45 protein-coding genes and 1 pseudogene are annotated in these 49,176 nt (G+C 74.0%); 14 read left to right on the top strand and 32 right to left on the bottom strand.

Going from position 1 to position 49,176, the window contains the following annotated elements; translation table 11 throughout:
• Positions 1-139: 139 nt before the first annotated feature.
• Positions 140-1,672, bottom strand: coding sequence for an alpha/beta fold hydrolase (locus ACFC1X_RS38480; RefSeq protein WP_376363656.1), 1,533 nt, complete (start codon positions 1,670-1,672; stop codon positions 140-142).
• A gap of 181 nt (positions 1,673-1,853) precedes the next feature.
• On the opposite strand from ACFC1X_RS38480, the gene ACFC1X_RS38475 reads away from it, so the two are divergent.
• The 3 genes from ACFC1X_RS38475 (at position 1,854) to ACFC1X_RS38465 (ending at position 4,829) form a co-directional block, all read left to right on the top strand.
• Positions 1,854-2,201, top strand: a complete 348-nt coding sequence (locus ACFC1X_RS38475) for a VOC family protein (RefSeq protein WP_376363653.1) — start codon at positions 1,854-1,856, stop codon at positions 2,199-2,201.
• Between the two features lie 172 nt (positions 2,202-2,373).
• The gene (gene rfbB, locus ACFC1X_RS38470) at positions 2,374-3,354 is read left to right on the top strand and encodes a dTDP-glucose 4,6-dehydratase (protein ID WP_376363650.1); all 981 of its coding nucleotides are present in this window, start codon (positions 2,374-2,376) and stop codon (positions 3,352-3,354) included.
• Entirely contained in the window at positions 3,351-4,829 is a 1,479-nt protein-coding gene (locus ACFC1X_RS38465) for an NDP-hexose 2,3-dehydratase family protein (protein ID WP_376363647.1), read from the top strand. Before rfbB ends, ACFC1X_RS38465 begins: the two co-directional genes overlap by 4 nt.
• On the opposite strand, the gene ACFC1X_RS38460 is transcribed toward ACFC1X_RS38465, so the two are convergent.
• Positions 4,813-5,319: a carboxymuconolactone decarboxylase family protein gene (locus ACFC1X_RS38460; RefSeq protein ID WP_376363644.1), complete on the bottom strand. Its 507-nt coding sequence runs from the start codon at positions 5,317-5,319 to the stop codon at positions 4,813-4,815. The genes ACFC1X_RS38465 and ACFC1X_RS38460 overlap by 17 nt on opposite strands.
• 84 nt (positions 5,320-5,403) lie before the next feature.
• Positions 5,404-6,174 carry a gamma-glutamyl-gamma-aminobutyrate hydrolase family protein gene (locus tag ACFC1X_RS38455; protein WP_376363641.1) on the bottom strand — a complete coding sequence of 257 codons (771 nt, stop codon included), beginning with the start codon at positions 6,172-6,174 and terminating at the stop codon, positions 5,404-5,406.
• Positions 6,175-6,418: 244 nt separating this feature from the next.
• On the opposite strand from ACFC1X_RS38455, the gene ACFC1X_RS38450 reads away from it, so the two are divergent.
• The 3 genes from ACFC1X_RS38450 to ACFC1X_RS38440 all read left to right on the top strand — a co-directional run bounded on the left by ACFC1X_RS38450 (position 6,419) and on the right by ACFC1X_RS38440 (position 9,501).
• Complete coding sequence (locus tag ACFC1X_RS38450) at positions 6,419-7,345, top strand: ABC transporter ATP-binding protein (protein WP_376363638.1); 927 nt, start codon at positions 6,419-6,421, stop codon at positions 7,343-7,345.
• Positions 7,342-8,178 carry an ABC transporter permease subunit gene (locus ACFC1X_RS38445; RefSeq protein WP_376363635.1) on the top strand — a complete coding sequence of 279 codons (837 nt, stop codon included), beginning with the start codon at positions 7,342-7,344 and terminating at the stop codon, positions 8,176-8,178. The genes ACFC1X_RS38450 and ACFC1X_RS38445 overlap by 4 nt, the downstream gene beginning before the upstream one ends.
• Positions 8,179-8,313: 135 nt before the next feature.
• Positions 8,314-9,501, top strand: coding sequence for a ParB N-terminal domain-containing protein (locus ACFC1X_RS38440; RefSeq protein ID WP_376363632.1), 1,188 nt, complete (start codon positions 8,314-8,316; stop codon positions 9,499-9,501).
• Here the strand turns inward: ACFC1X_RS38440 and ACFC1X_RS38435 are convergent.
• Positions 9,490-10,287 carry a helix-turn-helix domain-containing protein gene (locus ACFC1X_RS38435; RefSeq protein WP_376363628.1) on the bottom strand — a complete coding sequence of 266 codons (798 nt, stop codon included), beginning with the start codon at positions 10,285-10,287 and terminating at the stop codon, positions 9,490-9,492. The genes ACFC1X_RS38440 and ACFC1X_RS38435 overlap by 12 nt on opposite strands.
• A gap of 195 nt (positions 10,288-10,482) precedes the next feature.
• On the opposite strand from ACFC1X_RS38435, the gene ACFC1X_RS38430 reads away from it, so the two are divergent.
• The 3 genes from ACFC1X_RS38430 to ACFC1X_RS38420 are packed head-to-tail and all read left to right on the top strand — an operon-like array spanning position 10,483 to position 11,864.
• Positions 10,483-10,905, top strand: coding sequence for a VOC family protein (locus ACFC1X_RS38430; protein ID WP_376363625.1), 423 nt, complete (start codon positions 10,483-10,485; stop codon positions 10,903-10,905).
• A 15-nt stretch (positions 10,906-10,920) separates the two neighbouring features.
• Positions 10,921-11,367, top strand: coding sequence for a helix-turn-helix transcriptional regulator (locus ACFC1X_RS38425; protein WP_376363622.1), 447 nt, complete (start codon positions 10,921-10,923; stop codon positions 11,365-11,367).
• A gap of 38 nt (positions 11,368-11,405) precedes the next feature.
• A complete protein-coding gene (locus ACFC1X_RS38420) occupies positions 11,406-11,864 on the top strand; it encodes an iron chaperone (RefSeq protein WP_376363619.1) in 459 nt (152 codons plus the stop codon).
• A gap of 99 nt (positions 11,865-11,963) precedes the next feature.
• Here ACFC1X_RS38420 and ACFC1X_RS38415 read toward each other — a convergent pair whose 3' ends face one another.
• From ACFC1X_RS38415 to ACFC1X_RS38380, 8 genes are all read right to left on the bottom strand, one after another.
• Positions 11,964-12,380, bottom strand: coding sequence for an enediyne antibiotic chromoprotein (locus ACFC1X_RS38415; RefSeq protein WP_376363616.1), 417 nt, complete (start codon positions 12,378-12,380; stop codon positions 11,964-11,966).
• Between the two features lie 138 nt (positions 12,381-12,518).
• Positions 12,519-13,184 carry a response regulator transcription factor gene (locus ACFC1X_RS38410; RefSeq protein WP_376363662.1) on the bottom strand — a complete coding sequence of 222 codons (666 nt, stop codon included), beginning with the start codon at positions 13,182-13,184 and terminating at the stop codon, positions 12,519-12,521.
• 230 nt (positions 13,185-13,414) lie between these two features.
• Positions 13,415-13,819 (bottom strand): GNAT family N-acetyltransferase, encoded by a 405-nt coding sequence (locus ACFC1X_RS38405; RefSeq protein ID WP_376363613.1) that lies wholly within the window; start codon positions 13,817-13,819, stop codon positions 13,415-13,417.
• Positions 13,803-15,089, bottom strand: a complete 1,287-nt coding sequence (gene purB / locus ACFC1X_RS38400) for an adenylosuccinate lyase (RefSeq protein ID WP_376363611.1) — start codon at positions 15,087-15,089, stop codon at positions 13,803-13,805. The genes ACFC1X_RS38405 and purB overlap by 17 nt, the downstream gene beginning before the upstream one ends.
• Positions 15,090-15,121: 32 nt before the next feature.
• Positions 15,122-16,636: a glutamine synthetase gene (locus ACFC1X_RS38395; protein WP_376363608.1), complete on the bottom strand. Its 1,515-nt coding sequence runs from the start codon at positions 16,634-16,636 to the stop codon at positions 15,122-15,124.
• Between the two features lie 33 nt (positions 16,637-16,669).
• The gene (locus ACFC1X_RS38390) at positions 16,670-18,058 is read right to left on the bottom strand and encodes an amidase (RefSeq protein WP_376363606.1); all 1,389 of its coding nucleotides are present in this window, start codon (positions 18,056-18,058) and stop codon (positions 16,670-16,672) included.
• A 10-nt stretch (positions 18,059-18,068) separates the two neighbouring features.
• On the bottom strand, positions 18,069-20,087 hold the full coding sequence (locus tag ACFC1X_RS38385) for a hypothetical protein (RefSeq protein ID WP_376363603.1): 2,019 nt from the start codon (positions 20,085-20,087) through the stop codon (positions 18,069-18,071).
• A complete protein-coding gene (locus ACFC1X_RS38380; protein WP_376363600.1) occupies positions 20,084-20,413 on the bottom strand; it encodes a 4Fe-4S ferredoxin in 330 nt (109 codons plus the stop codon). The genes ACFC1X_RS38385 and ACFC1X_RS38380 overlap by 4 nt, the downstream gene beginning before the upstream one ends.
• 273 nt (positions 20,414-20,686) lie before the next feature.
• Here ACFC1X_RS38380 and ACFC1X_RS38375 point away from each other — a divergent pair, with 273 nt between their 5' ends.
• The gene (locus ACFC1X_RS38375) at positions 20,687-21,769 is read left to right on the top strand and encodes a methyltransferase (RefSeq protein ID WP_376363597.1); all 1,083 of its coding nucleotides are present in this window, start codon (positions 20,687-20,689) and stop codon (positions 21,767-21,769) included.
• 149 nt (positions 21,770-21,918) lie between these two features.
• On the opposite strand, the gene ACFC1X_RS38370 is transcribed toward ACFC1X_RS38375, so the two are convergent.
• From ACFC1X_RS38370 to ACFC1X_RS38335, 8 genes are all read right to left on the bottom strand, one after another.
• On the bottom strand, positions 21,919-23,463 hold the full coding sequence (locus tag ACFC1X_RS38370) for an FAD-dependent monooxygenase (protein ID WP_376363594.1): 1,545 nt from the start codon (positions 23,461-23,463) through the stop codon (positions 21,919-21,921).
• Positions 23,464-23,493: 30 nt separating this feature from the next.
• Positions 23,494-25,002, bottom strand: a complete 1,509-nt coding sequence (locus tag ACFC1X_RS38365) for an FAD-dependent oxidoreductase (RefSeq protein WP_376363591.1) — start codon at positions 25,000-25,002, stop codon at positions 23,494-23,496.
• 1 nt (position 25,003) lies between these two features.
• Positions 25,004-25,948: an aromatase/cyclase gene (locus tag ACFC1X_RS38360; protein ID WP_376363588.1), complete on the bottom strand. Its 945-nt coding sequence runs from the start codon at positions 25,946-25,948 to the stop codon at positions 25,004-25,006.
• A gap of 125 nt (positions 25,949-26,073) precedes the next feature.
• On the bottom strand, positions 26,074-26,859 hold the full coding sequence (gene fabG, locus ACFC1X_RS38355) for a 3-oxoacyl-ACP reductase FabG (RefSeq protein WP_376363586.1): 786 nt from the start codon (positions 26,857-26,859) through the stop codon (positions 26,074-26,076).
• 15 nt (positions 26,860-26,874) lie between these two features.
• The gene (locus tag ACFC1X_RS38350; protein ID WP_376363583.1) at positions 26,875-27,150 is read right to left on the bottom strand and encodes an acyl carrier protein; all 276 of its coding nucleotides are present in this window, start codon (positions 27,148-27,150) and stop codon (positions 26,875-26,877) included.
• Between the two features lie 109 nt (positions 27,151-27,259).
• The gene (locus tag ACFC1X_RS38345; RefSeq protein WP_376363581.1) at positions 27,260-27,589 is read right to left on the bottom strand and encodes a TcmI family type II polyketide cyclase; all 330 of its coding nucleotides are present in this window, start codon (positions 27,587-27,589) and stop codon (positions 27,260-27,262) included.
• 76 nt (positions 27,590-27,665) lie between these two features.
• Entirely contained in the window at positions 27,666-28,358 is a 693-nt protein-coding gene (locus tag ACFC1X_RS38340; RefSeq protein ID WP_376363579.1) for an antibiotic biosynthesis monooxygenase family protein, read from the bottom strand.
• Between the two features lie 65 nt (positions 28,359-28,423).
• Entirely contained in the window at positions 28,424-29,917 is a 1,494-nt protein-coding gene (locus ACFC1X_RS38335; RefSeq protein ID WP_376363576.1) for an FAD-dependent monooxygenase, read from the bottom strand.
• Positions 29,918-30,082: 165 nt separating this feature from the next.
• Between ACFC1X_RS38335 and ACFC1X_RS38330 the strand changes: the two genes are divergently transcribed.
• Entirely contained in the window at positions 30,083-30,550 is a 468-nt protein-coding gene (locus ACFC1X_RS38330; RefSeq protein WP_376363575.1) for a nuclear transport factor 2 family protein, read from the top strand.
• A 23-nt stretch (positions 30,551-30,573) separates the two neighbouring features.
• Here ACFC1X_RS38330 and ACFC1X_RS38325 read toward each other — a convergent pair whose 3' ends face one another.
• The 3 genes from ACFC1X_RS38325 to ACFC1X_RS38315 form a co-directional block, all read right to left on the bottom strand.
• Positions 30,574-31,599, bottom strand: coding sequence for a 4'-phosphopantetheinyl transferase family protein (locus ACFC1X_RS38325; protein WP_376363572.1), 1,026 nt, complete (start codon positions 31,597-31,599; stop codon positions 30,574-30,576).
• Positions 31,596-33,422: an acyl-CoA dehydrogenase gene (locus ACFC1X_RS38320; protein WP_376363569.1), complete on the bottom strand. Its 1,827-nt coding sequence runs from the start codon at positions 33,420-33,422 to the stop codon at positions 31,596-31,598. Before ACFC1X_RS38320 ends, ACFC1X_RS38325 begins: the two co-directional genes overlap by 4 nt.
• Before the next feature lie 124 nt (positions 33,423-33,546).
• Entirely contained in the window at positions 33,547-34,527 is a 981-nt protein-coding gene (locus tag ACFC1X_RS38315) for an SRPBCC family protein (RefSeq protein WP_376363566.1), read from the bottom strand.
• Between the two features lie 1,064 nt (positions 34,528-35,591).
• Here ACFC1X_RS38315 and ACFC1X_RS38310 point away from each other — a divergent pair.
• The gene (locus ACFC1X_RS38310; protein WP_376363563.1) at positions 35,592-35,822 is read left to right on the top strand and encodes a DUF6059 family protein; all 231 of its coding nucleotides are present in this window, start codon (positions 35,592-35,594) and stop codon (positions 35,820-35,822) included.
• A gap of 23 nt (positions 35,823-35,845) precedes the next feature.
• Here ACFC1X_RS38310 and ACFC1X_RS38305 read toward each other — a convergent pair whose 3' ends face one another.
• From ACFC1X_RS38305 to ACFC1X_RS38285, 5 genes are all read right to left on the bottom strand, one after another.
• Positions 35,846-36,667 (bottom strand): BTAD domain-containing putative transcriptional regulator, encoded by an 822-nt coding sequence (locus ACFC1X_RS38305; RefSeq protein ID WP_376363561.1) that lies wholly within the window; start codon positions 36,665-36,667, stop codon positions 35,846-35,848.
• 1,310 nt (positions 36,668-37,977) lie between these two features.
• Positions 37,978-38,805 carry a BTAD domain-containing putative transcriptional regulator gene (locus ACFC1X_RS38300; RefSeq protein WP_376363558.1) on the bottom strand — a complete coding sequence of 276 codons (828 nt, stop codon included), beginning with the start codon at positions 38,803-38,805 and terminating at the stop codon, positions 37,978-37,980.
• A gap of 416 nt (positions 38,806-39,221) precedes the next feature.
• Positions 39,222-39,839, bottom strand: a complete 618-nt coding sequence (locus tag ACFC1X_RS38295) for a ScbR family autoregulator-binding transcription factor (RefSeq protein WP_376363555.1) — start codon at positions 39,837-39,839, stop codon at positions 39,222-39,224.
• A 13-nt stretch (positions 39,840-39,852) separates the two neighbouring features.
• The gene (locus tag ACFC1X_RS38290; RefSeq protein ID WP_376363554.1) at positions 39,853-41,445 is read right to left on the bottom strand and encodes an acyl-CoA carboxylase subunit beta; all 1,593 of its coding nucleotides are present in this window, start codon (positions 41,443-41,445) and stop codon (positions 39,853-39,855) included.
• A gap of 562 nt (positions 41,446-42,007) precedes the next feature.
• Positions 42,008-42,229 carry an acyl-CoA carboxylase epsilon subunit gene (locus ACFC1X_RS38285; RefSeq protein ID WP_376363551.1) on the bottom strand — a complete coding sequence of 74 codons (222 nt, stop codon included), beginning with the start codon at positions 42,227-42,229 and terminating at the stop codon, positions 42,008-42,010.
• 291 nt (positions 42,230-42,520) lie between these two features.
• Between ACFC1X_RS38285 and ACFC1X_RS38280 the strand changes: the two genes are divergently transcribed.
• Positions 42,521-43,558, top strand: coding sequence for a ScbA/BarX family gamma-butyrolactone biosynthesis protein (locus ACFC1X_RS38280; RefSeq protein ID WP_376363548.1), 1,038 nt, complete (start codon positions 42,521-42,523; stop codon positions 43,556-43,558).
• 450 nt (positions 43,559-44,008) lie between these two features.
• Here the strand turns inward: ACFC1X_RS38280 and ACFC1X_RS38275 are convergent, their stop codons facing one another.
• A complete protein-coding gene (locus tag ACFC1X_RS38275) occupies positions 44,009-44,470 on the bottom strand; it encodes a GNAT family N-acetyltransferase (RefSeq protein ID WP_376363545.1) in 462 nt (153 codons plus the stop codon).
• Positions 44,471-45,088: 618 nt separating this feature from the next.
• Positions 45,089-45,943, bottom strand: coding sequence for an NAD(P)H-binding protein (locus ACFC1X_RS38270; protein ID WP_376363659.1), 855 nt, complete (start codon positions 45,941-45,943; stop codon positions 45,089-45,091).
• 361 nt (positions 45,944-46,304) lie between these two features.
• On the opposite strand from ACFC1X_RS38270, the gene ACFC1X_RS38265 reads away from it, so the two are divergent.
• Entirely contained in the window at positions 46,305-46,970 is a 666-nt protein-coding gene (locus ACFC1X_RS38265; protein WP_376363542.1) for a ScbR family autoregulator-binding transcription factor, read from the top strand.
• A gap of 173 nt (positions 46,971-47,143) precedes the next feature.
• On the opposite strand, the gene ACFC1X_RS38260 is transcribed toward ACFC1X_RS38265, so the two are convergent.
• Complete coding sequence (locus tag ACFC1X_RS38260; RefSeq protein WP_376363539.1) at positions 47,144-48,271, bottom strand: transposase family protein; 1,128 nt, start codon at positions 48,269-48,271, stop codon at positions 47,144-47,146.
• Positions 48,272-48,630: 359 nt separating this feature from the next.
• Positions 48,631-49,041 (bottom strand): annotated as a pseudogene (locus ACFC1X_RS38255) (S1 family peptidase); the annotation flags it as partial.
• Positions 49,042-49,176: the final 135 nt, after the last annotated feature.

Genomic DNA, 49,176 nt, shown 5'->3' with positions numbered 1-49,176 from the left:
GAAGGCGTCCATCGCCTGCCGGCGGGCGGGGGCCGGGGGGGCGGGCGCGCCGCAGCCCGGGGGCGGGGGGGCCGGGCGCGGCGCCGCGGGGGGGGGGCCCCCCGGCGGGGGGGGCGCCCCCCCCCCGCCGGGTGCCGGGTCAGGACGCGGGGACCGGGTCCGGTGCGGCCGTGCAGGTGGCGTCGACGCCTCGGCGGGAGGCGGGGCGGGTGCCGTCGCGCAGGAAGTCGCCGACGTAGGTGTTGAGGCAGGCGTTGTTGTTCGCCGACAGTGCCGCGCCGACGTTGTGGCCGCCCTTCTCCAGGACCAGCCGGGAGTTGGGGAACAGCGCGTGCGTCTCGGCGGCGCCGGCGGTGCCGTGCGCGGTGTCGAACTGCGGCTGCACCAGCAGGACGTCGACCCGGCGGTCGCCGATGGCGTGCGGCTCGGTCCTGGCGGGCTGCGGCCAGAACGCGCACGGCGCGTTGTACCAGGCGTTGGTCCAGGTCAAGAAGCGGTTGCCGGCGTCGTACTGGCGGGTGTGGGCACGGTGCCAGCGGTTCCAGTCGGTCGGCCAGGGGCCGTCCAGGCAGTTGACCGCGTTGGTCATCGCGTGCCGGTTCTGGTGCGGGAAGCCCGGCGGGGAGTAGTTGGCGCGCAGTGAGGCCGGGTCCTGGTCGACCACCCAGTCGGAGAGGATCTTCGCGCGGGAGAGCCAGGTCCAGCTGCGGTAGACGACCGGTTCGAAGACGTCCGCCCACTCGGAGGGGCCGATCCTGCCGTCGACGGGTGCGGCGCGCAGCGCGTCCTGTCCCGCGTAGTAGTGGGCCTCGACCTCGGCCGCGGTGGTGCCCAGGTGGTAGACGGCGTCGTACTTGGCGACCCAGGCGAAGAAGATCCGGGCGTTGCGTTCGGACGTCACGTTCTTGCGGAGGCTGTTGCGGTATCCCACGCCGCTGGGGCGTACCACGCTGTCCAGCACCATGCGGTCCACGCGGTGGGGGAAGAGCGTGGCGTACATCGAGCCGAGGTAGGTGCCCCAGTCGGTGCCGAAGTAGGTGATCTTCTCCTGGCCGAGTGCGACGCGCATCCGGTCGAGGTCGCGCGCGGCGTTCTCGGTGCCCAGGTGGCGCAGCACGTCGCCGTAGGTGTCGCCGCAGCTCTCGGCGTACGCGCGGGCCCGCCGCGTCCATTCCCGTTCGGCGGCGGGTGTGGCGGGCACCGGGTCGCTCTGGGCGTGTCCGGGGTCGAGGTAGTCGCTGTCGCAGACGACGGACGGCTCGCTGGCGCCGACGCCGCGGGGGTCGAAGCCGATCCAGTCGTAGGCGTCGCCGACGTCCTTGGCCAGGCCGGTGGTGCCCTCGGCGTACCGGGTGGGCAGGTCGCGGCCGATGCCGCCGGGCCACTGGCCGCGGTTGAGGATGACGGCGCCCTTGTACTCGCTGTCGGGGACGGTGTGCCGGGCCCGGGTCAGCGCGAGGCTGATCTGCCGGCCGCCGGGGTCGTCGTAGTCGAGCGGCACCCGTACGGTGCCGCACTCCAGGCCCTTGAGCATGTCGCCGAGGACCGGGTCCCCGCCCGGGCACGGCGTCCACGCCACCGTGGCGGCGGCCGTGGGGGCCGTTTCGTCCGCCGCCGGGGCCGGGACGGCGGCCGGGCCCAGCAGACCGGCCGCGACCACGGTTGAGACCAACGCAGTTCTTCTCACAATTCCCCTCCTGAATTCAGCGCGCTGGCAGCGTGGCACCGGCCTGTCGGCTCATGCTCGAGAACGTCTGGATTTCTGCTCGAGGTGCTGGTGGGTGAAGATGCGGCGGGCCGGCGGATTTCCCTAGCATGGGGCGACGCAATTCCAACCCCCTCGGGAGTAGAAAATGGCTGACGCGGCCATCCAGGGAATCAAGACCGTGCTGCATCCCGTGGCGGACGTGGCGGCGGCGAAGAAGCTGTACGCCGTCCTGTTCGGGATCGAGCCGCAGACCGACTCGGAGTACTACGTCGGTTTCGACGTCGCGGGCCAGCACGTCGGGCTGGTGCCGGCCGGTGCGCAGGACGCGCAGGTCGCCTACTGGCACGTGGCCGACATCGAGGCGAAGCTGGCCGAGGTGGGTGCCGCGGGCGCCACGGTCACCGGCCCGGCCAAGGACGTCGGCGGCGGCCGCCGGGTGGCCACCTTCACCGACCTGGACGGCAACGTCGTGGGACTGCTGCAGGACAGCTGACGCCTGTCCTGCCTGCGGCCGCCCCCGAGCCCTTCGAGCACGTTTCGAGAGGGTTTCGAGGGCGGCCGTTCAGCATTTCCCCACGGGGACGCCCGTCATGAGTCCCCTTCGTCCGGAACAAAGGGGAAGAGGACATGCTCCGAGCGCGGTACGGCGACTGCGACGTGGTCTCATGAACATTCTCGTCACCGGCGGTGCCGGATTCATCGGCTCCCACTATGTGCGGACCATGCTCGAGGGCGGTTATCCGGAATTCGAGGACGCGCACGTCACGGTCCTGGACGCCCTGACCTACGCGGGAAACCGTGACAACCTGCCCGCCGCGCACCCGCGGCTGACCTTCGTGCACGGCGACCTCCTGGACCGGGAGCTGCTGGCCGGTGTGCTCAAGGGCCAGGACGCGGTGGTCCACTTCGCCGCCGAGAGCCATGTCGACCGTTCCCTGGCGGGCGGCGCGGTGTTCGTCCGCACCAATGTGGAGGGCACCCAGGCGCTCCTCGACGCCTGCCTCAGCGCCGGTGTCCAGCGGGTGGTGCACGTCTCGACGGACGAGGTGTACGGCTCCATCGACCAGGGAGTGTGGAGCGAGGCGTCCCCGCTGCTGCCCAACTCGCCCTACGCCGCGTCCAAGGCGGCCTCGGACCTGGTGGCCCTCGCGTACGTGCGCACGCACCGGCTGGACCTCTCGGTCACCCGCTGCTCCAACAACTACGGCCCCTACCAGCATCCCGAGAAGTTCATCCCGCTCGCCGTGACCAACCTGCTCGAAGGACGCCCGGTCCCCGTCTACGGGGACGGCGGGCAGGTACGGGAGTGGCTGCACGTGGACGACCACTGCCGGGCGGTGCACCGGGTGCTCACCGGCGGCCGGGCCGGCGAGGTCTACAACATCGGGGCCGGCACGGCGGTGGACAACCTCACGCTGGCGCACCGGATCGCCCGGCTGTGCGCGGCGGGGCCGGACATGGTCCGGCACGTCACCGACCGCAAGGGCCACGACCGGCGCTACGCCCTGGACCAGGGCAAGATCGAGCGCGAGCTCGGCCACCGGCCGCTGACCGGCTTCGACGCGGGGCTGGCCGAGACCGTCGCCTGGTACCGGGACAACCCCCGCTGGTGGAAGCCGGTCAAGGACAGCGGGGAGCGGCGGTGAGCGCGGCGGGCCTGCTGGTCGCCCGCTCCCGGGCGGGCATCGCCGAGCGGCTGGCGCTGTCGGCGGCGACGGCGGCGGGGGCGCACATCGCCACCGGTGAGGTGCCCATCTGGCTGGCGGCGTACCGGCGGTCGGCGGGGACGGTGGTGAGCCGGATCCCGTTCGCCGCGCTCGGCCAGTGGTCGTTCGCCGTGGACACCGGCGACCTGCGGCACCGCAGCGGACGGTTCTTCACCGTCGAGGGACTGCACGTCACCCGGCCCGGCGCCGGCTGGCAGCAGCCGATCATCGTGCAGCCGGAGATCGGCATCCTGGGGATCCTGGCCAAGGAGTTCGACGGGGTCCTGCACTTCCTCATGCAGGCGAAGATGGAGCCCGGCAACCCCAACCTGGTGCAGCTCTCCCCCACCGTGCAGGCCACCCGCAGCAACTACACCAAGGCGCACGGGGGAACGGCGGTCAGGTACCTGGAACACTTCCTCGACCCCGGCCGCGACCGGGTCCTCACCGACGTCCTGCAGTCCGAGCACGGCGCCTGGTTCTACCGCAAACGCAACCGCAACATGATCGTCGAGGTGGACGGCGACGTCCCGGCCGACGACACGTTCCGCTGGCTCACCCTGGGGCAGATCCTCGACCTGCTCGCTCTCGACAACGTGGTGAACATGGACGCGCGCACCGTCCTGGCGAGCGCTCCGGCCCCCGCGGACGGGACGCGGGCGCTGTCGTCCGACGCCGGCGTGCTGACCTGGTTCACCGGGGAACGGGCCCGGCACGAGGTCCGCGCCCGCCGGATGCCGCTGGGGCGGATCGCCGGCTGGCACCGCGGCGAGGACAGCATCGGCCGGGCCGACGGCCGGTTCTTCCGGGTGGTGGCGGTCTCGGTCGAGGGCGCCGGGCGTGAGGTCGCCGGCTGGAGCCAGCCGATCATCGAGCCGGTGGAACGGGGGGTCGTCGGCTTCGCCTACCGGGTGTTCGACGGGGTCCCGCACGTCCTGGCGCACGCGCGGGTGGAGGGCGGCTTCCTCGACACCGTGGAGCTCGCGCCGACCGTGCAGTGCGCTCCGTCCAATCACGCCCCGCCGGCGGCGGAGCACCGCCCGCTCTTCCTCGACGCGCTGCTGAACGCCTCCCCGGACCGGGTGCGCTACTCGGCCGTCCACTCCGAGGAGGGCGGCCGGTTCCTGAACGCCGAGAGCCGCTATGTGATCGTGGAGAGCGACGAGGCGACGACACCGACCGAGCCGCCCCCGGGATACCTGTGGGTCACGCCGGGGCAGCTGAACTGGCTGGCCGGGCACAGTCGTTACGTCAACGTGCAGGCCAGGACGCTGCTCGCCGTCCTGGGCACCGTCACCCCGCGCGCCCCCCGCTCCCAGCCCCCCCACCCCCGCCGCCCCCCCCCGGCGGCCGCGGGGCCGGGCCTGCTGCGTGAACGGGGGCTACAAGGCCGGGGGGTCAGGGGGCGGGGGTGAGCCGGCTGGTCATGGGGGTCCACTTCTTGGGGTTGATCCGCCAGTCCACCGGCTCCTGCTTGGTGGCGACGTTGACCCGGTTCCAGAGGTTGACCAGGCCGATGTGCAGGACGACGGCGGCCAGCTGCACCTCGTTCCAGTGCCGGGCGGCCTCGTTCCAGACCTCGTCGGAGACGGGGTCGCGGCGGCCGTCGATGCGGGTGGCCGCCTCGGCCAGCGCCAGCACGGAGCGTTCGGCGTCGGTGAAGCAGCTCTGCTCCCGCCAGGTCTCCACCAGCGGCAGGCGGTGGTCCTCCTCCCCCGCCTCCTCGAACTCCCGCTTCTTCACGGGTATCTGCACCGGGCGGCCGTTGATCTGGCTCACCCGCAGGTGGATGAGGACGAGCGTCTGCAGCGGCACACCGACATTGTTGACGGCCTTGACCAGCGCGCGCATGGGCGGAAGAACGTCGGGAACCACCAGCGAGGGGTTGGGCATCCGCGGCGACATGAGTCTCCTTCACATGGGGATCACAGAGGGATCACAGGGGATCGGCAACAGAGGGCGCCCGTGCGGGGCGCCCCCCTTTTTTTCTCAGGTGCCCGGCCGTGCGGCGGCCGGTGCGTTCGCGGCCCGGTGGGCCGCTGCCGCCAGGGCGTGGTGAAGCCGTGCGTCGGGTGTCTGCCCGCATTCCCACTGCACCCCGACCGCGAAGGGGTGGCCGGTGACCTCGACGGCCTCGACGGTCCCGTCGTCGGCCCAGCCGGTGGCGCTCAGGCCCGCGCCGAGCCGGTCCACCCCCTGGTGGTGGTGGCAGGCGGTGGCGGGCTCGGCCTCGTCGAGGACGCCGGCGATCCGGCTGCCGGGCAGCAGCTTCAGCGGGCGGCGGCCGAGGGTGAAGGACGCCGCCCGCGGCCGGTGTCCGTCGTGGCCGGTGACCTCCGGCAGCTGCTGGTGGAGGGTGCCCCCGTGCAGCACGTTGAGCAGCTGCATGCCGCGGCAGACCGCCAGGAGGGGGATCCTCGCCTCAAGTGCCCGCCCGACCAGGGCGAGTTCGGCCCGGTCGGCGTCCGGGTCGACCGCCCGGGTCGCCGGGTGGGGCCTGGCGCCGTAGAGCGCCGGGTCCAGGTCGGGGCCGCCCGGCACGAGCAGGGCGTCGAGGCGGCCGGCGAGGTCCTCGGCCCCGGGCAGCGGCGGGATCAGCAGGGGTGTGCAGCCGGCCTCGGCCAGGAACGCCACGTGCGAGCGCAGTGCCAGGCAGACGGCCAGGTCGCTGCCCTGCAGGGTGACGGGCGCCGTCCGCGCGCAGATCCCGACCACCGGCCGGCGTCCGGCGGATGCCGGATGGTTCGTGTCCGCATTCATGACCAACCTCGTGGGTTTCCGGGTTCGGCTTCCGGGTTCAACTGAGGAAAGTCGGCAGATGAAACACGCGCTTCCCCAGACGGTCGGAGCGGTAAAAATATCCGCGCCCCGCGGCCCGGGCCATCGTTCACGTACCGCTCCAGGCTGCGACTACTGAACAGATAGCGATCCTGCTATCACAGGTGGCCGGGGAATTTCTGTCAGCCCCGGGGAAACTCTCGCGGGCCATTCAACCGAGGTGACCATGATCGAGGCGAAGAACCTCACGAAACGCTACGGCGACAAGACCGCCGTGAACGACCTGTCGTTCACGGTCGAGCCCGGCCGGGTCACCGGCTTCCTGGGCCCCAACGGCGCAGGCAAGTCCACCACGATGCGGCTGCTGCTGGGCCTGGACCGGCCCGACGCCGGCCGGGCCACCGTCAACGGGGTGCCCTACCGGGAGCTGGCCCGGCCCCTGCGGGTGGTGGGGGCGCTGCTGGAGGCGCGCGCCGTGCACACCGGGCGCAGCGCCCGGGACCATCTGCTGTGCCTGGCGCAGACGCAGGGCATCGGCAGGCGCCGCGTGGGGGAGGTCATCGAGCAGGTGGGGCTGGCGTCGGTGGCCGGCAAGCGGGCGGGCGGCTTCTCGCTGGGCATGGGCCAGCGGCTGGGCATCGCCGCCGCGCTGCTCGGCGACCCCGCGGCGCTGGTCCTGGACGAGCCGGTCAACGGGCTCGATCCCGAGGGCATCCTGTGGATCAGGAACCTGATGAAGTCGCTGGCGGCCGAGGGCCGGGCCGTCTTCGTCTCCAGCCATCTGATGAACGAGATGGCCGTCACCGCCGACCACCTCATCGTCATCGGACGCGGCCGGCTGGTCGCCGACTGCTCCACCCAGGAGTTCATCGAACGCAGCACCGAGCAGTCGGTGCTGGTCTCCACGCCCGACGGGGCGCGGCTGGCCGAGCTGCTGACCGCACAGGGCGCCACCGTCGAGGTGACCGGCGAGGGGGACCTGGACGTCACCGGGCTCGAGGCCGCGCGCATCGCCGAACTCGCCTCCGCCCAGGGCCTGGTGCTGCACGAGCTGTCGACCAGGCGCGGCTCCCTGGAGGACGCCTTCATGGAACTGACCAAGGACGCCGTCGAGTACGACGCGGGCGTGCCCGCCGCCGGAGGTGTGAAGTGAGCGCCACGACCGTACCGGGCGCCTCGGCGCCGGCCGCCAAGGAGAGCGGGCCGGGCTTCGCGGGCCTGCTGCTCTCGGAGTGGACCAAGATCCGTTCGGTGCGTTCCACCGTCTGGTCGCTGGCCGTCCTGGTGGTGCTCACCTGGGTGTTCACCGCGGCGTTCATGCAGATGGGCATCGCGAACTGGGACAAGACCGATGCGTCCCAGCAGGCCGAGATGCGGATGGACCCCACCGGCACGATCCTGGGCAGCGGCATCCTGCTGAGCCAGCTGGCGGTCTGCGTGCTGGGGGTGATGGCGATCGCCTCCGAGTACTCCACCGGCATGATCCGTGCCAGCCTGCTGGCGGTGCCCGGGCGGGTGCCCGTACTGGCGGCCAAGAGCGCGGTGTTCGGGCTGCTGGTCCTGGTGGTGGGCGAGGTGACCGCGTTCGGGTCCTTCTTCATCGGCGCGCCGATCCTCGACGGCAAGGCGCCGGTCGCGATCGGTGACGGCGGTGTCCTGCGGGCCGTCGCCGGCTGCGGGCTCTACCTCGCACTGCTGGGCCTGTTCGCCCTGGCCGCCGGTGCGATCATCCGCCACACGGCGGCGGCCATCACCGCCGTCATCGGATTCGTGCTGGTGATCACGCCGATGGCGGGCATGCTGCCCGGCAGCGTCGGCGAGCACGTGCACGCCTACCTCCCCACCCAGGCCGGCTTCATGATCACTCAGCAGCAGGAGCGGGCGGGTGACCTGCTGGGGCCGTGGCAGGGCCTGGGCGTCCTCGCGCTGTGGACGGCCGCGCTGCTGGCCGTCGCGGCGGTGCTGCTGCGGCGCCGCGACGCCTGACCGGCCGCGGGTGCCCGCCCCGGGGCGGGCGCCCGCGGGCCGCTGTTTCCAGGCGACGTCGACCTGCTCTCCACCAGGGCTAAAGACCCTCCTGCGACCCTCTTCGGCAGCGGCAGCAGAGAGGGAGTTACAGGAATGGCTCAGAGCAACGCGCACGCCGTCTCGATCACGAGTGCATTCAGCCCCGTCCGGATGGAGGGCGTCGCAGCGTCGGCGCACCGCGAATTCGACCTGGGTCATTTCGAGAAACTCCCGGCCCGCGACGTTCCCGTCGCCGCATTGTGTGCCGGGGTTTTACTGCGCCAGGGCGGAATTGACGCCGCGCATGTCCGGCTGCTCGTCGACGCGGCGGAGGCGGCGGACCTGCCGCCCGTCCTGGTCCAGGTGGACGGCTGCCGGGTCATCGACGGGCTGCACCGCCTGGAGGCCGCCCGGCTCATGGGCGAGGACCGCATCCGGGCCCGCTTCCTGGACTGCTCCAACGCCGAGGCCCTCGTCATCGCCCTGCAGGCGAACGGGGCCCACGGCCTGCCGCTGTCGAAGGCGGACCGCGTCGCCGGGGCCCAGCGGGTCCTGGGCTCCCACCCCGACTGGTCCGACCGCGCCCTGGCCGGGGTGACGGGGCTGAGCGCGAAGACGATCGCGTCGCTGCGCGAGAGGTCGGCGCTCGCCGCGCCGCTGGGCGGCAAGCGCGTCGGGCAGGACGGCCGGCGGCGCCCGGTGGACGCGGGCGAGGGCAGGCGGCGGGCCGCCGAGTACATCGCCGCCCATCCGGGCGCCCCGCTGCGCCAGGTCGCCCATGCCACCGACGTGTCGCTGGGCACGGTGCACGACGTCAGCGCGCGGCTGCGGCGCGGCGAGGGCCCCGAACGCGGCGGGCGCCACCCGCAGGCCCTGCGCCCGCAGCATGTGCGGCCGGTGCCGTCCGGGCCGGCGCCCGGCGGCCCGGACGCGGTGCAGGAGACAGCCGCCGAGGGCGGCCGGCGGGTGCCGCTGCGGGTGGCCGGGCCGGCGGAGGCCGCCGTGCCGCAGCGCCGGAACCACACCGAGGCGCCGCCCACATGGGCGGCGGTGGCCGCCAAGATGGCCGCCGATCCCGCCCTGCGCTACACCGCGGGCGGCCGGGAGCTGCTGCGCTGGATGCAGGCCCACGCCACCGAGCCCGGCGAGGACTGGCGGCGGATCGCGGACGCGGTCCCGCCGCACTGGCTCGGCGTCATCGCGCCGATCGCCGATCACATCGGCAAGGAGTGGTGCCTGCTGGCCGAACGGCTCAAGACCCGGCAGGAGTTGTGCCGCAACCCGTCGTCCTCAGGCTCCTGAGGGCGGCGGCGCGGTTACCGCGCGCGGCCGGGCGGCGGGCGGCGGGGCGCCGGCGGGGCAGCCGGGCTGCGGCACGACGGTGTGCGGGGGCGTCAGGGCGGGCAGGGCGAGCAGGACCGGTGGGTCGGCCGGGCGGGCCGGGCGCAGCCGCAGGGCGGCGCTGGTGACGGTGTCCGCGGTGACGGTGACGGGGGTGGCGCGGTCCCCGACGAGCGGCGTGGTTGCGGCCTGCGGGCCGTGGGCGCCGGCGGCGGCCACCGCTACCGCCAGCAGATGCCAGGTGCCTGCGGGCACGTCGTGCAGCGTGTAGCAGGAGGGCCGGTCGGCGGGCACGTCGACGACGGCCGCGGCGGCGGCCGGGTACTGGACCAGCGGTGTGGCGAAGGCGCCCAGGTAGACCCGTGCGTTGCCCAGCCCGGCCGGCAGCCGGACGGTTCCGGCGAGCGCGCCGCGCTGGGGGCCGGGGCCCGGGCCGGGCGCGGGCGGCTCCTGCGCCAGGCCGCGGCAGAGTCTGCGGAAGGCTCCGGGCGGCAGCCCGGTGGCGGCGGTGAAGGCGTCGGTGAACGACTCCGGGGTGCGGTATCCGACCGCGGCGGCGACCTCGGCGGTACTCATCGAGGAATCGCCGATCAGCCGCTTGGCCTCGTGAATGCGCAGTGCGGTGAGATAGCGGCCGGGGCTCAGCCGTGTTTCGTCCCTGAACAGGCGCGAGAAAGGGAAAGGGCCGAGCCGGGCCTTTTCGGCGATGTCGGAGACGGTCAGCGGTTCGCGGAGGTGTGCGCGCATGTACGCGAGTGCTCTTTCCACTGCCGCGTCCATGTCCGCCCCCCCCTTTTGCGTGTCGGTCCGCTCGGCAGTCTGGCTCGCCGCCGTCGCGGCCCGCTCGAGTCCCGCTCGAGGCCGGCTGCAGACCCCGGGCCCCGGACAAGGGGTCAGGAACGGAGAAGCCCGGGCGGCGGGGGCGCGGCTAGCGTGACGTGAATGGACCTCACCCTGCATACGAGTTCCCTGCCGCACGACGATCCGGACGCCGCGCTGGCCTTCTACCGGGACGTCCTCGGCTTCGAAGTCCGCCGGGACGTGGGGCGGGGCAGGACCCGCTGGATCACGGTCGGTCCCGCCGGCCGGCCGGACACCGGGCTGCTGCTGGCCCCGGCCGCCGCCGGCGCTGCGCTCACCGACGCGGAGCGCACCACCGTGCTGGAGATGATGGCCAAGGGCACCTTCGGGCGGATCGTGCTGGCCACCGGGGACCTGGACGCCACGTTCGCCCGGGTGCAGGCGGCCGGCGCCGAGGTCGTCCAGGAGCCGCTGCGGCATCCCGGCGGTGTCCGCGACTGCGCGTTCCGCGACCCGGCGGGCAACCTGCTGCGCATCCGGGAACCGGGCCGCCGGGCCGGCTGAGAGGAGCCCTTTGTGATGTGCCATCCCGCGTGGCGGCAGGCGCTGATCGCCGCGCAGCGTCTGCGTGACCTGGCGCAGGTGCGCCGCGTGCGCGACCGGATCGACAGGGACCTGACGCGGCCGCTGGATCTCGAGGCGCTCGCCCGCGAGGCGGGCATGGCGCCCGGCCTGCTCGCCTCGCGCTTCGCCGACGCCTACGGCCACTCGCCGTACGCCTATCTGACGGTGCGCCGTGTGGAGCGGGCGATGGAGCTGCTGCGGCACGGCGAGCACAGTCCGGCCGGCCTCAGCCTGGCGGTCGGCTGCCCGTCCGCGGCCGTCCTGGTCACCCGGTTCACCGAACTGGCCGGTATGAGTCCCGAGGCCTACCGGCGGCGCGCGGCGGCCAAAGCGGCCGGGCTGCCCCGGTGCGTGGCTCCGGCGCCGGCGCCGGCCGGGGCCGTGCGGGGGCGCCCCGCGTGAGAGGCTCACCAGGAATCCCGACAATGAGGAGGAAAGCCGTGAAGCGTACGCAGTCTCCTGCCCAGGAGTCCGGGCCGGGCGCCGGCAAGGGGTTCACCGCCGGCGAGCGGGCGGCGATGAAGGAGCGCGCCGCGGAGCTGAAGTCCGCGCGGCGCGGGCCGAAGGCGGACCCGGAGGGCGAGGTGCTCGCGAAGATCGGGCAGATGCCGGAGGCGGACCGGGTGCTGGCCGCCCGGGTCCACGAGATCGTGCGCTGCGCCGCGCCGCAGCTCACGCCGCGCCTGTGGTACGGGATGCCCGCGTACGCCAAGGACGGCAAGGTGCTGTGCTTCTTCCAGAGCGCGCAGAAGTTCAAGTCGCGTTACGCCACGCTGGGGTTCAGCGACGTGGCGGCGCTGGACGACGGCGCGGTGTGGCCGACGGCCTTCGCGCTGACCGGGATGAGCGCGGCGGTGGACAGGCGCATCAGGGCGCTGGTGCGGCAGGCGGCGGGCTGAGACAGCCCCTGCCCCGGGGCCGGCGGCGGGCCCGCCGGGCGGTGCCGGTCCGGGGCACCGCGCGGTGGGCCCGCCGCCGGCGGGTGGGGCGGGGCGGTCTCAGCCGAAGGAGATGGCCGCGCCGACCGGGCCGGTGCCCTCCCGGTAGGCGACCAGCTGGCACTGCTGGGCGGCGCAGTCCACGGTGACGGGGGTGCCGGTGCCGGTGCTCCAGTCGGTGGCAGTGAACTGCCGGCGCACGGTGTAGGCGGTGCTGAAGCCGCCGCCCGCGTCCACGGTGGCCGTCGCCAGCGTGTCGGTGCAGGTGGTGGCCTCCCGGCACTGGGACACGGCGACCTGGGTGCCCGCCGGGAAGCCGGTGCCGGTCACGGTCACGGACTGGCCGTCGGCCAGGCCGGCGGCGGGCGTGGCGGTCACCGCCGGGGCGGCGGAGGCCGGGGCGGCCGCGAAGGCCAGGGCGGCCACGGCGGCGGCGCCCAGCAGGCCGGACTGGGTCAGGCGCGAGCGGATCTGCATGTTCGTCTCCTGGATGGGTGCGGTGGGCCGTACGGCGCGTTGTGGTGATCACGCCTCACCCAGAGTCGGCCGCAGCGCATGAGATCCGGTGGAAGGCCGCTTGAGCCCCGGCTGTCCCCCGCCGGAGGGCCGGAGGGGTCAGGGGGTGCCGAGCATGAAGCCCACGCCCCGCACGGTGACGACCCAGCCGCTGTCGCCCAGCTTGCCGCGCAGGCTGCTGACATGGGTGTCGACGGTGCGCCTGGACCAGGAGTCGCCCCAGACCTGCTGGAGGAGCTGCTTGCGCGGGATGACCGTGCCGGGGTGCGAGGCCAGCAGGCACAGCAGGTCGAACTCCTTGCGGGTCAGGGCGACTTCCTCGCCGTCGACCAGGACCGCGCGGGAGGCCGCGTCGATGTGCAGGCGGCCGTGGCGGATCTCGCGGGCGGCGGCGGGCTGCCAGGCGGCGCGCCGCATCACGGCCTCGATCCGGGCCATCAGCTCCCGCAGGCCGTAGGGCTTGGCCACGTAGTCGTCGGCGCCCGCCTGCAGGCCCAGGACGCAGTCCAGTTCGGAGGCGCGGGCGGTGACGATGATGACGGGCACCCGGCTGACGGCCCGCAGCGCGCGGCAGACCTCCAGGCCGTCCAGGTCGGGCAGTTCGAGGTCGAGGAGGACCAGGTCGGCGTCCTCGTGGGCGCGCAGCGCGTCGCCGCCGCGCCGTACGCCGAGGGCGTCGTGGCCGTGCCGGCGCAACTGGGTGACCAGGGATTCGGCGCAGCCGGTGTCGGCGTCCACGACCAGGACGCGGCGCCCGGAGGGCATGGCGACGGCCGTGCGGTGGCCGGCGGCGGCCGGCTCGCGCTGCGGGGCGGGCGGGGCGGCGGGCGCGGGCGGGCGGGTGTCGAGCAGTGCCGGTGCCGATGTGTGGGTCATGCCTCCCCCGGGGGGTCCGGTGCGGTGGGCCGGGGGTGCGCGAGCCGCCCCGGGGGGTGACTCTAGGCGCGGGCGGTGGAGCCCCGGTACAGCCCGGCCGACCCGGCGTGGGGCGGGTTCTACGGGGTGAGGACCCAGGCCGATTCGTGGCGTGTGAAGCCGAGGTGCGGGTAGTAGCCGGCCGCGGCGGGGGCGGACAGCAGGACGAGTTTGGCGGCGGGCGCCTCGGCGCGGGCGGCGTCGATCAGGGCGCGGCCGATGCCGGTGCGCTGGCGGCCGGCTGCGACGGCGATGTCCGAGACGTAGGTGACGTAGGAGAAGTCGGACACGGCGCGCACGATGCCCAGGAGGGTGCCCGCGTCGTCGCGGGCGACCAGGACGAGGTTGGCGTTGGCGGTCATGGCGGCGAACCGTTCGCGGTCGGCCAGGGGGCGCCGGGCGCCCAGGCCGGAGTCGCGGTAGAGGCCGAGGACCTCGTCGAGGTCGAGGGTGCGGCCCTCGACGCGGTCAGTCGTCCAGCTCATGCAGTTTCTCCAATCGGGTGCGGATGACGTCGTGGTGGGCCAGGAAGCGGGCGGGGTCCAGGCCGGCGGTGTCGAGGCCCTGCTGGGCCAGGGTGGTGGCGAAGTGCTCGCCGGTGGCCAGGGTGCGGCCGGCGGCGGCCTGCACGCCGCGGTAGGCGCGTTCGCGTTCCATGCCGCCGGCCAGGAGGCCGGCGAGGACGGCGGAGCTGTGGAGGAGGCCGCCGGTGTCCTCGAGGTGGGCGCGCATCCGGGCGGTGTCGACGGTGAGCTGCTCCACCAGGTCGGCGGCCTTGGTGACCTGGTAGTGGCCGGTGCACAGGCTGTCGGGGAGGATGACCCGCTCCACGCACTGGTGGGCGAGGTCGCGTTCGTGCCACAGCGCCACGTTCTCCAGGGCCGTGTCGGCGTAGCCGCGCAGCAGGCGGGCCAGGCCGCACAGCCGTTCGCTCGTGGTGGGGTTGCGTTTGTGGGGCATGGCGCTGGACCCCTGGTAGGCGCCGGTGCGCGGTTCCTCGACCTCGCGGACCTCGGTGCGCTGCAGCAGCCGCAGTTCCAGGGCGATCTGTTCCACGCAGGCGCCCAGGGTGGCGACGGCCTGCAGTAGCTGGGCGTGCCGGTCGCGGGCGACGACCTGGCTGGGCGCGGGTTCGGGGGCCAGGTGGAGTGCGGCCAGGACGTGTTCCTCGACGCGGGGGTCGATCAGCGCGTAGGTGCCCACGGAGCCGGAGACGGTGCCGACGGCGACGGCCTCGCGGGCGGCGGCGAGGCGGCGCAGGCAGCGGTCGGCGGCGAAGGCGTGCGTGGCGAGTTTGTGCCCGAAGGTGGTGGGTTCGGCGTGCACGCCGTGGGTGCGGCCCACCATGACGGTGTCCCAGTGTTCGAGGGCCCGTGTGCTCAGGACCCGGCGCAGCCGGCGGGCGGCCGCGGTGAGCAGGTCGGTGGCCCGGGCCAGGGTGTGGCCCAGGGCGGTGTCGACGAGGTCGTAGCTGGTCATGCCGTGGTGCACCCAGCGTGCGGAGGCGGCGGGGATGTCCTCGCAGTAGGCAGCGAGGAAGGCCAGTACCTCGTGGTCGCGTTCGCGTTCGAGTGCGGCGACCCGCTCGGGTTCGGGCACGCGGGCGCGGCGCATGTCCTGGACCACCTGGTGCGGTACGTGGCCCAGGGCGGCCTGTGCCTGGGAGGCGAGGATCTCCACCCGCACCCACAGGGTGTAGCGGGAGCGGTCACTGAAGAGGTGGGCCATTTCGGGCAGTGTGTATCGGGCAATCATGCGGCGCCTTCGTGAAGGGGGGCGGGCGGGGGTCAGAAGGCGCCGAAGTACTCGCGCTGTTCCCACTCGGTGACCTGGCCGGGTGTGGTCGCCGCGGTGCGGCACCAGGTCTCGTAGCGGCGCAGTTCGCTCTCCTTCAGCTGGGTGAGGCAGGCGGTGAGCGGGGCGCCCAGGAGGCGGGCGGCGCGGCCGGTGCGGAAGGCGTCCAGGGCCTCGCGCAGGTGCTGCGGCACGGCGCCGTCGGCCGGTGCGGAGCCGCCGGCGGGTGTGCTGTGGGCGGGTGCGGGCGGTGCGGTCATGCCGTCCAGGCCGGCGAACAGCTGGGCGGCGGCGGTGAGGTAGGGGTTGGCGCAGGGTTCGGCGATGCGGTTTTCGATGTGGGCGCCGGCGCCCTGGCCGACGAGGCGGAGCATCGCGCTGCGGTCTTCCTGGCTCCAGCCGAGCCGGGTGGGTGCCAGGGTGTGCTCGGCGGCGAGCCGCCGGTAGCCGTTGACGGTGGGCACCGAGAGCAGGAACAGGTCGCGGGCCCAGTCGAGCAGTCCTTCCGCGTAGGCCTTGGCGTGCGGGGCCGGTCCGCCGCTGGGGCCTTCGGTGCCGAACAGGTTGGCGCCGGTGGTGAGGTCGGTGACCGACTGGTTGAGGTGCCAGCCGCTGGGGTCGGCGGCGTCCAGGAGCGGCTGGGACATGAAGGTGGCGTGGTGGCCGCGCCGTGCGCACCAGCTCTTGGTGAGGGTGCGGAAGAGCAGCATGGCGTCGGCGGTGTCCAGCGCGGACATCGGGCTGAACGTCGTCTCGACCTGGCCGGGCCCCGATTCGTGCTCCATCGAGCGCAGCGGCAGGCCCAGGGCGAGCAGGTGCAGGCCGAGGGGGTCGGTGAGGGGGGCGAGGGTGTCGTAGTGGCCGTCGAGGTTGAACTGGTAGCCGGCGTTCAGGGCGGCCACGCGCGGGGCCTGTCCCTGCAGTCCGAAGCCGTTGCCGGTGTTGCCGGGGGCGTCGTCGAGGCGGCGGGTGAGGTACCACTCGACTTCCAGGCCCAGGACGGGGGCGAGGTCTTGTGCGGTGTAGCGGTCGACGGTGCGGCGCAGCACGGCGCGTGAGGAGAGCGGGTGCGGGCTGCCGTCGCGCAGGTATTCGTCGCCGATGACCCAGGCGGTGCGGGCGTCGCCGCCCGGCAGGGGGTGGAAGGTGAGGGGGTCGGGGACCAGGATGAAGTTCCCGGCGCCGGCGATCTCGTCGACGCCGGTGTTGTGCTCGCCGAGGAAGTCGACGGCGACGGCGTGCCCGGTGTCGAAGAGATAGGGTCCGGGGCTGAAGTTCATGCCGTTGCGCAGCACGGAGGCGAACGCGGCGGCGGTGAGGGTCTTGGAGCGGGCCAGGCCGTGCGGGTCGCAGAAGACCAGGCGCACGTAGTCGAGGCCGGGCAGGCTCGCCTCGACGCGCTCGGCGGCCTCACGGCGGGCGGGGTCCCACAGCCCGTGGTCGGCCACGAACGAGGGCCGTCCGACGCTGCCCTGCTCGGCGGGCGAGGACCATGACCTGGCGTACATGGGAACGTCCTTTCACGGGCGCGGGTCAGCGGGTCAGCGGGCGGCGGCGGGTTGCCGCAGCCGCGGGCGCGGCGGTGCGGGTGGGGCGAGGTCGGCCTCCAGCCGGGCGGCGAGGCGGACGACGAGGTCGTCGGCGCCGACGGGTCCGACCAGTTGCACGGCGGCCGGCAGTCCGGAGCGGGTCAGCCCGGCGGGCAGTGACAGGGCGGGCTGGCCGGTCATGTTGAAGGGGTAGGAGGCGGGGGCCCAGGCCAGCCACTGCAGGTCGCGGGGGTCGGCCGCCCAGGGCGGGCCGACGGCGCCGGCGGCGAACGGCTCGAGGGGGACGGTGGCCATGGCCAGGACGTCGTAGCGGTCCATGACGGTGCGCAGGGTGGCGCGCAGGTTCTGGCGGACCTCCTCGGCGCGGATCACGTCGGCGCCGGTGAGGGTGCGTCCGTGGCGGATCACTTCCAGGCGGCCGGGGTCGGCCCGTTCGTCGTCCTCGCGGCGGGCGCCGGCCGCCTCGCCGGCGGCGAGGAGGTCGACGAGGGCGGGGTAGAGGTGGGTGCAGCGCACCTCGATGTCCTCGACGAGGTGCCCCTGGTCGCTCAGGGCCAGGCGGGCCTGCCCGGTGACGCGGCGGACCTCGGCGGCGGTGCCGTCGTACTCGATCCAGCCGATCCGCAGCGCGCGTGCGGTGCGGGGCGCGTCCAGGGAGCCGAGGCCGGAGTCGGGGTCGGCCGGGTGCGGGCCCGCCATGACCGTGGCGAGCAGCGCGGCGTCGGCGACGGTGCGGGCCAGGGGGCCCTGGTGGGCGAGCCGGTCGGCGCTGTTGGGCACATAGGGGATGCGGCCCAGGGAGGGTTTGAAGCCGACGACGCCGCAGAACGCGGCGGGGATGCGGATCGATCCGGAGCCGTCGGTGCCCAGGGCCGCGTCGCACAGGCCGGTGGCGACCGCCGCCGCGGCGCCGCCGCTGGAGCCGCCCGCGCTCAGGCGCGGGTCGTGGGGGTTGCGCACGGGCGGGGCGACGCGGCTGAGGGTGGAGGCGCTCCACCCGTACTCGGAGGTGGCGGTCTTGCCGACGACGACGGCTCCGGCGGCGCGCAGCCGGGCCACCGCGGGCGCGTCCTGGCGGGGCCGGGTGTTGGGCAGCAGGGAGCCGCGCTGGGTGGGCAGGTGACGGGTCTGCAGCAGGTCCTTGACGGAGACGGTGACGCCGAGCAGCGGCAGCAACCGCCAGGCGTCGGGGCCCTGTTCCCGGATGCGGGCGTCCGCGCGCCGTGCCGCGCGCAGCGCCTCCTCCCCCGCGACGGCCACATAGGCGCCGAGGGTGTCGCGTGCGCGCACGGCGTCCAGGACGGCCGTGGTGTGTTCGAGGGCGGACAGTTCGCCGCTCCGCAGGAGGTCTCGGGTGCGGCGGACGCCGTGGGCGCTCATCGCTCTCCCTTCACGACGCCCGGCGCACGTCACCGGCCGCGCCGGCGGCGGGCGGGTGGCCGGTGACGGCATGCAGGTGCCAGGCGGCGTCGAACGCGGTGACTTCCAGGCGGTGTCCGGCGGCGGCGAGCCGGGCGGCCAGGGAGGTGGCGCGGGCGAGGAACGCGGACACCCGGTGGGCGGCGAGCAGGTCCTGCTCGCCGAAGGGGTCGCCGGCGCAGCGCAGCAGCCTGAGGTCCATGAAGCCGTCGAAGCGGCGCCCGTCGACCTCGACGGCCTGCGGGCAGCGCAGCGAGAACCGCACGTTGTTGCTGACGTGCCCGTGGTGGTGCTGGTCGGAGAAGAACGCGACGTCGGGCAGGACGGGGGGCACGAAGTGGTCGCGGGCCGCCACCTCGGGCACCGGCGGCAGGTTGCCGGCCACGAAGTGCCAGGAGTTGTACTGCATGCGCGAGGACATGGCCCAGGCGGCGTCGGCGAGCGCGGACGGGGAGCCGCCGAAGTGGGCGGCGGCGCCGGGCCGCGGCACCACGCAGCAGAAGAAGTGCGTGATGTCCCAGTCGCAGATCTCCGCCCAGCTCTGCCCGCGCAGCGCCCGGACCAGGTCGGGCAGCGAGCGCATGCCGCGGCTCATCGCGAAGTCGGCGTCGAAGGCGTCGGCGGTGGCGGCGACCGTCTCGTGGACCAGGGCTTCCAGGCCGGTGCCGAAGGCGCCGTGCGGGCGGGCGAGCCAGCCGGGCGCGGCGGCCAGTTCCCCGGCCAGCTCGTCCAGGGTGGCGCCGGCCAGCGGCAGTGCGGCGCGCAGGCGCCGGGTGACGGCGTCCTGGCGGGAGCGGGCGGCGGGCCCGGGCGGGGCGGCCACCCGTTCCACCTTGTGCATCAGGGCGCCGTGGATCTCCCGGTACAGCTGGGCGCGGCCGCCCAGCCGGGCGCGGCGTTCGCGCAGCCGTGCGGCGAGCCGGTCCAGGTCGGCGACGCACGCCGAGGCGGCGGCAGGCACGGGTTCCAGGCCGGGTACGGCGTTGTAGGCGCGCCGGGCCCGCTCCAGCGTGTGGGCGACGTGGTCGACGCTCAGCTGGGTGCCGTTGGCCTCCTCGACGCGGCCGAAGCCGGCCGAGCGGATGAGCAGGGTCAGGCAGACGACGAGCTGGACGTCTGGGTCCGGCCACAGGTCGAGCGGCAGGTCCTGCAGGGTGCTCAGGGCGCAGTCGGGGTGGCCGGGCCACAGGGTCTTGCCGGTCAGGGTGTTGTGGCCGCGGAAGTTCGTGTACTGGGTGTCCTCCTGGTAGAGGACGAAGGGGGCGGTGCGCAGGGCCGCTTCGCGGGCCCGGTCGAGGAGTTCGGTGCGGCCGCCGGGGCCCTGGGCGGCGAGCCAGGCCCGGCAGTCGGCGACGGTTTCGGCGCTACGCCGGCGGGCGCACTGCAGTTGGTGCCGGTAGGCGGTGAGGGCGGCGTGGTCCCAGGGCACGCGCAGGACACCGCCGACCAGGTCGCGGGGGTCGAGGGGGCCGGTGCCGGGGGTGCGCAGGGCGATGCGGCCGTTGGTGGCCAGCCCGATCTCGCCGACGAAGACGGCCGGGCCGGCCGGGCCGGGGGCCGGGGCCGGGGGCGCGGGTTCGGCCGTGCCGGCGGACGTGCCGGCGGGCGTGTTGGCGGGCGTGTTGGCGGGCGTGTTGGCGGACGTGCCAGCGGGCGGGCCGGTGGGGGTGTCGGGGTCGTGCCAGGTCAGGCCGAACAGGGCCGTCAGGGCGGCCTGTTGGGCCTGGCCCAGGGCGCGCAGCTGGATGCCGGCGGGGACGTGTCCGTCGAGGGTGAGCAGGACCTCGAGTGCGGCGCGCGGGCCGTCGGCCCGGCTCGCCCGCTGCCAGACGCGCTCCAGCAGGTGGGGGAAGCCGGCGTCCAGGTCGCGTACGCGGTCCGGTTTGGCGGTGGCGCCGGCGGGGGTGCCGAGCCGGCTGGGGCGGCGGCTGATCCGCTTCTTCGCGTTGCGGGCGCGGCGGGACTCGCCGCGTCCTGCGGGCTCCTTCATGCGGCCCTCTCGGCGGTGAGTTCGACGTGGTTCCACATCGCGTCGTCGGTCGGGCTCCAGTCCTCGTCGACGTAGATGCAGTCGACCGGGCATTCCAGGACGCAGGCGGGGCAGCCCGAGCACAGCTCGGGGACGATGACCACGTCCAGGCCCCGGTCGAAGATCGCACCGAACTCCGCGGGACAGCCGCGCAGGCAGCTGTCGCAGGTGATGCACTCGGACGCCTCGATGCGTCGCGGGGGCTTCTTCCAGTTCTCGGCGCGGGAGCGGTGGGCGATGCGGTCGGCGCGCTCCGACAGCGCGGCGGACGAAGCAAGCTTCTTCACGGGATCGGCCCCCTCCGGGACTCTTCTCGGCCAGGCCGAGTCGGACGGTCCCGATCGTCACCGGGCCGCCTCGACTGCCCCCGGAGTGCGGGTGGACCGGCTGGAGGGCCGCGGCGCCCGCTCCAGCACGCTGCGAGCGCGGCCCGTGCGCGCCGCCGGACCGTGGACATCCGGCTGCGCGCGGGTCCCCTGCCCGGGGCGCCACGCGCACCGGCCCGTCCGCCCGCGGGCAGAGCCCCTGCGGCCGCCCGCCGCCCACCCACGGAGGAACCCATGCCCCTGCCGCCCGCCCGCGTCGTGCGCATCGTCGAAGGTGTGCGTACCGCTCTGCAGAGGCTGGCACGCAAGCTGGCGCCCGCACCGTTCTCGCTGCTGGAGATGGTCCAGGGCGCCATGCTCAGCCAGGCCCTCTACGCCGCCGCCGAGCTGCGTGTCGCCGAGGCGCTGCGGGAGGGCCCGCTGTCCGCCGAACGGCTCGCCGCCCGCGTGGGCGCCCACCCCGACACGCTGCAGCGGCTGATGCGGCTGCTCGCCTCCAACGGTGTGTTCACCGAGCGCAAGGACGGCACGTTCGGCCTGTCCCCGATGGGGGCGGCGCTGGGGGAGGACGCGCCGATGTCGATGCGGGGCATCGCCCAGCTCATGGGCCACCCGGTCCACTGGGAGGACTGGTCGCACTTCCTGGACGCGGTGCGCACCGGCGAGCCGAGCCTGCCCAAGCTGCGCGGGATGACGGCCTTCGAGTTCATGGAGGCCAAGCCGGAGTACGGGGAGGTGTTCATGAAGGGCATGGGCGCCATGTCCGCCACCGAGACCGAGCCGGTCCTGGCGGCCTACGACTTCTCCTCGTTCGGCACGGTCGTCGACTTCTGCGCGGGACGGGGCGAGCTGCTGGCCGGGATCCTGAAGAAGTCGCCGGGCGTGCGCGGGATCCTGTCCGATCCGCGGGCGGAGGTCAACGGTGCGGCCGGCTATCTGGCCGGGCAGCAGGTCGCCGACCGGTGCGAGGTGGTGGCCGCCGATCTGTTCGGGCCGGTGCCCCCGGGCGGGGACGCCTACGTGCTCAAGCACATCGTGCACGACTGGCCCCGGGAGCAGGCCCTGCGCATTCTGCGCAACGTGCGGGCCGCGATGCGGCCGGGGGGCCGGCTGCTGCTGATGGAGATGGTCGTGCCCGACAAGGCGAACGCCGCGCACTCCTCGAAGCTGGTCGACCTGTGGCTGATGCTGCTGGTGGGCGGCCGGGAGCGGACGGCCGGCCAGTACCGCGAGCTGCTGGCGCAGGCCGGTTTCCGCCTGGAGCGGGTGGTGCCCACCGCCGGGGCGATCTCGGTCGTGGAGGCCAGCGCCCGCTAGGGGCGCCGGGACAGGGGTGAGGGGTGCCGCCCCGGGGGCCGGGCGCGGCGGGTCTGGGGGGGGCGCCCCCGCCGGCGGGTGCGGGGGGCCGCGGGCGGGGGGGGGCGGGCGCCGCGCGGGCCCCCCCCCCCCACCCCTCTTGGTGTGGGTCATCCTGCGTCGGGGGTGCCGAACCAGCGGGTGAGGGCGGCGTGCAGGCCGCCCGGGCCGCCGGCGCCAATCCAGGCGACGTGCCCGTCGGGGCGGACCAGCAGGGCCCCGGCGCCGGCCAGCGCGGGTGCGGCGGTAGTGGCGGTCACGGTGTCGACGCGGCCGGCCCAGGGCGCGGCGGTCTCCCGCAGGGCCGGGTCGCCGGTGAGGTCGAGCAGGATGCCGCGCCCGGTGTGCAGGAGGGCGAAGGTGTCGCTGTCGCCGTCGGGGCCGCTCAGCGCGAACTTGCCCAGGCGGCGCCCCAGGAGCGGGTGGGGGGTTTCGCCGCTGCCTAGCTCGCCGCCGTCGATGCCGTCGTAGCGGATGTCGAGGTGGGAGACGATGCCCGCGAGGTGGCGGCGGACGCTGTCGTGGCCGGTGAGTTCGGTGATGATCCGGCGCAGCGGCTCGGCCTGGTCGCCGCCGAGGAAGACCATGCCCTGGGCGCGGGTGTTCATCAGCAGGCGGCTGCCCACCGGGTGGCGTTCGGCGTGGTAGGTGTCCAGGAGGGCTGCGTCGGCGCGGCCGGTGGTGACGGCGGCGAGTTTCCAGCCGAGGTTGGCGGCGTCCTGGACGCCGGTGCTCAGGCCCTGCCCGCCGGCGGGCAGGTGGATGTGGGCGGCGTCCCCGGCGAGCAGGACGCGGCCGCGCCGGTAGTGGGCGGCCTGGCGGGTGGCGTCGCTGAAGAAGCTGACCCAGGCGGCGCCGCCGGCGCTGATGTCCTCGCCGGTGATGTGCTTCCAGGCCTGCGCGACCTCCTCGAAGGTGACGGTGTCCTCGGCGCTGCGGGCGGCGGCGCCGTGCGGGCAGACGATGATGCGGTGCACGCCCTCGCCCAGCGGGGCGGCCATCACCATGCCGTTCGGGAGGGTTTCGCCGAGGTAGCGGGGCTTGAGGTCCAGGCCCGTCACGTCGGCGAGGAACATCGCGCGGGTGGCCTCGGTGCCGGGGAAGGCGATGCGGGCGAGCTTGCGCACGGTGCTCTTGCCGCCGTCGCAGCCCACCAGGTAGGGGGCGCGCAGCCGCCGTACGCCGTGGGCGGTCGCGACGGTGATCTCGGCGGCCTCGCCGTCCTGGAAGCCGTCGGCGAGGTCGAGGACCTCGCATCCGCGGCGGATGTCGGCGCCCAGGCCGCCGGCCCAGGCGGCGAGGACGGCCTCGGTCTGGCTCTGCGGGATGCCGCGGGCGCCGAAGTGGGCGCCCTGGAGTGCGGTGAAGTCGAACTGGACGCCGCCGAAGTGGCCGACGGGGCTGGTTTGAAGGCTCTCGCCCTGCCCGAAGCGGGGCAGCAGTCCGCGCTGGTCGAAGACCTCCATGGCGCGGGCGGTGAAGCCCAGGCCGCGGGACTGGCCGGTGGGTCGGGGCAGTTTGTCGAGCACGATCACGTGTGCCCCGCCCAGGCGCAGTTCGCCGGCGAGCATCAGGCCGGTGGGGCCTGCGCCGACGACGATGACGTCGGCGTCCATCGTGGTGTCCTGCATGGTCGTGGATTCCCTCTCAGTCATCAGTAATCCGGGCGCGCCCGGGGGCGGGGGTCAGCCGGTGCCGAACCAGCGTCCGGCCGCCTGGGCGAGCCCGTTGCCGTCGCTGCCGCCCGCCCAGGCGACGTGGCCGTCGGGGCGGACCAGGACGGCGGGTGTGCCGGCGAGCGGTGAGCCGGGGGCCGCCTGGGCGGTGACGGTGTCGACGCGGTCGGCCAGGGCGGTGTCCAGGGGCGGGGGCGCACCGTCCAGGGCCAGGAGCAGGCCGCGGCCGCCGCGCAGCAGTTCGGCGGTGGTGCACACGCTCTCGCCGGTGCGCAGCCGCACCGGCGGCAGCCGTGCCCCCCGCAGCGGGTGGGGCGGGCCGCCGACGTCGTAGCGGACGTCGAGGCCGCTGATCATGCCGGCGAGGTGGGTGCGTACCGCGTCGTGGGTGATGAGTTCGGCCAGGACCGTGCGCAGGCCCTCGACTTCGGGGCCGCCCAGCAGCAGCAGGGCCTGGGCGCGGATGTTGGACAGGACGGCGGCGCCGACGGCGGCGCGTTCGCTGTCGTAGGTGTCCAGGAGGTGGGCGGGGGCGGTGCCGTCGGCGGTGGCGGCGAGTTTCCAGCCGAGGTTGTAGGCGTCCTGGAGGCCGAGGTTGAGGGCCTGGCCGCCGATGGGCAGCTGGCGGTGGGCGGCGTCTCCGGCGAACAGGATGCGGCCGTGCCGGTAGCGGGCCAGGCGGCGCGTCTCGTCGTCGAAGCGGCCCGCCCACAGGGGGGTGCCGGCGGTGATGTCCTCGCCGGTGACGCGTTTCCAGGCGGCGGCGATCTCCTCGAAGGAGGGTGGGGCGGTGGTCCGTTCGCGGACGGTGGCGCCGAACTCGTGGACCATCACGCGGGTCACGCCGGCCGGGTTGCGGGCGGCCACGGCGAGGCCGGCGGGCAGGCGCTGGAAGCGGCGGGCGGGGATGTCGATGCCCTCGACGTCGGCGCGCAGCAGTGCGCGGGCGGGCGGGGTGCCGGGGAAGGCGGCGCCGGTCAGGCGGCGCACGGTGGAGTCCTGGCCGTCGCAGGCCACCAGGTGGGCGGCGCGCAGGGTGAGGCGGTGGCCGTGGCGGCTGGTGGCGGCGGCCTCGACGTGGGAGCCGTGGTCGCTCACGGCGTGCAGGGTGTGGCCGCACCTGAGGTCGGCGCCCAGGCCCAGGGCCCATTCCTCCAGGACGGACTCGGTCCGCGTCTGGGGGACTTTCCACTGGCCGGGGTAGGGGCTGGGCAGGGTCAGGTCGAGGGGGATGCCGCCGAAGTGGCCGCGTGGCTCGTGCGGGGGGCCGGCGAGGTCGGCGAGCAGGCCGCGGCTGTCGAGCAGTTCCATGGTGCGGGCGTGGAGGGTGGAGGCGCGGGACTCGGTGCTGGGGCGGTGGCGCCGCTCGACGAGGGTCACCTGGATGCCGCGCAGGGCCAGTTCTCCGGCCAGGAGCAGGCCGGTGGGGCCCGCTCCGACGACGACGACCTGGGTGTCGAGGGTGCGGGCGGGCCGGGTGCGGGGGGCGGTGCCGGCGGGGTGCTCCTGGCCGGCCATGTCAGCGGTTCCGCTCCGCGTGGTCCTTGGCGTGGCCGAGGGTGGCGAGGCTGTTGGTGCTCAGCGCGCCGTGCACGTAGGCGCGGGCGTCGGCGATGCCCGCGCCGGGGCCCAGGACGCGGGCGATGGTGTGGGGGTTGAGGGTGACGGTGTGCTGGGAGGAGGCCCTGGCGCCGCCGTCGTCGGTGTCCTCGAAGGTCCACAGGCCGGTGTGCAGGGTCATCAGGGCCGGCAGGGTGACCTGCTTGTAGGCGATGCGTTCCTGGCCCAGGACGACCCGGTAGGACTTGGTGGTGTGGGTGGAGCCGTCCCGGGCGCGGGTGTCCATTTCCAGTTCCTGCAGGCCGGGGGTGTCCTCGGTGAAGCGGACGCGGGCCACGTGCGGCAGCCGGTCGGGCCACAGTCCGGCTTCGTTGACGAAGGCGAAGGCGTCCTTGGCGGGGGCGTCGAGGGTGACGGTGTCGGTGAAGGAGAACGTCAGCTCCTGGCGGTCGGCGGCGTGGACGCGTTCGACGTTGTCCTTGAGGGCGGCCAGTTCGCTGGTGCTGTTCTTGTCCACGGCCCGCTCGATCCACAGCAGGTCGTGCGGGTCGTCGCCGGCGGCCCGGTAGTCGTGCTGGAGCCTGACGCGTGCGCTGTCCTCGCCGAGGGGTTCGACGATCCAGGTGCCGCCCATGGCGGCGACCGGCGGGGCCGGCACCTCCTGGCGGAAGGTGATGCGCAGGGCCTCGGCATCCAGGGTGCGCAGCGAGGTCCAGGTCTTGGGCTCGCCGTTGGCGGTGGCCCAGATGCGGATGCGTTCCTCGCCGGGGCCCGCCGGCCGGCTCTCCACGTGGATGGTGGGCGGGAAGATCCGCGGCCAGTTGGTCACCTCGGCCAGGAGGCGGTAGACGGCGCCGGCGGGCGCGCTGATGGTGATCTCGTGCTCGACCTCACGAGTCGTCATGACGGCTTCTCCTCGGTACTACGGGCTACAGGCGACGGGTTACAGGCTGCGGGCGGCGGGCCGGGGGGGGGCGGGCCCCTGGGGTCGGGGGTGCGGCGGGCCCCGGTGGTCGGGGCGGGCGGGGTTCAGAAGTTGCCGAGGCCGCCGCAGACGTTGAGGGCCTGGGAGGTGATGGACGCCGCGGTGTCGGAGGCGAGGTAGCCGACGAGGCCCGCGACCTCCTGGGGGGTGGAGTAGCGGCCCAGGGGGATCTTGGCCTGGAACTTCTCGAGGATCTCGGCCTCGCTGGTGTCCCAGGCGGCGGCGTAGCCCTGGCGCACCCGCTGGGCCATGGGGGTCTCGACGTAGCCGGGGCACACGGCGTTGACGGTGATGCCGGTGGGGGCCAGTTCGTTGCCCAGGGCCTTGGTGAAGCCGACGACGCCGTGCTTGGACGCCGAGTAGGGGGCGCCCAGGACGACGCCCTGCTTGCCGGCCGTGGAGGCGATGTTGATGATCCGGCCGCGGTCCTTGGCGCGCATACCGCCGGTGGTCAGGACCTCGCGGGTCATGCGGAAGACGCTGTTGAGGTTGGTGTCGATGACGTCGTCCCACAGCTCGTCGCTGATGTCGGCGGTGGGGCCGCCGCCGGAGCGGCCGGCGTTGTTGACCAGGACGTCGACGGTGCCGAAGGCGGCCACGGCGGCGTCGACGAACGCCCGGACGCTGGCGGCGTCGCGGACGTCGAGGGGGTGGCCGTCGGCGTCCAGGCCCTGTTCGCGCAGGGCCTTGGCGGTGCGGGCGACGTTGTCCGCGTCGCGGGCGCCGATGAAGACGCGGTGGCCCTGGCGGGCCAGCAGCCGGGCGCATTCCAGGCCGATGCCGCTGGTCGCGCCGGTGACCAGGGCAACCGGGCGGGTGGTGTCGGACATCAGGGGGTGTTCCTCTCAGGCGGCCCGGGCCCCGGAGGGGGACAGCTGGGCGTTGACGATGTCGATCAGGTCGCGGGGGGTGAGGTCGTCGCCGAGGTCGTCGTCGTCCAGGACGATGCCGTACTCGCGCTCGATGCGGCCGCCGGTCTCCAGCAGCGCGATGGACTCGTAGCCCAGGACCTCGAAGGTGGTGTCGAGGATGTCCGCGTCGAGGTCGACGTTCTCGTCCGCGCCCGCGGCCTCCAGGAGGATCCGCCGCAGGGCGTCGAGGGTGAACTGGGTGGTGGCCATGGGGTCCGTCCTTGGGTTCTCGGGGGCTGCCGGCGCCCCGGCTGATCGTGGTGTGGCGGCCGCGGCCGGGCCCCGCGAGCCCGGGGGCCGGGGGGCCGGGGGGGGCCGTTCAGGCGGGCGCCTGCCACCGGTAGAAGCGCTGTGCCATGGCGTCGGCGGGCGAACGCCAGGCCGCGGCGTCGTAGGGGTCGATGAACGGGGTGAGGTCGTCGCTGATCCGCACGAAGCGGGGGTCGTCCTTGGCGTCCTGGATGCGGTCGCCGCCGTCGTCGTCGTCGAAGTCCTGCAGGTGGAAGTACAGGCCGTTGAAGGCGAACAGCTGGCGGCGGCGGGTGCCCATGCGGTGCGGCATGTCACTGGCGTCGAAGTCGGCGAACAGCCGGGCGACGTCCGCGCTCGAACCGGGCGCCATGCGGGCCACGATCAGCGTGCTGTGCATAGGGTCTCGCTCCTTGGGCGGGTGCGGTGGGTGACGGCGCACGGCGGCCGGTGCGGCGGGCGTGCGGCCGGGGGGGTTAGTCGCCGGCGGTGCGGGTGTGCACGACGCGGTAGGTGTTGGCGTCGTGGCCCTTCTGCAGGGCGGCGATGCGCTCGTCGTTGGTGCGGCGGGGCGCGGGCTTGCGGGCGTGGGGCAGGTCGCGGAAGGCCTCGTAGCTCTCCTTGCTGTCCCACTGGGAGTAGACGACGGCGAAGGCGCCCTCGACGAACATGGCGCGCAGCCCCCTGAAGACGCTGTGCGAGCGGTAGCCGGGGACGTTGACCAGCCAGTCCTGGCCCTGGCCGAGCAGGGTGACCAGCTCGGCCTGGTCGGCTTGGTCGACCTGGTGGACCTCGATGGCCGTGTAGTCGTCGCCCTCGGGCGAGACCTCGACGCTCCCGGCGCCGGAGCGGGTGCGGGAGAAGACGATCTCGTTCTGCAGCAGCCGGATGGCGGTGGTGATCTCGCGGAAGACGGGCAGCGTGCGGTGCTTGAACTCCTCGCCGTCGTAGCGCTTTTCCAGGTCCTCGCCGCTGCGCCACTGGATCAGGTTGGCGGTGGCGGGGCTGCCCTGCCCGGCGTGCACGGTGGAGGAGATCCATCCCGGGTAGGCGGCCGCGTCGACGATCTTCTGCATCTCGGTGAGCAGCTGGTCCTGGTGCTCGGGGGTGTCGGTGGTGAACAGGTTGAGGACGGTGAGGTAGTTGTCCTGGGTGGAGATGATCGGCATGGTCTTCTTCGCTTCCTTCAGTCCTGGGATACGCGTGCGGTCCTACGGCCGGGGGGCGGGCGTGGTCAGGCGGCGGGGCCGAACCAGCGGGCGAGCGCGTCGGTGAGGGCCATGCCGGTGACGCCGGCGGCAGCTCCCGTGCCGGGGCCGCCCACCCAGGCGATGTAGCCGTCGGGGCGCACCAGGACGGCCCCGGTGCCGGTGCCGGTGGGGTGGCCGGTGTCCTGCACGGTGACGGTGTCGACGCGGTCGGACCAGCCGCGGGCGGCGGCCCGCAGTGTGTCGCTGCCGTCGGTGTCGAGCAGCAGGCCGCGGCCGGACTCCAGGAGGGTCAGGACGCTGTGCTTGACGCCGTCGACGGTGATCTGCCGGTCCTGGAGGCGGCGGCCGAGCAGCGGGTGGCGCTCGCAGCCCACGTCGTGGCGGATGTCGAGTCCGGTGACCATGCCCACCAGGTGGCGCTGGACCGGTTCGTGGCGCGCCAGTTCGGTGAACACCTGGCGCAGCGGGCCGGCTTCCGGGCCGCCGAGGTAGAGGGTGCGCTGGGCGAGGGTGTTGGCGAGGATGCGGGCGCCGACGGGGTGGCGCTCGCCGTGGTAGGTGTCCAGGAGTCCTTCGGGGGCCAGGCCCTTGATGTCCAGGGCGAGTTTCCAGCCGAGGTTGACGGCGTCCTGGATGCCGGCGCTCATGCCCTGGGCGCCGATCGGCAGGTGGATGTGGGCGGCGTCGCCGGCGACGAAGACGCGGCCCTTGCGGTACTGGGCGGCCTGGCGGCTGGCGTCGGTGGTGGAGGAGACCCACAGCGGTGTGGCGGCGCTGATGTCCTCGCCGGACAGGCGGTGGAAGGCCTCGGCGACCTCCTCGAAGGTGATCGGGTCCGGGCCGGTGCGCATCGGCTGGGCGCGGTCGTAGTAGATGACGCGGCTGCGGTCGGGGCCCAGCGGCAGCACCATGACCATGCCGCCGGGCACCGGCTCGCCGCTGAAGCGGGGGCGCAGCGGGACGCCGGTGATGTCGGCGAAGCGCAGTTCGACGGTGGGGGCGCTGCCCGGGAAGTCGATGCCGGCGCTGGTGCGCACCGTGCTGCGGGCGCCGTCGCAGCCGACGACGTGCCGGGCGCGCAGGGTGGCGGTGCCCCGGGCGGTGGCCACGTGGACGCGCACGCCCTCGTCGTCCTGCTCGACACCGGTGACCTCGATGCCGCGGCGCACCTCGACGCCGCGCTCGGCGATCCAGCCGGCGAGCATGGCCTCGGTCCGCGACTGGGGGATGCCGCGCGCCCCGTAGGAGCCGCCCTCAACGATCCGGTAATCGAGCGGAACTGAGCCGAAATGCCCGAACGGAATGACATCCACATCGCCGAGGCGGGACAGGAGTCCGCGCTGTGTGAATTCCTCGATCGTGCGCGCGGAAAAGCCCAGGGCTCTCGATTCCCTGATGGGTTCGGCAAGCCGGTCGACGACCAGGACCGTGACTCCGTTGAGACTCAACTCGCCTGCGAGCATGAGTCCGGTGGGCCCTGCTCCTGCAATGATCACGTCCGCGTCAAAGGTATCCATCTGTCCTCTTCCGACTGGTGTTTGATGAGTATTGCCGGATCACTCAGGAACGGTAAAGCGACTGAGGTACAGGCTTTGTGCAATTGGTTACAGAGCTTGGCCTGCAATGTCAGATCTCTGGCAGGCGTCTGGTGGCGGGGGCGTGGGCGGGCTCATGCTCGGGCGGTGACTTCCAACTTTTTTCCCGCCGCGCCGGCCGGGGCGGGCGGTGCGGGCGACGCCGCTGCGGTCGCCGATCTCGTGGCGCGCTATCTGGTCACGCTGGATGACGGGGAACTCGACGACGCCTGGGCGCGGAGCCTGTTCACCGAGGACGCCCGGGTCGCCTTCCCGATGAGCCGGCACCAGGGGTGTGCCGGGCTCGCCGGGTGGCACCGTGCCTCGCTCGCGGCGTTCGCGGCCACCCAGCACCTGGGCGCGCCGGCGGTGGTGACCGTGACGGCGGAGCGTGCCCTGTTCCGTGCCAACGTGCTGACCACGCACGTCCACCATCCCGGCGCAGGGCGGCCGCCGCTGTTTCGCGCGGGGACACTCGCCTGGGGTGCGGCCCGGCGCACGGGCGCCGGGTGGCGGATCGGCGAGCTGTCCTTCCGGGTCCTGTTCACCGAGGGCGAGCCGCCCGCCCGCGCCTGAACCGGGCCTGCCCGGGCGGGGGTTCAGATGTCCACGGCCGGGCCCCGGTCGGCGGGGTCCGGTCCGTCCGGCGGCCCGGTCATCGCCGTGAGCAGCCGGGGGTCCAGCATGGTGGTGACCGAGGTGTCGCCGGCCGGGTCGAGTCCGGCGTCGTGGCGGGCCGCGCTGATGAGGTAGCGGCCCAGGACCGGGTGGGTGGCGAACGCCCATTCCTCGCCCTGGGCCGGGGCGCCGTCGGGGGTGCGCAGGCCGCCCAGGGCCAGGCCGAAGCCGAACTCGGTGAAGGCCAGCCGCATGCCCTGCCCGAGCGCCTTGGTGTAGGCCTCCTTGAGGGTCCACAGCCGCAGGATGCAGGCCGCCTGCCGGGCGGGCGGGAGGGTGTCCAGTTCGGCGGCCTCGGCGGGGGTGCACATCCGGGCCCGTACCAGGTGGGGGTCGAAGCGGCGGCCGGCGCTTTCGGCGTCCAGGCCGATGCGGCCCATGCGGCTGACGGCGACGGCCATCAGCTCGCCGGTGTGGGTGAGGGCCACCTCCACCTGGTCGAGGCCGCGCAGGTAGGGGCGGCCGCCGAGCCGGTAGGCGATGTCGATGTCGTGCGGGCCGATGCCCAGGGCGGCGGCCGCGGTGTATTTGATGAGAAGCCGGGAGGCGGCGAACCGGGCGCGGACCGCGGGGTCGCGGGTGCCGGTGTAGCGGGGGAAGTCCCGTCCCAGCAGTGCTTCGAGGCGGGGTGTGGTGAGCACCGCGGGCAGCCATTCGGTCCAGGTCGCGTACGCGATGGTGGTGCCGCGGTCCAGGAGGTCGGTGCGGACCTGCAGCCAGGAGCTGTCCGGGCGCGGGATGTGCACGGGCGGTGCCAGGGCGGTGCCGTGCGCGGTGGTGACGACGCCGAGGGCGGACAGGCGGCGCAGGGTGTCCAGGACGCCGGCGGCGCCGGTGCCGTCCGTGACACTGTCGTCTGTGGTGTGGCGGCCGTGCGGGGGTGCGGGGGTGGGCGGCGGGGTGGGCGGCCGGGGGGCCGGATCGTTTCTGCCAGGGCTCGGTGTCATGCCAGCCGCATCCCGTAGAGGTCGAAGCTGCGGTGGTGGCGGTAGCGGTCCACGAGGCGGGCGGCCAGGGCGGGGGTGATGTCGTCGGGCAGGCCGGGGACGTCCAGGCCCAGGCGGCGGCCGAACCGGGTCAGGGCGATCAGTGCCCAGTCGGGTTCGGCGAGCAGGTTGCCGTCGGGGGCGTCGGGGTCGCCGGGGTTGTCGGGGGCGGCGTTCTCGCGGACGGCGAGGCAGGAGGCGGCCGCCAGCAGCAGGCAGTAGCGGTCGACGAGGGCGTAGGCGGCCGCCGGTGTCTGGGCGTCGGGGTGGTGCGGGAGGGCGGCGCAGCGCTGGGTGAGGGTGTGCACCTCGGCGGCGAAGGCGCGGGCGAGGTCGGCGAGGGCCGCCCAGCGCGGGCCGCGCCCGCGGTTGCCGTCCAGGCGGGCGGCGGCGGCGGGCAGGGCGGCGAGCAGGCCGTCGCAGCCGCTGTGCCGGTCGCGGGGCTGGGCGTCGAGCCGGGTGAAGTCGAGGGTGCTGTCCGCGGCGCCGGGGGTGAACAGCGCGGCGGGTGCCTCGCGGGGGGTGGCGCGGCTGCGGGCGGTGTGGGCGAGGGTGCGCAGGTGCGGGACGAGCACGGCCTGGGTGTCGGCGGTGCCGGCGTGGCCCAGTCCGGCCACGGGCAGGTCGCGTACCAGTTTCTGGAAGCCGCCGTAGGCGGGGCCGCGGTCGTAGCCGCGGGCGCCGAGGACCGCGGCGAGTTCGTCGAGGTCTTCGTGGAGCAGGGCGGACACGGCGTATTTGACGGCGGCGGAGGGCACCAGGGCGTGTTCGGGGGCCAGGTCGAGCAGGCGCAGGCCGGCGACGGCGAGGCTGTCGCAGGCCAGGAGGTCGGCGAAGACTCCGGCCAGGACGCGGCCGCGGCGGCCGCGCAGCACGAGGTGGCGGTGGGACTCGGTGACGGCGCGGACGGCGTAGCGCAGGGCGCTGTCCATGCCGCCGACCAGGGCGCCGCCGGAGACCAGGGCCCGGCTGACCTGGAAGGTGCGCAGGGACAGGCTGACGCCCTCGCCCGCCTGTCCCACCAGCGCGGAGGCGGGCACCGGGCAGTCCTGAAGGCGCAGTCCGGCGTAGTGGGCGCCGCGCATGCCGTGGGTGCGGGCGCGGGGCAGGCGGTGCACGGCGCGGGCCGGCAGGGCGGCGGTGTCCAGGAGGAACACGGAGTGGCTGTCGGGGCCCTCGCCCGGTGCGGTGCGGACGTAGGCGACGAAGGCGTCGGCGCGGTCGGCGTTGATGACGACGTCCTTGCGGCCGTCGATGCGGTAGCCGCCGGGTGCGGGGCGGGCGGTGTACTCGCCGCGCAGGATCGCGTTGGCGTGGGCGAACTCGCGGTGCAGGATCGTCAGGCGCCGCCCGCCGAGGAGCCAGGCGGCGGTGTCGCGGCGCTGGCGTTCGTCGCCGGCCGCCCACACCGCGGAGGCCGCGAACAGGGCGGTCATGCCGGCGCCGAAGCCGAGCGCCACGTCCCGTCTGAACAGGGGCCGCAGTACCTGGGCGAGGGCTTCGGCGCCGGTGAGGCGGCCGCCCAGCGCGGTGGGCACGAACTCGGCGGCCAGCCCGAAACGGGCCAGGAGTTCCTCGGTGGCGGCGGGGGCCTGGCGCCGTTCGTCGGCGGCGAGCAGCGCCTGCTGGCCGTGCGGGTTGCCGGCGGCGAAGGGGTCGCCGAGCAGGTCCTCGACGCGGCGGGCCCGTGCCGGGCCGTCGCCGCCCGGCCCGGGGGCAGGGGCGGGGGCGGGGGCGGGCATACGGGCGGGCGCGGCGGCGGCTGCGGTGAGGTTGTCGTTCACGTGGACCTCCGGCGTCAGCCCGTGCGGCGGGTACGGAAAAAGGGGGGGATGGGTGGGAAGGGGGAAGGGTGGGAAGGGGGGCGTGAGCGGGGGGTTGCGGGGGCGGGGAGGGGCGGTGGTGTGCTCAGGCCCCGCGGGCGGCCGGGGTGCGCTCGGCGTGCTCCTTGGCCAGGCGCAGCGCGCGGCCGCTGTCGCGGGCCAGGCGGGTGCGCAGGGCCTGCCGTGCCCGGCGCACCGCGTCCGGGCCCTCTCCGTAGCGCGCGCGTACCGCGTCCTCGTCGAGGACCGCGTGGTGGCGGGCGGCGACGGTGACGCCCGCGCCGAGGGCGGCGGGTTCGACCGACCACTCCCCCGTGTGCGCGGCCAGCAGGGCGGGCTGTTCGGTGTCCCGGACGTCCTTGTAGACGATGCGTGCGGCGTGCGGGAAGCCGATCCGCACCGATTCGGTGGTGCGGATGCTGCCGTCGGGGCCGGGCAGTTCGACGGTCATCAGCTGGACGCCGGGTGCGCGCTCGGCGATGTCGATCCGGCCGGCGCCGGGCACCGCGTCGGGCCGGTCGCCGAAGCGGTGCAGGAAGCCGTACACCGGCTCGACGGGGGCGTCGACGGACACGGTGTCCTCGAAGGACAGGACGAGGCCGTCCAGGCGGCGCCAGCGCTCGGCGAGGCGGCGCAGGTTGTCCAGGGCGGCGCGGCTGTTGGCGCTGGTGGCCTGCTTGACCCAGTCCACGTCGGCGCGTGCGTTGTCCCGTACGGCGAAGTCGTTGCTCAGGGTGACCAGGGAGCGTTCGGGGCCGCGGGGCTCGACGGTCCAGCTGCCGCCCATCGAGGTCACCGGGCGGGGCAGTACCTCCTGGCGGAAGTCGACGCGGTGCGCCACGGGGTCCAGGACGCGGCGCGTGGTCCAGGACCTGACCTCGCCGTTGGCCATGACCCACATCCGCAGCCGTTCCGACTCGCCGTCGAACTCGAGCTGTTCGACGTGCAGGGTCGGCGGCAGGAAGACGGGCCAGCGCAGCGCGTCGGCGATCAGGCCGTAGAGCACGCCGGCGGGGGCGTCGACCTGCGTGTGCTGGGCCATACGGTGCACGGGCGCGAGATACATGCCCCACACCCCCTTCTCGTCTCGGCATCCGGGAGGCGGGACGGACAGCCGTGGGACGCCGCCCGCCGGTTGGTACAGGCTCGCCATGGACTGTGTCCTGACCTGGTGGAGGACGGCTCGCCCTGACCTCGAACACCGCTGGAATCCCCGCCCGGGGCGGCACACCCCGCACACCGGGCACCCCCACCGGGCGAGGGGGCGGGCGGCGGCGGTGCGGGCCCGGGGGGGGCGCCTGTGCCGGGGGGGGTGGGCGCCGGGGCGTCGCTCACGGTGCGGGGTGCTCGCACGGGGGGGCAGGCTCGCCGCAGAGGGCCGGGGGGCCGTGCCCGGGGGCCGTGGGTACCGGGGTCAAGGGTCTGTCCGGGGGCCGTACGTCCGTTCCGGGGCCGCCTGTTTGTTGGGGGCGGTGGCCCGCTCGGGGCCGCCCGCAGGCCGCGGGAGCGTGGTCCGCCGCCCCGGGGAGGGCGTGGTCCGCCCGCCCGGGGCATACGTCCCTCCCGAGGCCCGGGGTCTCTCTCCCCCGGGGCCGTGCGTCCACGTGCCGGGCGGAGTGCGGCCCGTGAGGAAGAGAAGGGGTGCGGCGTGGTCCGCCCGCCCGGGGCATACGTCCGTCCCGGGGCCCGGAGCCCGGGGTCTCTCTCCCCCGGGGCCGTACGTCCAGGTGCCGGGCGGAGTCCGGCCCGTGAGGAAGAGAGGGGTGCAATGCCCGGCCGCGCGCCGTGCGGTGGCGGCCGGCCCGGGGGGCCGGCGGTGGCGGGGCTGCGTGCGGGCGGCCGTGCCGTGTGCCGCGTTCGCGGCGATGCGGGCTGGAGCACCGCGCGTCGGCAGCCGGGGCCCGCCGGGCGGGTCCTGGCCCGTGGTGCCGGCGGGTGCGCGGGCGGTTCACGCCCTGCCGGGCCCGCGCACCGGGCCCTGCCCTGCCCTCCCCCGCTCCCCCGGCCGGACCCGGCGGGCCGCCGGCGGGCGCTCGACCCGGTCTCGAGCGGACTTCGGGCGGCTGTCGAGCGGGCGCTTCCAGCCTGGCGGCAGCAGGGACGACGACCCGTGGACCGAAGGAGGCCCTGATGGCGTTCGCGTTCGCCCGGCGGGTGCTGCGCCGCGCCCGCACCCTGGCCGCCACGCTGTGGCAGTGCCTGATCGCCGTCGGCGCCATCCAGCTCGCGGGCGAGACGGCCCGGGCCGATGCCCGCCTGCTGGACGCGCCCGCGCCGGGCCATCCCGAACGCCTGCGCCCCGACCTGCCGCTGACCGCGCTGGAACGCGCCGTGCTCAAGGACATCGGCCCGGCGCGCTGAGCGGTCCGGGCCGGCCCCGCGGGTCAGGCCGCGTACAGGTCGAAGGTGGAGGTGCGCCGGGGCCCGGACGCCAGGTCCAGCTGGGGGTCCACGGCGAGGATCGCCTGGTGCAGCCGCTGCAGCTGCGGGGAGGGCTCCACGCCCAGCTCGTCGACCAGACGGCGGCGCAGCCGGTGGTAGACGTCGAGCGCGGCGGCCTGCCGCCCGGAGCGGTACAGCGCCACCATGGCCTGGGAGTGCAGCCCCTCGTGTTCGGGGTGGCGGGCGATCAGGTCCGTCAGTTCGGCGGTGACTTCGGCGTGCCGGCCGATCCTGAGGTCGGCGTCGATGCGCCGCTCGCGCGTGACGAGCCGGCTCTCCGCCAGCCGCATCGCCTCGATCTCCAGGACCGGGCCGACGGGGACGTCGACCAGCGGGGGCCCCTGCCACAGGTTGAGCGCCGTGCGGTAGGTGCGGGCGGCCCGCTCGTCCTCGCCGTCCTCGAAGGCCTGCTGGCCCTCGGCGACGAGGCGTTCGTAGGCGTGGACGTCGACCGCCTCGGCCGGTATCTGCAGCAGATAGCCGCCGTGCCGGGTGGCGAGGACGTCCTTGGCGGTGCCCGGGGCGCCGGGTCCCATCGCGGTCCCGAGCCGGCGCCGCAGCTGGAGTATGTAGGTCTGCAGGGTGGTCAGGGCGCTCTGGGGCAGTTCGGTGCCCCAGATCTCCTCCATGAGCGTGGGCACGGGCATGACCCGGCCCGGGTAGAGCGCGAGCAGGGCCAGGATCTGGCGCGGCTTCCCGGCCGTCGGAACGATCGACATCCCGTTGACGTCGGCACTCAGCGGACCCAGAACACGAATCTCCATGGCTTCCTTCCCCGTACCTCGACAACTGGGACTCGGCTTCCGAGCCGGCGTTCGAACCGGTGCCCGAGGCTCGGTCGATATTGCGCCACGCGGGGGCCCGCTGTCCTTACCCCACGACGGATGCACGAGGCACGCCGTATCCCGCCGCAACCGCGCGCCTCCCCATTCGTCGAGGAGTCATCGAGCGGAATCCTTGCGGCCCCCCTCTCATCAGTTCCTGGCGTATCTGCGGCACGCCCTTCTAATACTGCGAGAAGATGGCGCCCCCCGGTTGTGCCGGCCCGTGCGCGGCGGCGTCCTTTTGCCCGTCACCGAGGCCGGGCGGAAGCACCGGGAAAAGCGGCGTGACGGGCGGCACTTGGAAACCGGACGTGCGCCACTCCGTTTCCGTTCACGTGCGCCGTCCTGCAACCGGCAGCCGGGGTCCGGGAATTGGGCGCTGTCTTTTGGGCCGGCAGCGGGAATCGGATCCTCGGGCGGCGTCCGCCCTCTCTTCGCGATGGCTGGTCCCGTCGAGGTCCACTCCCCCGTACGGGGCTCAGGGTGCCGCCCAGAGGGAGCAAGGCATGGCCGGGGCAGAGGGTCGGGGCGCAGCGGCTCATCGGCGGACGGCGGGGGCGGGCACCGCATCCGGCGGACGCCGGGAAGATGCCCGGAATGGCTCGTGCGGCCCGGCTGCGGCGGCTGCCGGCACAACCACGCCCGGGCCAGGGCGCCGCGCACCGCACTGCACCGCGGGTGAACCACGGACCGGCCCTGTGGCTGCGTCCTGCACCCCGCGCGGGCCCGGGACGGGACTGGAGGGCCGGGACGGGCAGCCGCGGATGCCGCCGTCCCCGGGGGGCGGCCAGGGGGCGGCCAGGGGGCCAGGGGGCGGCCAGGGGGCCAGGAGGTGCGACCGGGGGGCCGGGGAGGCTCCGGCCAGGAAGGTGAACTGCCCTTCCGGGAAGCGGTGTTGGGGTACCGGGGAGGTCCCCGGCCCAGGGAAGTGAACTGCCGCTTCGGGAGCCGGTATTGGGACCGGAAGGGCGCACGGGGGGCGTCGGCGGAAGGCGTCTGCGCGGCCGGGGGCGGTCCGGGCGGGGGGAACCGGCCGCCGCCCGCTGAGGGGGCCGGGGGCGCTTCTGGGGGGGGTGGGCCGGTGGCGGTCCTGCCGCCGCTGCCGGCCGGCCCTGCCACGCAGCGGGTGCTCGCGGCCGGCGGGAGGGGCCTGCCCCTGCGGTTGTGGCGGTCTGCGGGCGGTGGTGGCCCGGGGGGCGATGGCCGGGACCGGTGGCCGGGGCCGCTGCCCGGTCACCGGTGGGGCGGGGTCAGCCCACGCGGGCCACGGCCCGGCCGGTGGCCTCCGGGCCGCGGGCCGGGGCGATCTCCGCGGCGGCGGTCAGGATGGAGCGCTGGAGCCGGCTGATCGTCGTCGACGGCTCGAGTCCCAGCTCGTGCACGAGGGTGGCCCGCAGCCGCTGGTAGACGCTCAAGGCCTCGCCGCGCCGTCCCGAGCGGTGCAGGGCCACCATGAACTGGCCGTGCAGGCTCTCGTGCATCCGGTGCCGGTTGACCAGGACGGTCAGCTCGGACAGCAGTTCGCGGTGGCGGCCGAGTCTGAGGTCGGCCTCGATGCGCTGGTCCAGCGCGCACAGCCGGGACTCCTCCAGGCGTTTGACCTCCAGGCCGAGCCGGCTGCCGGCGCTCACGTCGGCGAGCGCGGTGCCGGTCCACAGCGACAGGGCCTCGCGCAGCCTGCGGGCGGCGCCGGTGAAGTCCTCGGCGTCCACGGCCCGGTAGCCGGCCCCGGCGCGCTGCTCGAACTCGCGGAAGTCGACCCGGCCGCCCCGGGTGTCCAGGCGGTAGCCCCCGGGCAGGGTGACCAGGACGTCCTTGGCGGTGATGCCGTGTTCGCCGCCCGCGGCCAGCGCCGCGGCGATGAGCTCGCGCAGCTGCAGCACGTACGTCTGCAGGGTGGTGCGGGCGCTGCGCGGCGGCTCGTCGTCCCACAGCTCCTCGATCAGGGAGGAGACGGGGACCACCCGGTCGGCGTGCAGGGCCAGCAGGGCCAGCACCTGACGCGGTTTCGGGGCGGTCGGTGTGATCGAGACGCCGTGCTCGCGTACGGACAGCGCGCCCAGAACTTCGATGTCCACTGTCTTGTCCCCCTTGGAGTCCCATGCCGGTTGCTGCGGGTCCGTGCCGCGAGGGCCGCCGCTTGGACACCCGGAGGGCGCTCGACGACTCTGGCTCGAAGACGATTAAAAAAACAGCACAGTCGGTTTGTCAATGGGAGTGACGTACATCCGGCCACCCGCCCCGCCCCCGGCGCGGGCACCCCGGCCGCGCCCGGGCGGGGGCGCCACCGGGCCGTAAGGGCGTAAATACGGGGGGAGTTGGCGCGGTGGCGGCCCGGTGGTCCAGGCGGAATCAAGGCCGGTATGCCACGGTGCCCGAGGGTGTTCCACCCCTCTCGGCCGGGGCGCGGCCGCGGCGTTGCGGCCCGCGCGGGACTGCGAAAGGTGCATAATGAACCCAAAAACAGAACGCATGGTCTGGTTATGGGTTGGGGTCACCGGGGGCGGCTGCCGCCTGCCGTCAGGTCGGCGAGGACGGCGGCCGCGGCCAGCCTGGGCAGCAGGAGCTGCCAGAAGCGGGTGAGGGTGGCGTGCGAGAGCCACTGGGGGTCCCGGGTGCCCAGGACCTCGAAGCCGGTCGTCGCGGCCACCACGGAGGACGTCACCGTCTCGGGTGCGACCTCGCCCAGCACGCCTTCGCCGGCCGCGCGTTCGAGGGCGGTGCCGACCCAGGCGTGCCACTGGTGGTGCAGTGCCTGGCCCGCTCCGCGGACCCGGTTGCGGCCCAGTTCGAAGCCGGCGCGCAGCACCACGTCCGCGGCGAGCCGGCGGGCGAGGTCGTGGGAGGTGTCGACGAGCAGCTGCAGGCAGTTGCGGGCGCCGGCTTCGCGGGCGGTGACGATGGTCTGCAGCTGCTGGGCGGCGGCCTGTTCCACCGCGTCGGCCAGGGCGGCCTTGTTCGCGAAGTGGAAGTGGAGCGCTCCGTTGCTCACCCCGGCCAGGGAGCTGATCGCGGTGAGCGAGGCCATGCTGAAGCCGTCGCGGTCGAAGACGGTGGCGGCCGCCGTGATCAGCGCCTGGCGGGTGCGCAGCGCTCGTTGCTGTCGGGCCATGCGAAGTGCTCCGTTACTGCGGCGGGTTGCCGTGCTTGCGGGAGGGCGGGTCGGCGTGTTTGGTGCGCAGCATCGCCAGGGAGGCGATGAGCACCTCGCGGGTCCGGGCGGGGTCGATGACGTCGTCGACCAGGCCGCGCTCGGCCGCGTAGTAGGGGTGCATCAGCTCGGCCTTGTACTCCTTGACCATGCGGGCCCGCACCGCGGCGGGGTCCTCGGCGGCGGCGATCTGGCGGCGGAAGATGACGCCGGCGGCGCCCTCGGCGCCCATGACGGCGATCTCGTTGGCCGGCCAGGCGTAGGTGAGGTCGGCGCCGATGGACTGGGAGTCCATGACGATGTAGGCGCCGCCGTAGGCCTTGCGCAGGACCAGTGAGATGCGGGGCACGGTCGCGTTGCAGTACGCGTACAGGAGTTTGGCGCCGTGGCGGATGATGCCGCCGTGCTCCTGGCCGACGCCGGGCAGGAAGCCGGGGACGTCCACCAGGGTGAGGACCGCGATGTTGAAGGCGTCGCACATCTGCACGAAGCGGGCGGCCTTCTCGGAGGCCTCGATGTCCAGGACGCCCGCCAGCGCCTGCGGCTGGCTGGCGACGATCCCCACGACCTGGCCGTCCAGGCGGGCCAGGGCGCAGACGATGTTGCGCGCCCAGCGCTCGTGGACCTGAAGGTACTCGCCGTCGTCGACGATCTCTGCGATGACGTCGGCCATGTCGTAGGGGCGGCTGCCGTCCGCGGGGACCAGGCTCGCCAGCCGCTCGCAGCGGCGGGCGGGCGGATCGGTGCACGGCACGCGCGGCGGATGGGCCCGGTTGTTCTGCGGGAGCAGGGACAGGAGGTAGCGGACCTCGGCGAGACAGGTCTCCTCGTCGTCGTAGGCGAAATGACACACGCCGCTGGTCTCGGCGTGCACGTCCGCGCCGCCCAGCCCGTTGTGCGTGATCTCCTCACCGGTCACGGCCCTGACCACGTCCGGGCCGGTGATGAACATCTGCGAGGTGCCCCGGACCATGAACACGAAATCGGTCAGCGCCGGACTGTAGGCCGCGCCGCCCGCGCACGGGCCGAGCATCACACTGATCTGCGGGATGACCCCGGACGCCCGCGTGTTGCGCTGGAAGATCCCGCCGTACCCCGCGAGCGCGGAGACACCCTCCTGGATACGGGCCCCCGCACCGTCGTTGAGGGAGACCAGCGGGGCACCGGCCGCGACGGCCATGTCCATGACCTTGTGGATCTTCGCGGCGTGCGCCTCGCCCAGCGCACCGCCGAAGATGCGGAAGTCGTGCGCGTAGACGAAGACCGTACGGCCCTCCACCGTGCCCCACCCGGTCACCACACCGTCGGTGTACGGCCTCTTGTTCTCCAGGCCGAACCCGGTCGCCCGGTGCCGGCGCAGCTGCTCCACCTCATGGAAGGAACCGGGGTCCAGGAGCAGCCCGATCCGCTCACGGGCCGTCAGCTTCCCCCGCGCATGCTGCGCCGCCGTCGCCTCCCCACCCGGCCCGGCCAGCGCCCGCGCACGGATCCCGTGCAGCTCGGCGACACACCCCCGCCCGTCCGGCAGCCCCGCGGCCACCTGAGAAACGTCATTGAGGACTGTCACGATGCCTCCCTCCCGGGCGCGACCGGCACGAACCACCAGGCTAACAAACCGTCCGTGCGGTTTATAGGGGGGTGGGTGCCGTGCGCACACACATCAGCTGAAAGTTGCCCGCCGGACACGGCCGCCGGCCGCAGGGGCGGCCGCAGTCGCCCGCCGCCCGGCCGTCCCCGGCCGGCCCCCTGCCACCGGCCGTACGGCGCGCCAGGGACGGGGAAGCGGCGGGGTCTGGGTTCGGTCTGGGCCTGGACTTGGCTCTGGGTTTCGGTCTCGGTATCTGGCTCTGGGGTTTGGGTTTCGGCCTGGGCCTGGGTTTCGGCCTGGGCCTGGGTTTCGGCCTGGGCCTGGGTTTCGGCCTGGGTTTGGGTCTCGGTCTGGGCCTGGGGGTCTGGGCCTGGGTCTGGGGTCTGGCGGTCCCTGCCCACCGGCCGTGCGGCGGACGGGGGGCGACGGGTGGTGGGGTGTGGTGTTCCTGCCGTCGGCCGCAGGGCGGGCGGGGGGCGACGGGTGGCGGGGTGGGGTGCCCCTGCCGCCGCGTGCGGCGTGCGGGGGACCCGGGGGGGTGCTACCGCCAGCAGTGGGGCGGGCGGTGGGCCGCCCGGGGGCTCTCCGGGCGCCAGGTCGCGGCGCCGGGCGGCTCCTGCCCCGCGTCCCGTACGCGGTGTGCGGCGTGCTCCCGCCGGGCCAGTACCGCGCACAGCACCGCGGTCAGCGCGGCCAGTTCCTGATCGCCGGCCCGGCCGCGCTCGATGCGCAACGCCGGGGCCCGGGCACCGGGTTCACCCATGTCCGCTCCTCTCCACTGGGGCCACCGTGCCCCGCCCCGCTGCAGGACGGCCTCAGTTCCGCTCGAGAACCACTCGGCCCGCCGGCCGCCGCCGCCCGCCCGGGCGGGCAGGGCGTGAACTGCAACGACACGCACGAGCGGGCCGGGACAGGGGGCGGCACACCGGGCCCGCCCTCGACGGCGGCTCGGAACATTCCCGGGCGGAGGCTGCGATTCCTCTGGAAATCAAACCGGGTGGTCTCTATCTTTTGGGCCTCCGCAGACCATCTCCGATCTCGTTCTGGGGGAGCGATGACCGCGAGCACGTTTGGCACCGTCAGACCGCCGGCCGAGCAGCCGGCACCACCCGCGGCCCGACCGCACCCGCCGCACCCGCCGCACCCGCCGCACCTGCCGCACCTGCCGCACCTGCCGGCCGTCTGGGGCCACGGGCCCTGGACCTCCACCGTCCCCAGCGAACTGGTCCACCGGGCGGCCGTCGCCGAGGTGATGCTCACCGACTGGAGGCGCCTGGCCGAGACCCGCTTCACGATGCGCGCGCAGTGGCCGCGCGGCCACAGCTTCTTCACCCCCCTCGGCGGGAACCACGACCCGCTGATCGCCGCTGAAACGATCCGCCAGGCCGGAGCCCTGCTCGCGCACGCCGAGTTCGGCGTCCCCTTCGGGCACCAGTTCCTGCTGGAGGAACTCACCCTGACCGTGGAACCCGGCCGGCTGCGCGTGGGCCGCGCACCGGCCGCCCTCGACCTCGACGTCACCTGCACCGAGGTCACCCGACGCGGCCGGCGCCTGGCCGGCCTGCGCTACGAGACCACCCTCCTGCGCGAGGGACAGCCCGCCGGACGGGGCCGGATCTCCTTCAGCGTCGTCGCCCCCGCCGTATACCGGCGGCTGCGCCCCGCACGCGTCTTCACCCCCGCACACACCCCGATCCCCCTGACCGCCCCCGTCGCCCCCCAGAGCGTGGGACGCCTCTCCCCCGCCGACGTCGTCCTCTCCCCCACTCCCCGCCCCAACCGGTGGCAGCTGCGCGCCGACATGCGCCACCCCGTCCTCTTCGACCACCACGTCGACCACATCCCCGGCATGGTCCTGCTCGAAGCCGCCCGCCAGGCCGCCACCGCCGTCCTGAACCAGCCCGCCGTCCTCCCACAGCACCTGACCGCCCAGTTCACCAGATACGCCGAACTCGACCGGCCCTGCCTCATCGACGCCCTCCGCCTTTCCCACCACACACCCGGCCAGCCCGACACCGTCCTCGTCATCGGCCACCAGGACAACGAACCCGTCTTCACCACCACCCTCACCACCACCCCCACCACCCCCTGACACCACCCGCCCCCCGGCCCACGCGCCAACGGCCCCCCGCGCGCGGGCGCCCGGCCCCGGGCCCGCGCGCCGGACACCACCCACCCAGACCCACGCGCCCCAGGCCCCGGACACCACCCGCCCACGCCCCGGGCCCTGCCCGGGGAAACGCGACAACGGCGGCACCTCCCCCCACAGCCGCCCGCCTGCACCACACCACCACCCCGTACTCCAGCACCCCCCGGCCGAAGGGCGACCCCGCCCTTCGGCCGCACACACCCCCACAACCGCAACCGGCCGCCCTGTCCGCACGCGCGCCCCCGCAGCCAGGTTCCGTCTCTTGCGACCACGTGGGCTGCCCGGGAACCCAGCCACCGCGCCGGGGCCCTGGAGGGCATCGCCTCCAGGACCCCGCAGAATCAGCGCCGATCGCGGCCCGGACCCGTGGTCCTGAACTCGGCCGTGTTCTCCTCAGCGGCCCACAGGCAAGCCGGCCTTCTCCAGTACCCGGACCGAGGACGGGTTCGACAGTTCCACGTCGGCGGACACCGTGTGGACCTCCGGCGCGGTGAGGGCGAACTCGGCCAGGGCCCGGGCGGCCTCGGAGGCGTAGCCCCCGCCCCGGCGGGAGGCCACGATGCCGTACCCGATCGCAAGGACGCCCTCGCCGGGTGGCCAGAACAGGCCGATCGAGCCCACCACCAAGGCGGTGCCGCGCTCGATGACCAGACGGTGCCCCCAGGCGCCGAGCCAGGCGGGGTACTGGCCGAAGAGGCCCGCGATCACACGATCGCCTCCGGCGGGAAAATCGTCCGCCCAGTGCGGGGACCGGGCGCCGTCCAGGACCGCCGTGGCCTCGCCCGTGGTCCAGGGCCGAAGGACGAGACGCTGGGTGACCACGTCGGCGCAGGCGGGTGAAGAAGAGGAAGACATGTGTCTGTCCTGGCCGTTGCAACGACCGGGCCGCGCTCTGCTATCGCGCGCGCCGGATGAGGCCACGCCGAACAGGGCCGACGGCGGCCATATTCATCACCCTCCCCATCCCGAGATCACGCGTCTGACGCGCCGGCGTGACGGTAGTAGCTCCTCATCAGCCAGGGCAACACATTACCGGGCCGCTGACCGGGGGCTTTCGCTCGCTGAAGCCCCCCGGGGGGCGTTGCTCCGGTCACGCCGCCCAAGCGGCGAACAGACGGGACGGACGACCCGTCAGACGCAGCACCGTATCCCGGACACCAGCCCCGCCCCCGGCCCCGGCACGCTGGCGCTCCGCACCCCGGCAGGGCATCCCCGCCCCCCCCTGCGCAAGGGCGCTTCAGGGCTACCGGCCGAACGCCTCGATACTGTCCGCGACCCAGAGGGCGAACACCCGGGACGGACACCCGGTCAGACGCAGCATGTCCCGGACACCAGCCCCGGCCATGGCCCCAGCCCTGGCCCGCCGGCGCTCCGCACCCCCGCAGGGGACCGCGTCCCCGACACCGGCCCCGGCCGGCGGATGCGGAGCGCCGCACCCCGGCAGAGCCTCCACACCCCCGGCGGGAGCGCGCTTCAGGACTGCCGGCCGAACGCCTCCAGATGGTCCGCCGCCCAAGCGGCGAACGGACGGGGCGGACGGCCCGTCAGACGCAGCACCGTGTCCCGGACACCGGCCTTGGCCCCGGCACGCTGGCGCTCCGCACTGGCCAGCAGCGCCTCCACAATCTCCGGCGGACAACGCTCAAGCAGCAGAGCACGCGCCCCGGCCGGGGACAGCTCCTCAAAACGCAGCGGCCGGCCCAGCAGCCGGCCCAGCTCCGCAGCCTGCTCCACCGCGGTGACCGGCCGCGGCCCGGTCAGCGTATGAACGCGCCCCTCATGCCCGTCCTCGGTCAGCGCACACACCGCCACCGCCGCCACATCCCGCGGGTCCACACACGCATTGGCCGACCCCCCGTACAACGCACGCACCACACCCTCACCGGCCACCGACCCCGCCCAGGACAACGCATTCGACATGAACGAACGCGGACGCAGCACCGTCCACCCCAGCCCGCACCCCCACAACAACTCCTCATTCGCCCGCTGCCAGCGCGTAATCAGATCATCCGCACCCCCGTCCTCCACAGCCGCCGCGGACACCTTCACCACATGCCGCACCCCAGCCCCACACGCCGCCCGCACAAAACGCTCATCATCCCCCGCCCCCACCCGGCTCGTACACAAAAACACACGCACCACACCCGCCAACGCCCGCTCCAACGACCCCGGATCACCGAAATCACCCGCCACCACCTCCCCACCCGACCCCACCCCCCGCACCCGCGACACATCCCTGACCATCACCCGCACCCCCACCGACCGGGCCGCCAGCAAACGCACCACCTCCCGCCCCACCCTCCCCGAACCACCCGTCACAAGAATCACCACAACCCCCTCCCCGGACACGAACCAGTCCCCCGGCCAAGCCCATCCCCAGCCAGGACCCTCCCCGCACACGGACCATTCCCCGGCCGGACCCTTCCCCCAGCCAGGCCCTTGCCCGGACACGCCCGACACGGACCGTTCTCCGACCGGACTCTTCCCCCGGCCGGACCGCTGCCCGGACACGAACCAGTGCCCCGCCCTGGCCGTTGCCCGGGCACGGCCCGGGCCCGGGATGCCGGCGCCGCCCCCGCCTCTTGAGACGGCACCGGACACCACCTGTAAGATACATACTGGGCGGTTTTTTTGTGGGGCCGTCCCCCAACCGCACACCAGCGATCCCCAACGACCGGAAGGCCCCGCCATGGTGAAACAGGACCGCGCCATCCGCACCCGCCAGACCATCCTCACAGCAGCCGCCAAAGTCTTCGAAGAACGCGGCTACCAGGCCGCCACCATCGCCGAAATCCTCCACACCGCAGGCGTCACCAAAGGCGCCCTCTACTTCCACTTCGAATCCAAAGAACAACTCGCCCAGGGCGTCCTGCACGAACAGGACCAGCAACTCACCATCCCCGCCCGCACCTGCAAACTCCAGGAACTCGCCGACGAAGTCCTCCTGCACGCCTACCGCCTCCAGCACGACCCCATGGTCCGCGCCGGCGTACGCCTCACCATGGACCAGCACGCCCAAGACCTCGACCGCAGCGGCCCCTTCCTCCGCTGGAGCCACATCTGCCGCAACCTCCTCGAAACAGCCCGCACCCAAGGCGAACTCCTCCCCCACGTCAACCCCACCACCACCGCCGACGTCATCGTCGGCACCTTCGCCGGCATCCAGTCCATGTCCCAGACCATCACCGACTACCACGACCTCACCCAACGCACCACCGCCCTCCTCCAACACCTCCTCCCCAGCATCACCCACCCCTCCATCCTCACCACACTCGACCTCACCGAAGAACGCGGCCACACCATCCACAACGAAATCCACCACCACACCCAACCCACCCCCACCACCACCCACTAACCCCCACCCACACCCCTCAGCCCACACCGCCAGCAGACCGTCCCCACACCGTCAACCGACCACCGCCGCACCCACACCCGCCGCGATAGCCGGCCACACACACCGGCTGCCGACCTCAGCCAGCCGCACCTGCACCCGCTTCCGCCCCGGCACCGGCACGGCTCCCACGGCCCTCACTCGAAATACCGCACCAGCACCTCCTCCAGCCGGGCACAGTCCCCGACCGCACCCCCTCCCCCCTGCCCGGCCCCAGCCGTCACCAAAGCCACATTCGCAATGAACTTCCCCTCCCACCCCGCCCCAACACCCCACGGCAGCACCACATCCTGACCACTGACCAGACAGCCCGGATACCGGCCCTCCCCACCCTGAGCCACCAGCCCCGCAAAGACCGCCCGCAACGCCTCCGACTCCGGCCGCGCCCGCATCAACACCAACTGCGCCAACGTGCACTCAACCACCCGCAGAGACGCCGAACGACGCTCCAGGTCATACGCATCCGCACCCACACTCAACCCCTGCGCACCCACCGGGCGATGCACATGAGCTTCCACCAACCTGAAGTCGCAGTTCAAAGGGCTGATGTGACCGGTTCTCGGGGCGTTCGTGCTGGTCGTGGGCAGGATTCCACGGAGAAGATCATCCCTCAGCGGTTGACTCCGAGGTTCGTCAGGACGAGCAGAGCGCGCAGGAGCTGGGTGGCGTGGGCGGGGTCGATGCGCAGCCTGGTGAGGATCCGCCAGTTCTCGAGGTGGGCGAAGCCGTGCTCGACCGGTGCGCGTCCGGCGGCGAGGACCCGGCTGGCTTCTTCCGGCCGAAGTGAGCTTCTGGGTGCGCCTGGAGTAAAGGCCGGTGACGATCACGAGGCCGCGGATTTCGTTGTCCAGGCCGCAAAAGCCGAGATCGGCCAACGCTCCGAGGCCGGCGGCGCGCAGGTGGGCCAGGATGTGTCCGTGGCGGGCGGCAGTGTTGTCGTGGGTGCGGCCGGGCCGGGCGGCGGATATCCACACCAGGCGGCCGCTTTCGCCGGTCAGGGCGACCAAGTGCAGTCCGTGACCGCGGCGTTCGCCCAAATAGTTCCGCCGGCCGGCCCTCCCGGTGCGGCGCCGGGTGCGGACGAGGGTGCCGTCGCTCAGGACCACCTCCCCGCCCCGCTTGGCGACCTTCATCAGGGCACGGTCCAGACGCGGCGCCTGAGCGGCGAGCAGGCCGATCAGCTCGTCGCGCCGGCGGCACACGGTGGACTCGGACACGTCGTTGCCACCAGCCATACCGGCCAGGCGCTGGTCGTGGTGCAGCACGGCCAAGACGATCACCGCGATCTGCCCGGGCGGCAGGATCCGCCACCTGGACCGAATCGCCTTCAGATGACGTCGCAGCAGATCGGCGAGATGGCTGACGGTCCGCGCCCTGAGCCCGCTGTACCAGCTCGTCGATCAACTGCTGTCCACGGCCCTCGCCGGCGCGCAAGCCTCGTAGGCTCGACACCTCCCGGCGCAGACACCTTCTCACTGGTCATCGATGCTTCCTCCGTCATCGGGAGTTACACCGAACGATGTGCAATCCCGAGCTGGAACCTGCCGCCGGCGGCGAAACAACCTCCCCTCGCGGCAGATCCCAGCGTGGGATCTTGATGTGATGCAGTCCTGGTCAGACGGCCGTGCAACGTCAGACCGTATCGACTGAGGACCGGGTTGGCAGGCTGATAGAAGGACTGGCCGCCGCTGGTGCAGTTGCCGCTGCCTCCTGAAGTGATGCCCTGAGCCTGGTCGCCACTGATGCAGGAACCACCCGAGCCACCGCCTTCGAGGCACACACTCGTCTGGACCATGAAGCAGACGGCGCCTTGAGCGTAGCCGACGGTGACGTTCCTGGCCTGAATGCTGCCGCAGTGCCAGCGCCTGGTGGATCCGGAACGGCAGATGAAAGCACCAACAGGGACCTCGCTGAAGCCTCACACAAACCGGCACGAGACGGTGCCCCAGCCGAGGACAACGGGCACGGCCCACCAGCCGTTGGCGACGTTGACCCAGGCGTAGTCGCACCCGGGAAACGCCGGTCCCTGAAAGTGAAGCTTCCCCTTGATCGTGGACACCCGGAGACTGGGATCCTGAGGTTCCAGAGGAAGTAGCACCAGGTGGCAAGCACGTACACGAAGCGGTACACCGAGGAGTTCAAGCGGGACGCGATCGCGCTCGTCGATTCC

This window comes from Streptomyces sp. NPDC056128, from assembly GCF_042263835.1.
Taxonomy (GTDB): domain Bacteria; phylum Actinomycetota; class Actinomycetes; order Streptomycetales; family Streptomycetaceae; genus Streptomyces.
The sequence above is the reverse complement of the archived record's forward strand: the minus strand, read 5'-3'. Positions and strand labels throughout refer to the sequence as shown.

Coding starts and splice junctions, on each gene's coding strand:
- ACFC1X_RS38475 (WP_376363653.1), top strand. CDS start 1,854: ATGGCTGACGCGGCCATCCAGGGAATCAAGACCGTGCTGCATCCCGTG.
- rfbB (WP_376363650.1), top strand. CDS start 2,374: ATGAACATTCTCGTCACCGGCGGTGCCGGATTCATCGGCTCCCACTAT.
- ACFC1X_RS38460 (WP_376363644.1), bottom strand. CDS start 5,319: ATGTCGCCGCGGATGCCCAACCCCTCGCTGGTGGTTCCCGACGTTCTT.
- ACFC1X_RS38455 (WP_376363641.1), bottom strand. CDS start 6,174: ATGAATGCGGACACGAACCATCCGGCATCCGCCGGACGCCGGCCGGTG.
- ACFC1X_RS38450 (WP_376363638.1), top strand. CDS start 6,419: ATGATCGAGGCGAAGAACCTCACGAAACGCTACGGCGACAAGACCGCC.
- ACFC1X_RS38440 (WP_376363632.1), top strand. CDS start 8,314: ATGGCTCAGAGCAACGCGCACGCCGTCTCGATCACGAGTGCATTCAGC.
- ACFC1X_RS38435 (WP_376363628.1), bottom strand. CDS start 10,287: ATGCGCGCACACCTCCGCGAACCGCTGACCGTCTCCGACATCGCCGAA.
- ACFC1X_RS38430 (WP_376363625.1), top strand. CDS start 10,483: ATGGACCTCACCCTGCATACGAGTTCCCTGCCGCACGACGATCCGGAC.
- ACFC1X_RS38425 (WP_376363622.1), top strand. CDS start 10,921: ATGTGCCATCCCGCGTGGCGGCAGGCGCTGATCGCCGCGCAGCGTCTG.
- ACFC1X_RS38415 (WP_376363616.1), bottom strand. CDS start 12,380: ATGCAGATCCGCTCGCGCCTGACCCAGTCCGGCCTGCTGGGCGCCGCC.
- ACFC1X_RS38410 (WP_376363662.1), bottom strand. CDS start 13,184: ATGCCCTCCGGGCGCCGCGTCCTGGTCGTGGACGCCGACACCGGCTGC.
- ACFC1X_RS38405 (WP_376363613.1), bottom strand. CDS start 13,819: ATGAGCTGGACGACTGACCGCGTCGAGGGCCGCACCCTCGACCTCGAC.
- purB (WP_376363611.1), bottom strand. CDS start 15,089: ATGATTGCCCGATACACACTGCCCGAAATGGCCCACCTCTTCAGTGAC.
- ACFC1X_RS38395 (WP_376363608.1), bottom strand. CDS start 16,636: ATGTACGCCAGGTCATGGTCCTCGCCCGCCGAGCAGGGCAGCGTCGGA.
- ACFC1X_RS38390 (WP_376363606.1), bottom strand. CDS start 18,058: ATGAGCGCCCACGGCGTCCGCCGCACCCGAGACCTCCTGCGGAGCGGC.
- ACFC1X_RS38385 (WP_376363603.1), bottom strand. CDS start 20,087: ATGAAGGAGCCCGCAGGACGCGGCGAGTCCCGCCGCGCCCGCAACGCG.
- ACFC1X_RS38375 (WP_376363597.1), top strand. CDS start 20,687: ATGCCCCTGCCGCCCGCCCGCGTCGTGCGCATCGTCGAAGGTGTGCGT.
- ACFC1X_RS38370 (WP_376363594.1), bottom strand. CDS start 23,463: ATGACTGAGAGGGAATCCACGACCATGCAGGACACCACGATGGACGCC.
- ACFC1X_RS38365 (WP_376363591.1), bottom strand. CDS start 25,002: ATGGCCGGCCAGGAGCACCCCGCCGGCACCGCCCCCCGCACCCGGCCC.
- ACFC1X_RS38360 (WP_376363588.1), bottom strand. CDS start 25,948: ATGACGACTCGTGAGGTCGAGCACGAGATCACCATCAGCGCGCCCGCC.
- fabG (WP_376363586.1), bottom strand. CDS start 26,859: ATGTCCGACACCACCCGCCCGGTTGCCCTGGTCACCGGCGCGACCAGC.
- ACFC1X_RS38350 (WP_376363583.1), bottom strand. CDS start 27,150: ATGGCCACCACCCAGTTCACCCTCGACGCCCTGCGGCGGATCCTCCTG.
- ACFC1X_RS38345 (WP_376363581.1), bottom strand. CDS start 27,589: ATGCACAGCACGCTGATCGTGGCCCGCATGGCGCCCGGTTCGAGCGCG.
- ACFC1X_RS38340 (WP_376363579.1), bottom strand. CDS start 28,358: ATGCCGATCATCTCCACCCAGGACAACTACCTCACCGTCCTCAACCTG.
- ACFC1X_RS38335 (WP_376363576.1), bottom strand. CDS start 29,917: ATGGATACCTTTGACGCGGACGTGATCATTGCAGGAGCAGGGCCCACC.
- ACFC1X_RS38325 (WP_376363572.1), bottom strand. CDS start 31,599: ATGACACCGAGCCCTGGCAGAAACGATCCGGCCCCCCGGCCGCCCACC.
- ACFC1X_RS38315 (WP_376363566.1), bottom strand. CDS start 34,527: ATGTATCTCGCGCCCGTGCACCGTATGGCCCAGCACACGCAGGTCGAC.
- ACFC1X_RS38310 (WP_376363563.1), top strand. CDS start 35,592: ATGGCGTTCGCGTTCGCCCGGCGGGTGCTGCGCCGCGCCCGCACCCTG.
- ACFC1X_RS38305 (WP_376363561.1), bottom strand. CDS start 36,667: ATGGAGATTCGTGTTCTGGGTCCGCTGAGTGCCGACGTCAACGGGATG.
- ACFC1X_RS38295 (WP_376363555.1), bottom strand. CDS start 39,839: ATGGCCCGACAGCAACGAGCGCTGCGCACCCGCCAGGCGCTGATCACG.
- ACFC1X_RS38285 (WP_376363551.1), bottom strand. CDS start 42,229: ATGGGTGAACCCGGTGCCCGGGCCCCGGCGTTGCGCATCGAGCGCGGC.
- ACFC1X_RS38280 (WP_376363548.1), top strand. CDS start 42,521: ATGACCGCGAGCACGTTTGGCACCGTCAGACCGCCGGCCGAGCAGCCG.
- ACFC1X_RS38275 (WP_376363545.1), bottom strand. CDS start 44,470: ATGTCTTCCTCTTCTTCACCCGCCTGCGCCGACGTGGTCACCCAGCGT.
- ACFC1X_RS38265 (WP_376363542.1), top strand. CDS start 46,305: ATGGTGAAACAGGACCGCGCCATCCGCACCCGCCAGACCATCCTCACA.